This is a genomic window from Pseudomonas profundi, assembly GCF_008638305.1.
Lineage (GTDB): Bacteria > Pseudomonadota > Gammaproteobacteria > Pseudomonadales > Pseudomonadaceae > Halopseudomonas > Halopseudomonas profundi.
Window position 1 is genome coordinate 114,910 of the sequence record NZ_VTPZ01000001.1, and the last position, 55,815, is coordinate 170,724.

General features: G+C 58.9%; 60 protein-coding genes and 1 tRNA gene (2 of these 61 cut by a window edge). 27 read left to right on the forward strand and 34 right to left on the reverse strand.

Annotated features, from left to right (window positions below; all coding sequences use genetic code 11):
- The 4 genes from FZE95_RS00540 to FZE95_RS00550 form a co-directional block, all read left to right on the forward strand.
- Nucleotides 1–366: the 3' portion of a hypothetical protein gene (locus FZE95_RS00540; RefSeq protein WP_150298869.1), read on the forward strand. It extends 1,029 nt beyond the left edge of the window; 366 of the gene's 1,395 nt are visible here — the last part of the coding sequence; the start codon falls outside the window, past its left edge; its stop codon occupies nt 364–366.
- A 15-nt stretch (nt 367–381) separates the two neighbouring features.
- The gene (locus FZE95_RS00545; protein ID WP_150298870.1) at nt 382–1,143 is read left to right on the forward strand and encodes a hypothetical protein; all 762 of its coding nucleotides are present in this window, start codon (nt 382–384) and stop codon (nt 1,141–1,143) included.
- 183 nt (nt 1,144–1,326) lie between these two features.
- Nucleotides 1,327–1,497: a hypothetical protein gene (locus FZE95_RS19560; protein ID WP_190324448.1), complete on the forward strand. Its 171-nt coding sequence runs from the start codon at nt 1,327–1,329 to the stop codon at nt 1,495–1,497.
- On the forward strand, nt 1,497–1,787 hold the full coding sequence (locus FZE95_RS00550; protein ID WP_150298871.1) for a hypothetical protein: 291 nt from the start codon (nt 1,497–1,499) through the stop codon (nt 1,785–1,787). Before FZE95_RS19560 ends, FZE95_RS00550 begins: the two co-directional genes overlap by 1 nt.
- Before the next feature lie 93 nt (nt 1,788–1,880).
- Here FZE95_RS00550 and FZE95_RS00555 read toward each other — a convergent pair.
- Nucleotides 1,881–1,971: transfer RNA gene (locus tag FZE95_RS00555), tRNA-Ser, on the reverse strand.
- Between the two features lie 234 nt (nt 1,972–2,205).
- On the opposite strand from FZE95_RS00555, the gene FZE95_RS00560 reads away from it, so the two are divergent.
- The 6 genes from FZE95_RS00560 (at nt 2,206) to cls (ending at nt 5,783) form a co-directional block, all read left to right on the forward strand.
- Nucleotides 2,206–2,880: a Bax inhibitor-1/YccA family protein gene (locus FZE95_RS00560; RefSeq protein WP_178101008.1), complete on the forward strand. Its 675-nt coding sequence runs from the start codon at nt 2,206–2,208 to the stop codon at nt 2,878–2,880.
- Nucleotides 2,881–2,951: 71 nt separating this feature from the next.
- Entirely contained in the window at nt 2,952–3,341 is a 390-nt protein-coding gene (tusD, locus tag FZE95_RS00565) for a sulfurtransferase complex subunit TusD (RefSeq protein WP_150298872.1), read from the forward strand.
- Entirely contained in the window at nt 3,341–3,697 is a 357-nt protein-coding gene (gene tusC, locus FZE95_RS00570) for a sulfurtransferase complex subunit TusC (RefSeq protein WP_150298873.1), read from the forward strand. The genes tusD and tusC overlap by 1 nt, the downstream gene beginning before the upstream one ends.
- Complete coding sequence (gene tusB, locus FZE95_RS00575) at nt 3,697–3,996, forward strand: sulfurtransferase complex subunit TusB (protein ID WP_150298874.1); 300 nt, start codon at nt 3,697–3,699, stop codon at nt 3,994–3,996. The genes tusC and tusB overlap by 1 nt, the downstream gene beginning before the upstream one ends.
- Nucleotides 3,993–4,328 (forward strand): TusE/DsrC/DsvC family sulfur relay protein, encoded by a 336-nt coding sequence (locus tag FZE95_RS00580; RefSeq protein ID WP_150298875.1) that lies wholly within the window; start codon nt 3,993–3,995, stop codon nt 4,326–4,328. The genes tusB and FZE95_RS00580 overlap by 4 nt, the downstream gene beginning before the upstream one ends.
- A gap of 15 nt (nt 4,329–4,343) precedes the next feature.
- Nucleotides 4,344–5,783, forward strand: coding sequence for a cardiolipin synthase (cls, locus tag FZE95_RS00585; protein WP_150298876.1), 1,440 nt, complete (start codon nt 4,344–4,346; stop codon nt 5,781–5,783).
- Nucleotides 5,784–5,797: 14 nt separating this feature from the next.
- Here the strand turns inward: cls and FZE95_RS00590 are convergent, their stop codons facing one another.
- The 21 genes from FZE95_RS00590 to FZE95_RS00695 form a co-directional block, all read right to left on the reverse strand.
- Nucleotides 5,798–7,330 carry a phospholipase D family protein gene (locus FZE95_RS00590; protein WP_190324449.1) on the reverse strand — a complete coding sequence of 511 codons (1,533 nt, stop codon included), beginning with the start codon at nt 7,328–7,330 and terminating at the stop codon, nt 5,798–5,800.
- A gap of 233 nt (nt 7,331–7,563) precedes the next feature.
- Nucleotides 7,564–10,179, reverse strand: a complete 2,616-nt coding sequence (locus tag FZE95_RS00595) for an ankyrin repeat domain-containing protein (protein WP_150298878.1) — start codon at nt 10,177–10,179, stop codon at nt 7,564–7,566.
- A gap of 10 nt (nt 10,180–10,189) precedes the next feature.
- Nucleotides 10,190–10,897 (reverse strand): TonB C-terminal domain-containing protein, encoded by a 708-nt coding sequence (locus tag FZE95_RS19565; RefSeq protein ID WP_190324450.1) that lies wholly within the window; start codon nt 10,895–10,897, stop codon nt 10,190–10,192.
- Nucleotides 10,897–11,331, reverse strand: coding sequence for a TonB system transport protein ExbD (gene exbD, locus FZE95_RS00610; RefSeq protein WP_150298880.1), 435 nt, complete (start codon nt 11,329–11,331; stop codon nt 10,897–10,899). The genes FZE95_RS19565 and exbD overlap by 1 nt, the downstream gene beginning before the upstream one ends.
- 1 nt (nt 11,332) lies before the next feature.
- On the reverse strand, nt 11,333–12,199 hold the full coding sequence (locus FZE95_RS00615) for a MotA/TolQ/ExbB proton channel family protein (protein ID WP_150298881.1): 867 nt from the start codon (nt 12,197–12,199) through the stop codon (nt 11,333–11,335).
- 67 nt (nt 12,200–12,266) lie between these two features.
- Complete coding sequence (locus tag FZE95_RS00620; protein WP_150298882.1) at nt 12,267–12,557, reverse strand: winged helix-turn-helix domain-containing protein; 291 nt, start codon at nt 12,555–12,557, stop codon at nt 12,267–12,269.
- A 1-nt stretch (nt 12,558) separates the two neighbouring features.
- Nucleotides 12,559–13,107 carry a hypothetical protein gene (locus tag FZE95_RS00625; RefSeq protein ID WP_150298883.1) on the reverse strand — a complete coding sequence of 183 codons (549 nt, stop codon included), beginning with the start codon at nt 13,105–13,107 and terminating at the stop codon, nt 12,559–12,561.
- A 139-nt stretch (nt 13,108–13,246) separates the two neighbouring features.
- The gene (locus FZE95_RS00630) at nt 13,247–13,828 is read right to left on the reverse strand and encodes an AAA family ATPase (protein WP_150298884.1); all 582 of its coding nucleotides are present in this window, start codon (nt 13,826–13,828) and stop codon (nt 13,247–13,249) included.
- 11 nt (nt 13,829–13,839) lie between these two features.
- Nucleotides 13,840–14,244, reverse strand: a complete 405-nt coding sequence (locus FZE95_RS00635) for a TA system antitoxin ParD family protein (RefSeq protein ID WP_190324451.1) — start codon at nt 14,242–14,244, stop codon at nt 13,840–13,842.
- 86 nt (nt 14,245–14,330) lie between these two features.
- Complete coding sequence (locus tag FZE95_RS00640; protein WP_150298886.1) at nt 14,331–15,338, reverse strand: ArsA family ATPase; 1,008 nt, start codon at nt 15,336–15,338, stop codon at nt 14,331–14,333.
- A gap of 22 nt (nt 15,339–15,360) precedes the next feature.
- Complete coding sequence (locus FZE95_RS00645) at nt 15,361–15,642, reverse strand: cory-CC-star protein (RefSeq protein ID WP_150298887.1); 282 nt, start codon at nt 15,640–15,642, stop codon at nt 15,361–15,363.
- Nucleotides 15,642–17,315, reverse strand: a complete 1,674-nt coding sequence (locus tag FZE95_RS00650) for a carbon starvation CstA family protein (RefSeq protein ID WP_150298888.1) — start codon at nt 17,313–17,315, stop codon at nt 15,642–15,644. The genes FZE95_RS00645 and FZE95_RS00650 overlap by 1 nt, the downstream gene beginning before the upstream one ends.
- Nucleotides 17,316–17,495: 180 nt before the next feature.
- Nucleotides 17,496–18,017 (reverse strand): lipocalin family protein, encoded by a 522-nt coding sequence (locus tag FZE95_RS00655; protein WP_223824915.1) that lies wholly within the window; start codon nt 18,015–18,017, stop codon nt 17,496–17,498.
- Entirely contained in the window at nt 18,004–18,759 is a 756-nt protein-coding gene (locus FZE95_RS00660; protein ID WP_317845766.1) for a type 1 glutamine amidotransferase, read from the reverse strand. The genes FZE95_RS00655 and FZE95_RS00660 overlap by 14 nt, the downstream gene beginning before the upstream one ends.
- 28 nt (nt 18,760–18,787) lie before the next feature.
- Nucleotides 18,788–19,852: a magnesium/cobalt transporter CorA gene (gene corA / locus FZE95_RS00665; RefSeq protein ID WP_150298890.1), complete on the reverse strand. Its 1,065-nt coding sequence runs from the start codon at nt 19,850–19,852 to the stop codon at nt 18,788–18,790.
- Nucleotides 19,853–19,895: 43 nt separating this feature from the next.
- Nucleotides 19,896–21,308 carry a siroheme synthase CysG gene (gene cysG, locus FZE95_RS00670; protein ID WP_150298891.1) on the reverse strand — a complete coding sequence of 471 codons (1,413 nt, stop codon included), beginning with the start codon at nt 21,306–21,308 and terminating at the stop codon, nt 19,896–19,898.
- Between the two features lie 117 nt (nt 21,309–21,425).
- A complete protein-coding gene (gene serS, locus FZE95_RS00675) occupies nt 21,426–22,709 on the reverse strand; it encodes a serine--tRNA ligase (RefSeq protein ID WP_150298892.1) in 1,284 nt (427 codons plus the stop codon).
- A gap of 40 nt (nt 22,710–22,749) precedes the next feature.
- The gene (gene crcB, locus FZE95_RS00680) at nt 22,750–23,121 is read right to left on the reverse strand and encodes a fluoride efflux transporter CrcB (RefSeq protein WP_150298893.1); all 372 of its coding nucleotides are present in this window, start codon (nt 23,119–23,121) and stop codon (nt 22,750–22,752) included.
- Nucleotides 23,118–24,464, reverse strand: a complete 1,347-nt coding sequence (locus FZE95_RS00685) for a replication-associated recombination protein A (protein WP_150298894.1) — start codon at nt 24,462–24,464, stop codon at nt 23,118–23,120. The genes crcB and FZE95_RS00685 overlap by 4 nt, the downstream gene beginning before the upstream one ends.
- Entirely contained in the window at nt 24,448–25,086 is a 639-nt protein-coding gene (gene lolA, locus FZE95_RS00690) for an outer membrane lipoprotein chaperone LolA (protein ID WP_150298895.1), read from the reverse strand. The genes FZE95_RS00685 and lolA overlap by 17 nt, the downstream gene beginning before the upstream one ends.
- 20 nt (nt 25,087–25,106) lie before the next feature.
- Nucleotides 25,107–27,533: a DNA translocase FtsK gene (locus FZE95_RS00695; RefSeq protein WP_150298896.1), complete on the reverse strand. Its 2,427-nt coding sequence runs from the start codon at nt 27,531–27,533 to the stop codon at nt 25,107–25,109.
- A 208-nt stretch (nt 27,534–27,741) separates the two neighbouring features.
- Between FZE95_RS00695 and aat the strand changes: the two genes are divergently transcribed.
- From aat to FZE95_RS00715, 4 genes are all read left to right on the forward strand, one after another.
- Nucleotides 27,742–28,431 (forward strand): leucyl/phenylalanyl-tRNA--protein transferase, encoded by a 690-nt coding sequence (gene aat / locus FZE95_RS00700; RefSeq protein WP_150298897.1) that lies wholly within the window; start codon nt 27,742–27,744, stop codon nt 28,429–28,431.
- A 54-nt stretch (nt 28,432–28,485) separates the two neighbouring features.
- Nucleotides 28,486–29,193: an arginyltransferase gene (locus FZE95_RS00705; RefSeq protein WP_150298898.1), complete on the forward strand. Its 708-nt coding sequence runs from the start codon at nt 28,486–28,488 to the stop codon at nt 29,191–29,193.
- 217 nt (nt 29,194–29,410) lie between these two features.
- Nucleotides 29,411–29,629 carry a translation initiation factor IF-1 gene (gene infA, locus FZE95_RS00710; RefSeq protein ID WP_080050557.1) on the forward strand — a complete coding sequence of 73 codons (219 nt, stop codon included), beginning with the start codon at nt 29,411–29,413 and terminating at the stop codon, nt 29,627–29,629.
- Nucleotides 29,630–29,860: 231 nt separating this feature from the next.
- Nucleotides 29,861–30,928 carry an AI-2E family transporter gene (locus FZE95_RS00715; protein ID WP_150298899.1) on the forward strand — a complete coding sequence of 356 codons (1,068 nt, stop codon included), beginning with the start codon at nt 29,861–29,863 and terminating at the stop codon, nt 30,926–30,928.
- Nucleotides 30,929–31,000: 72 nt separating this feature from the next.
- Here FZE95_RS00715 and FZE95_RS00720 read toward each other — a convergent pair whose 3' ends face one another.
- Nucleotides 31,001–32,209, reverse strand: coding sequence for an acyl-CoA dehydrogenase (locus FZE95_RS00720; protein ID WP_150298900.1), 1,209 nt, complete (start codon nt 32,207–32,209; stop codon nt 31,001–31,003).
- Between the two features lie 172 nt (nt 32,210–32,381).
- Here FZE95_RS00720 and FZE95_RS00725 point away from each other — a divergent pair, with 172 nt between their 5' ends.
- Nucleotides 32,382–33,323 (forward strand): LysR family transcriptional regulator, encoded by a 942-nt coding sequence (locus FZE95_RS00725; RefSeq protein ID WP_150298901.1) that lies wholly within the window; start codon nt 32,382–32,384, stop codon nt 33,321–33,323.
- Nucleotides 33,324–33,366: 43 nt separating this feature from the next.
- Here FZE95_RS00725 and FZE95_RS00730 read toward each other — a convergent pair whose 3' ends face one another.
- The 3 genes from FZE95_RS00730 to miaE form a co-directional block, all read right to left on the reverse strand.
- Nucleotides 33,367–34,818: an aminotransferase-like domain-containing protein gene (locus FZE95_RS00730; protein WP_223824916.1), complete on the reverse strand. Its 1,452-nt coding sequence runs from the start codon at nt 34,816–34,818 to the stop codon at nt 33,367–33,369.
- A gap of 130 nt (nt 34,819–34,948) precedes the next feature.
- Nucleotides 34,949–35,788: a substrate-binding periplasmic protein gene (locus tag FZE95_RS00735; RefSeq protein ID WP_150298902.1), complete on the reverse strand. Its 840-nt coding sequence runs from the start codon at nt 35,786–35,788 to the stop codon at nt 34,949–34,951.
- A gap of 397 nt (nt 35,789–36,185) precedes the next feature.
- A complete protein-coding gene (miaE, locus tag FZE95_RS00740) occupies nt 36,186–36,785 on the reverse strand; it encodes a tRNA-(ms[2]io[6]A)-hydroxylase (RefSeq protein WP_150298903.1) in 600 nt (199 codons plus the stop codon).
- 307 nt (nt 36,786–37,092) lie between these two features.
- Between miaE and FZE95_RS00745 the strand changes: the two genes are divergently transcribed.
- The 8 genes from FZE95_RS00745 (at nt 37,093) to FZE95_RS00780 (ending at nt 44,279) form a co-directional block, all read left to right on the forward strand.
- Nucleotides 37,093–37,953: a universal stress protein gene (locus FZE95_RS00745; protein WP_150298904.1), complete on the forward strand. Its 861-nt coding sequence runs from the start codon at nt 37,093–37,095 to the stop codon at nt 37,951–37,953.
- 346 nt (nt 37,954–38,299) lie between these two features.
- Entirely contained in the window at nt 38,300–40,894 is a 2,595-nt protein-coding gene (acnB, locus tag FZE95_RS00750) for a bifunctional aconitate hydratase 2/2-methylisocitrate dehydratase (RefSeq protein ID WP_150299324.1), read from the forward strand.
- A 125-nt stretch (nt 40,895–41,019) separates the two neighbouring features.
- Nucleotides 41,020–41,271 (forward strand): YgdI/YgdR family lipoprotein, encoded by a 252-nt coding sequence (locus tag FZE95_RS00755; RefSeq protein WP_223824917.1) that lies wholly within the window; start codon nt 41,020–41,022, stop codon nt 41,269–41,271.
- 260 nt (nt 41,272–41,531) lie between these two features.
- Entirely contained in the window at nt 41,532–42,380 is an 849-nt protein-coding gene (locus FZE95_RS00760; RefSeq protein ID WP_150298905.1) for a hypothetical protein, read from the forward strand.
- Complete coding sequence (locus FZE95_RS00765; RefSeq protein ID WP_150298906.1) at nt 42,377–42,877, forward strand: pilin; 501 nt, start codon at nt 42,377–42,379, stop codon at nt 42,875–42,877. Before FZE95_RS00760 ends, FZE95_RS00765 begins: the two co-directional genes overlap by 4 nt.
- A 30-nt stretch (nt 42,878–42,907) precedes the next feature.
- Complete coding sequence (locus FZE95_RS00770; protein ID WP_150298907.1) at nt 42,908–43,228, forward strand: DUF2845 domain-containing protein; 321 nt, start codon at nt 42,908–42,910, stop codon at nt 43,226–43,228.
- Nucleotides 43,229–43,287: 59 nt separating this feature from the next.
- Nucleotides 43,288–43,590 (forward strand): hypothetical protein, encoded by a 303-nt coding sequence (locus FZE95_RS00775; protein WP_150298908.1) that lies wholly within the window; start codon nt 43,288–43,290, stop codon nt 43,588–43,590.
- Between the two features lie 203 nt (nt 43,591–43,793).
- Nucleotides 43,794–44,279 carry an SgcJ/EcaC family oxidoreductase gene (locus tag FZE95_RS00780; RefSeq protein ID WP_150298909.1) on the forward strand — a complete coding sequence of 162 codons (486 nt, stop codon included), beginning with the start codon at nt 43,794–43,796 and terminating at the stop codon, nt 44,277–44,279.
- 90 nt (nt 44,280–44,369) lie between these two features.
- Here FZE95_RS00780 and FZE95_RS00785 read toward each other — a convergent pair whose 3' ends face one another.
- Nucleotides 44,370–45,290 carry a DUF389 domain-containing protein gene (locus tag FZE95_RS00785; protein ID WP_150298910.1) on the reverse strand — a complete coding sequence of 307 codons (921 nt, stop codon included), beginning with the start codon at nt 45,288–45,290 and terminating at the stop codon, nt 44,370–44,372.
- A gap of 282 nt (nt 45,291–45,572) precedes the next feature.
- On the reverse strand, nt 45,573–46,739 hold the full coding sequence (locus tag FZE95_RS00790; protein WP_150298911.1) for a baeRF3 domain-containing protein: 1,167 nt from the start codon (nt 46,737–46,739) through the stop codon (nt 45,573–45,575).
- A 234-nt stretch (nt 46,740–46,973) separates the two neighbouring features.
- On the opposite strand from FZE95_RS00790, the gene FZE95_RS00795 reads away from it, so the two are divergent.
- From FZE95_RS00795 to FZE95_RS00810, 4 genes are all read left to right on the forward strand, one after another.
- Entirely contained in the window at nt 46,974–47,180 is a 207-nt protein-coding gene (locus FZE95_RS00795) for a DUF3185 family protein (protein WP_150298912.1), read from the forward strand.
- A gap of 76 nt (nt 47,181–47,256) precedes the next feature.
- Nucleotides 47,257–47,649 (forward strand): hypothetical protein, encoded by a 393-nt coding sequence (locus tag FZE95_RS00800; RefSeq protein ID WP_150298913.1) that lies wholly within the window; start codon nt 47,257–47,259, stop codon nt 47,647–47,649.
- Between the two features lie 10 nt (nt 47,650–47,659).
- A complete protein-coding gene (locus FZE95_RS00805; RefSeq protein WP_223824918.1) occupies nt 47,660–48,379 on the forward strand; it encodes an extensin-like domain-containing protein in 720 nt (239 codons plus the stop codon).
- 122 nt (nt 48,380–48,501) lie between these two features.
- Complete coding sequence (locus FZE95_RS00810) at nt 48,502–48,843, forward strand: zinc ribbon domain-containing protein YjdM (protein ID WP_150298914.1); 342 nt, start codon at nt 48,502–48,504, stop codon at nt 48,841–48,843.
- Between the two features lie 530 nt (nt 48,844–49,373).
- Here FZE95_RS00810 and FZE95_RS00815 read toward each other — a convergent pair.
- The 6 genes from FZE95_RS00815 to FZE95_RS00840 all read right to left on the reverse strand — a co-directional run.
- Complete coding sequence (locus tag FZE95_RS00815) at nt 49,374–50,102, reverse strand: YebC/PmpR family DNA-binding transcriptional regulator (protein ID WP_150298915.1); 729 nt, start codon at nt 50,100–50,102, stop codon at nt 49,374–49,376.
- A gap of 87 nt (nt 50,103–50,189) precedes the next feature.
- Entirely contained in the window at nt 50,190–50,657 is a 468-nt protein-coding gene (locus FZE95_RS00820; RefSeq protein WP_150298916.1) for a DUF3429 domain-containing protein, read from the reverse strand.
- A gap of 47 nt (nt 50,658–50,704) precedes the next feature.
- Nucleotides 50,705–52,732: a transglutaminase family protein gene (locus tag FZE95_RS00825; protein WP_150298917.1), complete on the reverse strand. Its 2,028-nt coding sequence runs from the start codon at nt 52,730–52,732 to the stop codon at nt 50,705–50,707.
- On the reverse strand, nt 52,729–53,718 hold the full coding sequence (locus FZE95_RS00830; protein ID WP_150298918.1) for a DUF58 domain-containing protein: 990 nt from the start codon (nt 53,716–53,718) through the stop codon (nt 52,729–52,731). The genes FZE95_RS00825 and FZE95_RS00830 overlap by 4 nt, the downstream gene beginning before the upstream one ends.
- Complete coding sequence (locus FZE95_RS00835) at nt 53,688–54,605, reverse strand: AAA family ATPase (protein WP_150298919.1); 918 nt, start codon at nt 54,603–54,605, stop codon at nt 53,688–53,690. Before FZE95_RS00835 ends, FZE95_RS00830 begins: the two co-directional genes overlap by 31 nt.
- Before the next feature lie 85 nt (nt 54,606–54,690).
- On the reverse strand, nt 54,691–55,815 hold the 3' portion of the coding sequence (locus FZE95_RS00840; RefSeq protein WP_150298920.1) for a TAXI family TRAP transporter solute-binding subunit. 225 nt of this gene lie beyond the right edge of the window; the window shows 1,125 of its 1,350 coding nt (coding positions 226–1,350); the start codon falls outside the window, past its right edge — the gene reads right to left on this strand; it ends in the stop codon at nt 54,691–54,693.

Genomic DNA, 55,815 nt, shown 5'->3' on the forward strand with positions numbered 1-55,815 from the left:
GGAGTACTGGAGGCATACGGCATTCGCGAAGTTCGCGGGGATGCCTACGCCGGGGAGTGGCCACGGGAGCAGTTCGCCAAGCGCGGTATCAGGTACAACCGTTCCGAGATGGCCCGTTCTGGCCTCTATCAAAGCTTCCTGCCGATGCTCAATTCAGGCCGCGTCGAGCTACCCCCAAACGATCAGATAGCCCGTGAACTTGTGGGGCTTGAGCGCCGCACCTCCCGCGCTGGCAAAGACATCATCGACCACGCCCCGAACAGCGGAGCGCATGACGACTTGGCAAACGCCGTTGCCGGTGTGGCCGTTCACTGCAAAACATACCGCACGCCCATCGCATCAGCGCCCGTGCGTTTCGTTGGCTAACCCGAGGAAATACCCATGAATGACGATATGAACCAACAATTTACACGACCCAAAGCACCCACACTGCCAACGCTGGCCCGCTCAGTGAACCTGATGGCACCTGAGAGCCACGCCCGTGAGCTGAAAGCCCTGGCGGGAGATATGGCTAACGATCCTGCGATCAACAGCGCCCTAGCCGCTCAGGCTGGAATGGTGCGAGGCCTTGCCGCTCTGGAGGACGTTCGCAAAAACAAGCACCCCGCTAGCACCGCATCCCAGCATCTGAACAAGGCAGCAGACGCCTATCAGCGCCTGATCAAAGCCAATGCCGCCCGCTCAGATCAGGCCCGCAGCCAGATTCGCAGCCGGAGAATGTCCCTTGAAGCTGAGCTTGCCCAACGTCTAGGACTGACCGTTTCGGGTGACAGCACAGAGATTCGCCAAGCCCTGCGCAGCATGACCAGCGAAGAGCGCGGCAAAGCCGTGCAAGCCGCTATCGAATCGCGGGACGGCGCCGTTCTGGCCGCTGTGTTCGGAGGGAGGCAGATAACCACGGGCTTTACTGATGTACAGCGTGACAGCTTCCGCCGTCGTGCCGAGCAACTGCACGCGCCCGAACTGCTGGCGCTGCGCCAAGCATTGGACAAAGCCGAGGCGCTGGTTTGCAACGCTTTTGATGACCTAACGATGATGGATGAGGCCGTTGCAGGCGCGCCAAGTGTCCGCACAGAGTTTGAACGTCAATCAGCTGCACATGATGACGCCATGCTTGCGCTGGCTCGCACCCTAGACCAATGACCACCGCATCCACTTATGCGCGCAAGGTGGCAGGCGATGGGGCGAAAGCCCCCGAACCTGTAAGGCTTTGCCGTCACGCACCCGGCTGCACGCCATACGCCGCGATTGTGGGCCGTCGCCAAGTGCTACGCCGCCACAACGAAACCCTACCCGCCTTCCTGGCTCGCATTGAGACCATGCACCATGACGCCACTTCAACGCCGACAGCTTAATTACCGGCGGGATCTCGTGCGCCGCTGGCTTAGAGCTACCGGGGATGACCGTGTACGCCTGAATGACCTGGTGGAAGCTAACGAGTGGAAGCCGGGGCAGCTTGCGGAGCTGATGGAGTCTGTACGGCAGGAGCTGGAGTGATGGAACTGGACGATATCGACAACGATCAGCAGCCCGAGCCGGGAAGCCCTGAGCTTGATTTGTGGATTGCCGCGCTTAGCCAATATCTAAGCGATGCGCGCAAATACTATGAAGGCACCACGTCATGGAGCGCACCAGCAGGATCGGCAAGGGAGGCGCTGCAAGACCTGCTGTGTGAAGGCCCGATACTCAGGCGCCTATGCGGCTTCGCGGGTGTAGATCCGCATTGGGTACGAGAGAAGTTTATGGAATCGCTGCCAGAAATGGCGAATTTCGATAAGACCGGATAATAAAAAACGCCCCAATCAGATCGAAACCTAATGTGGGGCGCTTTGTTGGTAATAAACCAAAAACCCTGTAAGTCATTGATTTATATAGCTGTATGGCGGAGGGACAGGGATTCGAACCCTGGGTAGGCTATTAACCTACGCCGGTTTTCAAGACCGGTGCATTCAACCGCTCTGCCATCCCTCCACGGCCGGCAATACTACCGGAAACTTCATTCCAGTCAATGGTCTAAGCAAAGGTTGTAGCAAATTCCTCGCAGATTGCTGTCATGGACCGCTGCCGGTGCCCTTGTTGCACTCTGTCACAAAAGTCGCGGGGTCGATATGCCTGTACGGCACGGGATTTCTTGATTTGAAGTGACTAACCGGTATGATCAAACCGATTAAAGGACCTCTTGTTTGCAACCATTGGAGCTTGAACATGAACACCCAGCAACGAACTAACACTCTCCAGCATACGGGAGTGAACGAGGCGGAAGTCAGCAAACTGTTCCGCAACACCTATAGTCTGTTGGCCATGACCCTGGCATTCAGTGCTTTGGTTGCCTTTGGGTCGATGAGCCTTAACCTGCCGCATCCCGGTATCATCATCACGCTGGTCGGCTTCTACGGCTTGCTGTTCCTGACTACCAAGCTACGCGATTCGGCGTGGGGCCTGGTCAGTACTTTCGCCTTCACCGGCTTTCTCGGGTATACGCTCGGTCCGATCCTGAATATGTACCTGTCGCTGCCTAACGGCGGTTCGCTGGTGACTATGGCGCTGGGCATGACGGCTCTGGTGTTCTTCAGTCTGTCGGCCTACGCAATTCTGACGCGCAAGGATTTCAGCTTCCTGTCCGGATTCATCATGGCCGGCTTTGTGGTGTTGCTGTGCGCAGTCGTGGCGAGCTTCTTCATCCAGATCAGCGGCTTGCAGATGGCCATTTCGGCCGGCTTCGTACTGTTCTCCTCTGCAGTGATCCTGTATCAGACCAGCGCGATCATCCACGGCGGCGAAGACAACTACATCATGGCTACGATCACATTGTTCGTATCCATCTATAACCTGTTCCTGAGCCTGCTGCAGCTGCTCGGCATCTTTGGCAGCAACGACTGATCTGATCAACGCAGGTATACTACCGGGGCCCGCTTAATGCGGGCCTCCTTGTTTTCAGCGGTTGAGAGTCCATGAAATTTGCTATTGCTCTGCTCGCCGGCCCGCAGGATCCGGCCGCCCGAAGCGCACTCAGCTTTGCCAAGGCTGTGATCGCCGAAGGTCACCAGATCAGCCGTCTGTTCCTTTACCGGGACGCGGTGCATCTCGCCTCCAGCCTGGGTGTTCAACCGCAGGATGAATCCGATATAGCGCTGGAATGGCGCCAGTTCATCGCCGAGCATGAGCTGGACGCAGTGGTATGCATTGCAGCAGCCCTGCGCCGCGGCGTGCTCAATGAAGACGAGGCCCAGCGCTGGGAGCGTCCGGTTGCCAATACTGGCGCGCCCTGGGAACTGTCCGGCCTCGGGCAGTGGGTAGATGCCCTGCAAACGGCTGATCGCGCCGTCACTTTCGGTACCTGATCATGAAAAGCCTGTTGATTATCAGCCGTCACCCGCCTGCCCGCCTGGCTGCCCGTGAAGCACTGGATCTGGCGCTTGCTGCGGCGGCCTTCGGTGTCCCCACGGCCGTGTTGTTTATGGATGACGGCGTACTGCAGTTGTTGAAAGGCCAGGATGCCACGCAGATCAACCGCAAGTCTCTCGCCGCCAATCTGCAGGCGTTACCCCTGTTCGGCGTGGAAGAGATCATGGTGTGCCAGCATTCAATGGGCGAACGCGGCCTTGGCGGTGCTCAGTGCCTGCTGGATGCGCGTCCTGTTGAAAGCGCCGAGATCGCCGCCCTCCTCGACCACTACGATCAGGTTGTTACGCTCTGATGCTGCATATACTTCGTCACTCACCAGGGAGCGAGACCCGCTTCGCCAGCTGCCTGCGCGGCCTGGGCCCTCAACAGAGCCTGCTGCTGCTGGAAGATGCCGTCTATGGCTTGCTGCCGCGCTCAAGGACGCTGGCTTCGCTGCAGATATTGCCCGGCAGCGTGCGTTTGTATGCCATGGAAGCCGACATCCTGGCGCGCGGCATTGCGCTGGATGATCTGCCGGAGCGCGTCAAACTCATCGATTACCCGGCCATGGTTCAGCTCTGCATCTATCACTCGAAAGTGGTGAGCTGGTGACAGTCATCACGGTAGATGGCCGCTCCATCGCGCTCGACAAGGAAGGCTTTCTGGTCGACCTTGGGGACTGGTCAGAGCAGGTGGCCGTAGAGCTGGCGCAGGCTGAGGGCATCACGCTCGGAGACGAGCACCTTGAGGTCATCCACGCCCTGCGCCGCTTTTACGCGGAATATCAGCTGTCTCCGGCCATGCGCCCGCTGGTCAAATACATCGGCCAGCAGCTTGGTCCGGAAAAAGGCACCAGCCTGCATTTGCTGCGGCTGTTCCCCGGGAGCTCGGCAAAAATAGCTAGCAAGATCGCAGGCTTGCCTAAACCGGATAATTGTCTCTGATGCGGAGCGGCCTGAATGGATAATATTCAGACGGTGCTCGGTCTCGCGACGGCCGTGATGTACTGGCTGCTGATTGCGCTGGTGACCGCACGGGTCATCGCGCGGCGCAAACCGGTGAGCGTAACCCTGGCCTGGCTGCTGGTGATATTCATCGTTCCGATCCTGGGCGCGGTGCTCTACTTGCTCGTCGGTGACCTGAACCTGGGCCGCAAGCGCGCCGGCCGCGCCGAAGCCATGATCGAGCCCTATCTACGAAGCCTGCACACATCCTTTCCGGCCGACGTTTCGCTGCCAGGCGGCCAGCTCAGTCTGGCTATCAACCAGTTGCTATCCACCCAGATTCATATCAGCGCGCAGAGCTATCAGTCGCTGGAAGTGCTGGACGCACCCGAGGATATCTTCGATCGGCTATGTGATGATGTGCGCCGTGCACGTCGATGCATTCGCATCGAGACGTATATCTGGTTCCCCGGTGGCCGGGCCGATGAGCTGGCGCAAGCATTGATCGAAGCGGCTGGCCGCGGTGTGGAAATCTATCTGTTGATTGACCATGCCGGTAGCCGCCCCTTCTTCCGGTCTCGCTGGCACAAGCAGATGAAGGCAGCCGGAATTGAAGTTACCGCCGCGCTGCCGGTACGGTTGCTGCGGGCACTGGTCCACCGGATCGATCTGCGCATGCACCGCAAACTGATCGTGATTGACGATGCCATCGCTTACACCGGCTCGATGAACATTGCTGACCCGGCGTTTTTCAAGCGCGACGCCAAGGTGGGCCCCTGGATCGATATCATGCTGCGGATCGATGGCCAGGCTGCGGCGGGACTGGCCAAAGTGTTTGCCTGGGACTGGGAGGTCGAGACTGGCCAGCGCCGCCTGCCGGAGGTCGGTAACACCCCGGATAATCCCAGCCAGTGGCTGATGGTATTGCCCTCCGGCCCGGGCACAGGCGAAGACCTGATCGGACACGCCACGCTCACCAGCATCTATCGCGCCAATCACAGTATCGTCATCAGCACGCCGTACTTCGTGCCCTCCGAAGCCATCCTCGAGGCGTTGTGCCAGGCGGCTCATCGTGGCGTCAAAGTGCAGCTATTGTTGCCACGGCGCAACGATTCTCTGATGGTGGGTTGGGCAAGCCGTTCATACTTCGAGATGCTGCTGCAGGCCGGAGTAGCAATCTTTCTGTTCGATGGCGGGTTGCTGCACACCAAGGCCATGCTGATGGATGAGCAGCTCGCCCTGGTGGGCAGCGTCAACCTCGACATTCGCAGCCTTCAGTTGAACTTCGAGCTGACCGTCGCGTTGACGACCCCGGAGAGTTGCGCACATATCAGGGCGGTGCTGGATTCCTACCAGGCACGCAGCGAGCAGCTGTTATTGAGCCGCTGGCAACAACGCAGCAAGGTTGCTCGCGGTCTGGAAAGGCTGATGTATTTCATGAGTCCGTTGCTGTAAGCCCGACCTCACATTCAGAGCTGGCTCTCGATTGGCAACCAGCCCAGCAACCAGGCACTGATGCGGCGCAGCGCCGATGCACCCGGCTCGCTGGTCCAGGTGTGCCCGTCTGCATGCCATTTGATATCGCCATCCTCATCCAGCTGCAAGCGAAACGCGTAGCTCTCTGACGTCCAGCGTTCGAACAGTTTAGCTGCCTGCGCGGCGAGCTCTGGCTGCTCAACAAACACGCCCGATTCGGTATTCAGCCAGAGCGACCGCGGGTCAAGATTGATCGAGCCGACGAACAGGTCGCGCCGATCGAAGACGAAGGTCTTGGCATGCAAGCTGGCCAGGGATTCGCTCAGGAAGGGACTGGCCCGCCCCTGCTGCCCGGCGATCGGACGCAGCTCCCACATCTCGGCGCCCGCCTCAAGCAACGGCTTTCGGTACGGGGCATAGTTGGCGTGAACGGCCAGCAAATCGGTACTTGAGAGTGAGTTGGTCAACACTTTCAGGGCCGCGTCGGCCATCACCTTGTCCACCAGAAACGCCTGGCCCTGCGCGCCCGGAATCAAATAGGCGGTCATCAGCAGCAGTTCGTCTTCGGCCTCCTCGGCACGCCTGGCCAGCTCATACGCAACATGTGAAACATCCTTGCGCGGCTCCGTGGGGTCAGCCTTCTCCGGCGGATCGTATACCCACTCGGCTGGGCCCCAATACCAAGCCAAGCTGTCGTCGCTCAGAACCTGCCGGTACGGCGACTCATTCACGCCGTCCAGGTAGCGACGGGTCTCCACGCGTCCAACCACTGAACGGATGCTTTTACGCAGCTGCACCAGCGAGCCATTGGCTGACTTGCCCGCCACTGCCTTGATCGGGATGGCACTGCGGCTGTTCCAGAACTCATCGAAACTACGGCTGACGTCGCGGGTAATCGGGCCTATCCCCAGGATATCCACGTCATGGAAAGTCATTTCGCTCAATGCGTAATACTCGTCGCCGATATTGCGGCCCCCGGTAACGAAAACGCTGCTATCGGCAACCATCAACTTGTTATGCATGCGGTAATTGATACGCGCAAACTCGGCGACCTTGCTCAGATTCCGGAGCCACTTGTGGCGAAAGGTCAGCGGGTTGAACAGACGCAGCTGGATATTGGGATGGTGATCCAGCGCGGAGACACTGAAATCCGCCAGGCCATTGCCTATGTCATCCAACAGAATGCGCACCCGTACGCCGCGATCTGCTGCAGCCAGCAGCCGCTCGGCCAGCAGGGCTCCGGTGAGGTCCGAGCTGTAGATGTAATACTGCAGATCAATGCTGTGCTCCGCCATGTTGATCATCTGCAGCCGGCTGGCCAAGGCGTCGGAGCCGTTCGCCAGCAGCCTGAATCCGGATAGCTGGGTGTCATCCGGTTGCCGGTCCTGCACGTAGCGACTTAACGGTGAATCCAGGTCGACCGGTCGCACGTAGCTCGGCGGCGCATCGTGCTGGGGCAAGGTCGTGGCGCACCCGCTCAGGGCTGCCGTACAGAACATGAGAACTACAACTGCCAGTCTATTCACATGGTCTCGCTTAGGATCCATTAGGTTTTACCGCTAGCCGCGAGGTGACCGGAGCAGCTTGATGACTACTTCAAACAGCTCCACACGCGACTATCGGCTTCCATCAAAGAGGACACGAAGCATGCAAGGAAGTGCCCGTCGCTGCAAGTTTCGCAACGCACGGGGCGGGGTTGATCACATGGGTCACGCTCTGAGATCCCGCGACGGGAGACATCGCGGGCCTGGGATGACAATCAGTTGCGGCGCTGGTCAATCACGCCGAGCTGATATTCGGTACTGCGGGTACCGCGCGTATGGATCAGCATGTAGCCCTCCATGGTCGGCGTGAGATTGTTGCGCTCTGCGGCAGTAAACAGCGCGCGCCAGAGCGTGCCTGGATCGGCATCCGGATCGTGGGCAACGATCCGTAACGCCTTGCTCGCAGGCTTTTGCTCAACCTGATAACGCCACGCCGAGGTGGTACCAGCCGAGACCGGAAAGGCCACACCCGCTTTGAGCTTTTCGGCGTTGCTTTCGGTGAGATCATTGAACACCAGCGTCAGCGGGCCTTTTATCTCACCCTTGCCTCGGCGCACTGCTGCAGTGCCGATTGCCCGGGCCATCTTGCCGAGATCCTTGCGTAAACGTTGCGGATGCATTTCCACCGCCTGGCCGAACAGCGTCATAGCCGGGCGATCGATGAGCTTTACCCGATAATCCTGGCCTGCTTCGCTGATGCTGATCTCCTCGCCACGGCGCAGGTCTGCCCGCGCCTGCAATGTAGCGGGTGCGGGCGCATAGTCGGCGATGCACAGAGGGCCCTGCACGCGACTGCGCTGCGCACCATCCAGCTGGCGGTTCTGCGCCAGCAGTCCGCACACCTGGTCCTTGTAGCCAGCCCATTCCATGCGCGTCGCGCCTGCAGCGATCAGTTGGTCAATGATGCGGCCGCTCGCATGTTGCGCGGCCAGCGTCAGTGCCGTCTGTTTGCCGGTCGTTGCCTCCGTCCGGTCCGGCCCACCCGCGCCGGCACCAGTCTGCCTGCGGGTTTGCCTGTGCACATCTGCACCATGCTCAAGCAGCAGCTTCACGCTGTCGGGCCGATCAAGCTGAACAGCGCTCATCAGTGCGGTCTTGCCCCAGTCGTTGGACTGGTTGGGGTCGAAGCCGTGGCGTAACAGCAATGTCAGCGCCTCGGGATTGCCGACCGCGGCCATGGTAGCGGAGTTACCATCTGGCCCCCTGCCCCGCTGGCCCCCCATTTCTGCGGTTTCATACTCCACGAAGTCGCTGACGACGCGTAACGGTGCGTTGTTGAGCAGAACACTGTGCAAGGTGGCGAAATTGCGACCCTGCTCCAGCTCACCAGGCTGCGGCGCGATGGCATAGCGCGGCTGATAGCGGGCAAATGCAGCCAGCGGCATATCCGGTACGGTCTGCGGTGCGACAAGGTTATCCATGCTGCGTGCCAGGCTGGCGTGAAACAGCAGGTCAGCCGCGGCTGTCGCCTGCGCGGTTTCCAGGCCTTGATCACGGAACATCTGCTGCAATTCCTGATAGGCCGGCTGCATCATCGGCAATACCTTACGGTAGATCTGCTTGTTGCGCAGGTTGCGTTCAGACCAGCCGAAGAAGGTCTCCAGCACCTCATCGTTGCGCTGCTGGAGGGCTGCCTTGCGTCCGTAGCGGGATAAGGCGTCCGCCCCGACCAAGGGCAGATTGAGCAAGGTCCATTGTTGCTCTTTCCAGGTATGGAAGTTGTCCCGGCGCTCGTGCTGCGCATATTCGGGCAGCGGGTCGCCAGCAAGCGTGTCGAGCTCGGTTTGCAGCGCTTGATAGGCAGGCAAACCGGCCAGCGTATTGGTGCGCGGCGGGGTCAGGTAGGTCTGGTACAGACACAAGGGTTCGAGCTGATTGCTCTGTAGCCGGTACAAGCCAGCGTAGGCAGACTCGCCCCGGGCTGCGGGTGAATAGAATCCCCAGCTTTCATTCACCAGCACGAGGGTCTGGCCGTTGCGCTCAAGCACATCAATCGAAGCGTAGTCACTCGTCTGCGATGAGGATGCATGCGCGCGACCGCCGTAGTTCGGCTGCTCGGCGACCCAGAGCGGCAGGGTCTGGTGATCCAGCACAGGCACGCCATCAACGCTGACGCCACGGGCCCGGCGCTCATAACCGGCGTAGAGCCCCGCGTCATACAGGTTGACTGATATATCAGAGGCACCGACCTTCGTTTGCTGACTGCCTGCATGGCTGCCCGCCAATACCTGAACGCCCGGCAACGCATCCGGACGCGGTATGCCGTCGCGCTTGAACTCACGGTTGAGCGCTGCACCAGTGGCTTCACACATGCCCTGCCCGCGATTATCCACCAGGCGATACTCCGCATACGAGGACCAGGCATGCGCTTCCTTCTGAGTCTGTGGCGCTGGCACGGCCCAATCCGCCAGCTGTCGTGCACGCTTGCGATACATGGATTCCAGGCAGGCAATCGCCTGCGGATTTGCCGCCTCAGCGCGCGCTTCCTCAGTCAGGCCGCACTGCCCGGCTCTGGACAGCATCCAACGGCGCTGATTGGCCTCCAGCAACAAACCGCCGGGCACATCCAGCTCGCGCAGTTTTTGTCGGTATTGATCGACAACCTGATGATCGAGCCGGGAAAGCGCCTCACTGGCGCAGATCTGTTGGTGCACCGCCGGCAGCGCACCGCCGCAGGCGAAGCTGGCCAGTGTTTGCGGTTTATCGGCGTAGCTGCGCGGCGTGTTGTCGTGAAAAGGCACCGGCCCAGAAACCGGCTCGGATACACAACCGCCTAGCAATGCGAGCGCCCCGGCCAACACAGCGCTCCGTTGAACAATCAGTACAGCCATGGTCAGGCTCCTAATCTATAAATATTGCTGTGCCATAAATCGTGTAGCGCGACGCGCCCTGATTCGGCGGTGGCGGAAAGGGACCAGCCAGACGTATCGCCTGCTCAGCGGCGTCATCCAGCACGGCATCACCACAAGGGTCGATCTCGAAGGAAATCATCTTGCCCTGCGCATCCACCAGAATTTCGTAGGGGATATAGCAGCGGCGTTTGAAATCCTCGGGATCGCCCTTGTATCCCGGCGGTGGCTTGTAGGAAGAACCGGCCGGCCGCTTGAGATTGGCTATCACCTTGTTCTTCACCGTATCCGCGTAGCCTGACGGCACGGGCCTTCCGCGACCTGGAGAGTCACTGGCAGCCGGAGCAGGCGGTGCAGGCCAGTCATCATTCGCGCCAAAGGAATGCACCGGCGGGCCCTTGCGTTTCGGCGGAGCAGCGGCTTGCTGGCGCGGCGGAGGTGACGTTGGTTTGGCCGGTTCGGGCTCTGGCTCCGGTTCTGGCTCCGGTTCTGGCTCCGGTTCTGGCTCCGGCACAGGCTCGGGCTCGGGCTCTTTGGGCAGCTCAACCAGTTCTACAGCCATCACATTGGATTCTGGAGCCGCCTTGTGGCTGAATCGCCCACTACTGAGCCATGCGATCAATGCCGCATGCACAATCACCGATACCACTATCACGCCTAAACGAACCAACCAGCCGGCATATGTGCTGGTCATCTTCATCAGGGCTCCAGCTCTTCGGTCGCCACCAGGCTGATGCGCGTATAGCCGGCTTTTTGCAGCGTATTCATCACCCGCATCAGGGTGCCGTAGTCAACGGCCTGATCACCGCGCAGAAACATGCGGGTGTCGGTTTGACCGCCGGTCAGGCTTGTGACCAGCGAAGCGAGCTCGCCCAAGGCGACAGGCGTTTCCTGCACAAAAAGCGTCCCACCAGGCTGGACGCTGACGTACACCGGATCAGCCGGTGGCGGACTGGCGGTGGAGGCATTGCTGGGCAAGTCTACCGGTACGTCAACGGTGGCGAGCGGCGCGGCCACCATGAAGATGATCAGCAACACCAGCATCACGTCGACGAAGGGCGTGATGTTCATTTCGGCGTTCTGCTGATAGTTATGCCGCTTGACCATGGGGCCCGAGTTGAACTGGATGCTCATCTCAACGCCCCTCGTCCATTTGCCGTGATACAGAGGCAATCATCTCGGCCGAGAAGTTATCCAGCGAACCGACGAAGCCGTTAATGTCGCGGGCAAACTTGTTGAAGATCATCACCGCAGGGATAGCTGCGAACAGCCCCAGGGCAGTGGCCAGCAACGCTTCGGCAATGCCCGGCGCAACCACCGCCAGGCTGGCAGTCTTCATGGTGGCGATACTGGCAAAACTGTTCAGGATGCCCCATACGGTGCCGAACAGCCCAATGAATGGCGCTGTCGCCCCGATGGTCGCGAGCACGCCCATCATGGTGCCCAGCCGTGCGAGATCACGTTCCTGGACGATGCTGGATGTGAGCGACATGCGCTGCAGCAAGCGATTGATCTGGTCGGCATTGGCCTCGCCATTACGGTGCCGGCCGAACTGCTTCAGCTCAGACTGAGCAACCTGCCACATCCGGCCCATGGGGCTTTTATCTGCCTGCTCGGCCAATGTTGCCGTTTCACCTTTGCGAAACGCCGCGAGAAATTGCGCGTTGCTGCGGCGGGTCTGGTTGAAAACGATCAACTTCTCCATCAGTACCGCCCAGGTCAGTAGCGAGCAGCAGACCAGCAGAATCATCACCGCCTTGACCACCACATCGGCCTGCAGGAACATTTCCCGTGCGCCAAATCGTTCCATTTGAACCGCACTCCCCGCTTCGGTAGGCGCTGCATTGCTCTGCACAGGCTGGACCTGAGCCGCGGGTGCATCGGGTTGTTGCGCCAGTACCACACCGTTCATACCGCAAAGGACAATAAGTACGGATAACGCTGCCAATCGCATACGGGCCTGCCAGCGAGCCGCGCGGTTGAGGATAATACTCGTCTGCATAGGAACCTCTTTTATCGTTGTTATCAGGCTCAGCCCACTCACCCCAACGGCAGTGACGGGTCTGAATTCAAAGATTGAGCAAAGCGTGTAAATTGGCTACATAACGCGCGAAGGCCTGACGCCCAGCGGGGCTGAGACGCACCCGTGTACGCGGCTTCTTGCCGGCGAAATCCTTGGTGATCTGTACGTACTCTGCGTTCTCCAGGGTGCCAAGGTGCGCACCCAGATTGCCGTCAGTCGCTTTCACGATGGATTTGAGCGCCACGAACTCCAGCCACTGATTCGCTTCGAGCGTGTTCAGCGCCGCCATGATTTTCAGGCGAACCGGCTGATGGATGATTTCGTCGGGGCTGTGCATGTCAGAAATTCCGCAACCACAGGCCCGAGATCGCCAGCGTTCCGCCGAAGGCGAACGCCATCCACCACCAGAACCAGGCATCCAGCCACAGAAAACCAACCATGCTCAGCACAGCCAGTAGCACGCCGATAACGAGATAACGCGGCCTGAGCTGCACGCCACGCAGGATGTACAGCGTGGCCACGAACAAGGGTGCAAGCATGGCGCCCTGCCTGGGAGTCAGCGGCCACATGACAATATTGATCAGCACGCAGAGCAGCAGAATGCTGCCGATCAGTGCGAGGTAGCGCCAGGCGATACCGGGAATGTCGGGATTGGTGCGGCGGGCAATGGCGCTACCGCCTATCAGCGCGATGACTACAGTCAGCGTCCATACGAGCAGGATGTAATCGGTGAACAGCCCGGTCAAAGCGAAGCCGATGATGTAGGCGAAACCCCATAGGACCATCTGGCCCGACTCGGCCTGGTAGTCCTGAAACCCGGCGGCGCGGGCATTGATTTCGGCAATTTCCCGCAGAGCGCGGGCGGCTTCTTCGGCAGATGATGCCATCAGAAAAAACTCTTGTTATTCGTTATGCAAAGTACTCTATGTAATAGAGCGAACGAAAACAAGTATCGTCTCGAATTAAATAAATAGGAATTTGTGACCCAATCGAGAGACAGGAAAGAGGTTCCAGTTTAGTCAGCGGTCATAGGTATTCCGACAGTAGCGCTTCAGCCCAGCCATCGAGTGGCTGATACCGCTCGAGAACACCCTCGCGCAAGCGCGCGATGCGTACGAAAGGCTGGTCCAGGCTGCTGTTATCGATGACGTGCACTTCATTGGCGAGTGCCAGCGCCCAGCGAACATTTCCCAAGGTGCGCGGGATGCGCGATTCGATCTTGTTTTCAGGCACCGCATGGCCGCCCTCGCCCACTCGCTGCGCGACCCGCGCCTTGTTCAGATCGGAACCGTCGAGATGGATAAATACCAGGATGACCTGATAACCGCGTGCTCTGGCTTCGGCGACGAAATCGATTTTGGAGGGATGCGAGAAGACGGTCTCATAGCAGAAGGTGGCGCCCTCCTGCAGCAATTCGTAGCGGATGACTTCGGCCAGTCGCGCCGCTCGATAGCTGGCCTCCTCCGGATTGTCGGGCGATAAGTCCCGGGCAATATTGTCGGCGTTAATGAAGACCATCCCGCGCGGTTCAAGAAACAGCCGGTAGAAGGTACTTTTACCCGCACCATTGCCACCGGTGAGGATCCAGAGCTGCTTTTGCGGCGGCATGGCTCAGATGATCATCCCTTTAAGGGCACGAAATGACCGTCGCGAAACCGCCCGGTCTCGACGCGCCCGTCCGGATGATGTTGCTCGAGCAGACCGGGCATTGATCGACTGGCCTGATAGCGGATCGTCGACGCGCTGACCCGGTCGCCAAGTGTTCCAGTAGCGCGCGCCAGATCGATGTCTGCGAACACATCGTCAGATGCAACCGGCTCGGCGCGCACAGGCTCGACACGGATCCGCGCCAGCCCTTCCCTGATGGCAAGCAATGCCCGCGCATCCAGATCGCGCTCTACTGCGCGGCCGATCTCGGCCCAGTATTCAATCTGGCGCGGCGTGGTGCGTTTTTCCAGGCTGCCCTGGGTCGCTGCGGCCACTACCAGTTTTTCATCAAGTCGAAGCGGTGAAGACGTAGCCATAACCATTCTCCTGATCAACAGACCCTTGCCACCTTAGCAATTGTAGCGTCGCGCTACAAGCGGGCCTGTGTATCAGAACGTGCTGGTCAGAAGCCTTCGCCAGCCAAGCGGTCAGCCAGGTCCTCAAGGATATCGAGCCCCTGCACGTCGGTATCCAGCCAGGGCAAACGCGGCCTAGGCAGCGTGGCAAACGCCTCATCAATCCGCTGCAGATAGGTAGCCTCCTGTTGTCGCCGGCGTTCAAGAAAGGCGCCATCGGCTTCGACCGGTATGACCCGATTCACCAGCGTGGCCACCACAGGAATACCTGCCTCCTGCAGCGTGGTAACCGCCCTGGCTGTTTCCAGAATCGGCAGGCGCTCCGGAGTGAGAACAAACATGAAACCGCTCAGAGATGCATCTTCCAGCTGGCGACGCGCCTGATGGAACAGCCTGCGCCGGTTGAGCAGCGTTTCCGCTATGTCCCGCGTGCGCTGGTCCAGCGCGCTCAATGCATCCTCCTTCGGATCATCGAAGGGAGAACTCACGTCTCGACCCGCCTTGGGCGTCAGGTGTTTCAGTACCTTGCCCAGCTGCTCGGACTTGCGGTTATGCGTGAGCAGGCCGTCGGTCCAGGCGGCCATGGCCTCGGGCAAGGTCAACAGGCGCAGGGTGTGGCCGGTTGGAGCCGTATCGAAGATGATCAGGTCATAGGCCAATTCAGAGTCGGTAATCAGCCGGGCGATGCGCTCCAGCAGCGCCGCCTCTTGCGCACCTGGGGACTGGCGGGTCAATTGCATCTGGCGCTTGAGCTCGTCCATCATTTCCGGCGCAGCGAAGCCGCGCATCTGCGCCGTGACCCGCGCGAGATGCGCCTCGACCTCGATATCCGGATCAATTTCCATGGCATCCAGATTAGGCAGCAGGCGACGCGGTGTATCGTCCAGTTGCCTAGCGAATACGTCGCCCAGGCTGTGCGCAGGATCAGTGGAAACGATCAGGCAGCGCTTGCCCCGACGAGCGGCCAATACCGCCAGCGCAGCCGACACCGTGGTTTTGCCCACGCCACCTTTACCGCCGACCCAGACCAGGCGGCGATCTAATAAATCAAACATATTCGTTCCTTGCGGCAACAGATCAGCAACAGCGGAAATGATCCAGCGGGGAATGTTCCATACCCTGGCGCTTGTGCCAGTCATGGAAGCGCTCAAGCAACAGCGGCTGCAGCTCAAGCGTGTAATAGGCCGCAGGATTGGGAACGCCCATCATCTCGGCAAACACCAGGAGCATGAACAGATCATCCTCGTCGCGCCTGGCGCGGGCAATCGCGCCGCGATAACGGGTGCTGTAGACCTCTTCCAGAAAAAAGCGCGCCCGGCCTAACCAGGCGCGCCATTCGGATGGCGTCTTGCTGGACATCAGCTTTCCGATGCTGCCAGGGCACGGTGACGCTTCAATGCAGCGGCGCACTCCAGCGCCACCAGAACCGCGGCGACCAGCACGACAATATCCAGCCCGAGCAGGAACCAGTTACCTGTTTCATAGAAGCTACGCAACTGGAACAGCAGCGCGATGACGGTCATGACCAACAGGAAGCACAGCGGCGCCAGCGTAAACCACATGGGGCGACGCAGATGCACCAGCATGACAGTGATCACCAGCAGCGTCAGGCCGGCCAGTAGCTGGTTGGTGGTACCAAACAGCGGCCAGATGATCATGCCGCCGGAGCCATCCGCTCCGCCTGCTCCGAATGCAAGCAGCAGACAGGTGCCCACGGCCAGCAAGGTGGCCGGCAACGGCTTGGTCATCCACTCCTGCTTATAGATCTCGCCCCACTCCTGGAAGATATAACGCTGCAGGCGCAGGCCGGTGTCCATGGTGGTACCGGCGAACAGCGCAGCCATTACAGTCAACAGCGTCGCAGCGGTGACCTCGGGTACACCCAGACCGTTATGGATGATGAACGCGCCGCCCTCAACGAAGGCCTTCACCCCGCCCTGGCCAAAGGCGCTGTACATCGCCTGCCAGTCAGCGAGACTGGCAAAACCAGCCGAAGCGACCAGGATCGCCGCGAGTGCCAGCCCACCTTCACCGATGGCGCCGAAATAGCCGACAAAGCGCGCATCCGTTTCACGATTCAGCTGTTTGGAGGTCGTCCCCGAAGACACCAGACCATGGAAGCCGGAAATCGCACCGCAGGCGATGGTGACGAACAACAGCGGCACCATTGAAGGCGTACCCGCTGGCACATCGATGTTCAGCATCGGCGCAATCATGGTCGGGTTAAGCAGTACGATCGCGCCGTACAGAACAATCAGACCAACGAACAGCTGCAGCCCGTTGATGTAATCGCGCGGCTGCAGAAGCACCCAGACCGGCAGTACTGAGGCAATGGCGGCGTACAGAAACAGCAACAGGATCCACATGGCGTTGCCGGACATGCCTGCAACTTCCGCGGGCATCTGCAGGGGCACCGACGGCCCTATCCAGATCATGGCATAGAGCGCTACGACGCCCAGTACCGAGACCACAGGCAGCGACAGGATCCGGCGATAGATCAGCTGGCCGATGATCAGCGCCACGATGATCGCACCCCAGACCGGCACCACCGCCGTCGGGAAACTCATCATCAGATTTGCAATCACCACGGCGAACACTGCGTTCACCATCAACAGCACCAGGAAGATCACGATCATGAAGATGCTGCGTGCGCGCTTGCCGACCACATCGCCGGTAAGCGAGCCGACTGATCGGGCCTTGTTACGAACGCTTGCCCAGATGGCGCCGGTGTCATGCACGCCGGCAAAGAAAATAGTGCCGAACACTACCCAGGCGAACGCCGGTGCCCAGCCCCAGATCACCGCAATGGCCGGCCCGACAATTGGCGCGGCACCTGCTACAGAAGTGAAATGGTGACCCCAGAGGACGAATTTGTTGGTCGGGACGAAGTCGATGCCGTCCTCAAATTCATTGGCAGGGGTTCGGTAATCGGGATCCAGACGGTAGATTTTTTCGGCAATGAATTTGGAGTAAATGAAATACCCCAGGGCCATAAGGACCAGGCCGATCGCCAACAGAATCGCGGCACTCATGTAGTGCTCCTTGGTTATTGTTAGAGGATTTCTGAACTATCTCACCGCCTGCAAGCAGCGGCGTAATGATTCAGAGGCTTCCTTAGCATCAAGCAGATTCCGGGCAGGCCCGAAACCTGTTTAATATAGTCATTATTCAGCCATCAGCCCAGCCCGAAAGCGCCTCACGATAAAGACAGGCTAATCGTGCTCGACGTAAATCAGCTCATCCGTATCGAAGCCAAGCTCGTCGGCCCGCGACTCGAACGCTTCGATCAGCTGGTCACTCACCTGCGGTTCACGCGAAAGCAGCCAGAGATAATCGGTATTGTTGCCGGCCACCCAGGCGTACTGGTAGTCCTCCTTGTCGAGTTCGAAGATGGCGTAGGAACTGTAAAACGGGCCGAAGAACGAGACCTTGAGGTGACCGATATCCTCGGAATAGACGAAGTAGCCCTTGCCTTCGGCTTCGCTCCACTCGCCCTCTTCCTCGGAATAACCGCGATTCAACACACGGATACCGCCGTCTTCGCGCAGACTGTAGTCCGCTGTCACCTTGCTCAACCCGCGTTCGAAGGAATGGTCCAGGCGGGCAATTTCGTACCAGGTCCCCAAATAACGGTCTATCTCGAAGTTTTCCACCGGCACAACCTTGTCTGGCAGACTCACACAGCCAACCAGCGTTGAAACGCCCAATGCAACCAGTCCGTTACGACACATCATTGTTGTGATCCTCTCTATGCAGGAATTCCAGAATTCGAGTCATCACTGACTGTGTCGCTTCCAGTTGCTCCGCCGAAACGGCGCAGATCTCGGCTGCGCTTTGCACAAAGGTGCCACCATTCGCCAGCGTATCGGCATCCGCGCTGACGAAGGCGTTGACCAACCGGGTAGTGGCTTCAAGGTGAAATTGCAGACCGATTACCCTGTCGCCCAGCTGAAAGGCCTGGTTCTCGCAGGCAGGACTGCTGGCCAGACGTACTGCGCCAACCGGTAGATCGAAGGTTTCGCCATGCCAGTGCAGAACCCTGAGCTCCTCTGGGAGCTGAAAGCACCCCGGGTTGTCATGCTGAATTCCCTGAACCGGATACCAGCCAATCTCACGCTCGTTGGCCGGGAATATCCGGGAGCCCATGACATCGGCAATCAATTGAGCGCCCAGACAAACGCCGAGTACCGGAATACCGGCATCGATAGCATCGCGAATGAACTGCTTCTCGATGGTCAGCCAGGGATAAATGCTCTCGTCATTCACGCTCATGGGGCCTCCCATGACAATCAGGAGGTCAAGCTCGTTCAGCTTTGGCAACAGGTCTCGGGAATACAGGTGGGTTGAGGTAATGCCGTAACCCTGCCGCTGAAGCCATGTTTCAATGGAACCTGGTCCCTCGAAATCTGCGTGTTGTAGATAGTGCGCGCGCATATGCACTCCCGGAATTAACGTTCGTAACGCTTGCCCCAGCATAGTTGTTAACGGCGGGGCGCGGTGAGTTTTACAGCCAATGCCGTTTACGAAAGAAAATCACCAGCCCGATCACCAGGACCAACATCAGTCCCAACACCGCCGGATAACCGTAGACCCATCGAAGCTCCGGCATAACGTCGAAATTCATCCCGTAGACACCGGCAATGAAGGTTAGCGGCATGAACAAGGTGGCAAATATGGTTAGCACCTTCATCACTTCGTTCATACGATTGCTGACGCTGGACAGGTAGAGATCGAGCATGCCGATCAGGAGCTCACGCAGGGTATCTACCGTATCAATCACATGCACGGCGTGATCGTACACATCCCGCAGAAAAAGCTTCGTTTCGGCGTTGATCAGAGGACTTTCATCCCGTGAAAGCCGCGAAAGGACCTCGCGCAGCGGCCAGATTGATTTGCGCAGGAGCAGCATCTCACGCTTGAAATGGTGAATCCTGCCGAGGGTCGCCGGGGTCGGGTTATCAATCAGTTCGTCTTCCAGGGCTTCGATCTGATCGCCGAGGTGTTCCAGCAGCACGAAATAATGGTCCACTACGGCATCGAGCAAGGCGTAGGCGAGATAGTCGGAGCGCATGAAGCGGATGCGTCGGCCGGTGCGGAGCCGCTCGCGGACCGCATCGAATACATCGCCAGGGTGTTCCTGCAGTGAAATCACGTAGCCGTCGCCCAGCACCAGGCTGAGCTGCTCGGAATGAATCTGTTGGCGTTCGGTATCGAATCTCAACATTCGCAGCACGATGTAAAGATAGCCGTCGTAATCCTCGACTTTCGGGCGCTGGTCGGTGTTCAGGATGTCTTCCAGAACAAGAGGATGCAGCGCGAAGGTCTGGCCGATCGCATCGATAAGCTCCGGCTGATTCACTCCGTCGACGTTGAGCCAGGAAACGCGGTCGCCGTCCTTGTACTGGCTCAGCTCATCCAGGTCAGTGAGCGTGTCGTCTGTCAGATGATCCTGGTCATAATCAATCACCCTGATCGGCGTCTCACCGTTGTAAGCCTTGCCGATGTGCACCAGTGTGCCGGGTGCTGCGCCTACCTTGCGGCCGCGCTTGACGACGATCTTGCGAGCCATGTCCTCTCCTTTGGAATTTGAAACGGCACCAGCCCCTATAACCCTAGAGCACGCCCTGCGCCTGCCCCTGTTCGCCCGGCTCAAACCATTTGAGGCGCTCATGCAGGCTCACCACCTCGCCGACGATAAGCAAGGTAGGCGGCCGAATTTCAGTGTCACGTACCCGCTCCGGCATGCTCTCAAGCGTGCCGATCAGCACCTTCTGGTTCATGGTCGTACCCTGCTGGATCAGCGCCATCGGCGTATCAGCACCTCGACCATGTTCGATCAGGCGCGCGCAGATTTCCGGCAGCCCCACCAGGCCCATATAGAACACCAGCGTCTGGCCCGGCGCGACCAGATCAGCCCACGGCAGATTGGTCGAGCCATCCTTGAGATGTCCAGTGATGAAGCGTACCGACTGAGCGAAATCCCGATGGGTCAGCGGAATACCGGCGTAGGTAGAACAGCCGCTGGCTGCGGTGATGCCAGGCACCACCTGGAACGGAACGCCATTGGCCGTCAATTCCTGAATTTCTTCACCGCCGCGCCCGAAGATGAAGGGATCGCCCCCTTTAAGACGCAATACCCGCTTGCCCTCCTTCGCCAGGCGCACCAGCATCTGGTTGATCTGCTCCTGCGGCACGGCATGGTTGGCACGGGCCTTGCCGACGTAGATGCGTTCGGCGTCGCGCCTGCACAAATCGATGATCGCGTCCGGTACCAGACGGTCATGCAGCACGACATCGGCCTGCTGCATCAACCGCAGCGCGCGGAAAGTCAGCAAATCCGGGTCGCCTGGCCCAGCGCCAACCAGATACACCTCGCCGGTGTAGCTTTGTCCGGCCTGAGCCCCAAGCTGACGTTCGAGTAGCGCTTCAGCCGCTTGCTCCTGTCCCGCGAACACCCGTTCGGCAACATCGCCCTGAAAGACGTTCTCCCAGAAAACTCGACGCTGATTGATCTGCGGAAATGTGTCCTTCACGCGACTACGAAAGCGCTTGGCCAACTGTGCCAGCTTGCCGTAACTGTGCGGAAACAAGGTTTCGATACGCGCCCGCGTCAGCCGCGCCAGCACTGGCGCATGGCTGCCGCTGGAAATCGCGATCATCAGCGGTGAACGGTCGACAATGGCGGGGAAAATAACGCTGCAGAGCTCCGGTGCGTCCACCACGTTGACCGGCAAACTCATCGCCTGTGCATCAACGGACACCCGGGTGTTAAGCGGGCCGTCATCCGTCGCCGCGATCACCAGCTGTGCGCCCCTAAGGTCGGCCTGCTGATACGGACGCTCGAAATATTTGCCCCCGGACTGATCGACCAGCTCCTTCAGCGGTGGTTCAACGCGCGAGGCGACCACACGCAGCACAGCGCCGGCTTCGCATAAAAGCCGTGACTTGCGCAGGGCGATCTCGCCCCCGCCGACCACAAGCACCAGACGTCCTTGCAGGTTGTGAAAAAGGGGAAGGTAATCCATGGCAACCTCTGGGTTAGTGATGACGGCACGCAGGTCAGCTGACGGCACGCGCAAAGAACATAGGCGTGCTGCCAGCCTCGCAGCGAGCGTTGTCGCCCAGCTGCGAGAATCTGCTGCCTAACCGATCTGCTCGATGCCGCCCATGTATGGCTGCAGCGCTTTGGGTATGACTATGCTGCCATCAGCCTGCTGATAGTTTTCCAGCACTGCGACCAGCGTGCGCCCCACTGCCAGACCGGAACCATTCAAGGTATGTACCAGTTCCGGTTTGCCGGTTTCCGGGTTGCGCCAGCGCGTCTGCATACGGCGGGCCTGGAAGTCAGCGCAACTGGAACAGGAGGAAATTTCGCGGTACTTGCCCTGGCTGGGGATCCAGACTTCCAGGTCATAGGTCTTGACGGCGCCGAAGCCCATGTCACCGGTACAGAGCGCCAGAGTCCGGTACGGCAGCTCAAGACGCTGCAGAATATCTTCGGCGTGTCCGGTCAGCTCTTCCAGGGCCTGCATGGACGCGTCCGGGCGCACTATCTGCACCATTTCGACCTTGTCGAACTGATGCTGGCGGATCATGCCGCGGGTATCGCGCCCGGCGGAACCGGCTTCACTACGAAAACACGGCGTATGCGCGGTCAGTTTCATTGGCAGCTGTTCCGCGCTGAGAATCTCGCCACTGACCATGTTGGTCAGCGAGACTTCAGCCGTCGGGATCAAATACAGATCACGCTGATCATCCCCCCGCGGCACCTTGAACAGATCTTCCTCGAACTTGGGCAGCTGGCCTGTACCCAGCAGTGCATCGGCCTGCACCAGATACGGTGTATAGACTTCTTCATAGCCATGTTCATTGATGTGTAGATCCAGCATGAACTGGGCTAGCGCGCGGTGCAGCCGCGCGATAGGGCCGCGCATGAGCGCAAACCGCGCACCGGACAGCTTGGCCGCCGTTTCAAAATCCAGATAACCGTACCGTTCGCCCAGCGCGACGTGGTCCTGAACCTCGAAATCGAACGCGCGCGGCGTGCCCCAGCGGCGCACCTCGACGTTGTCGTCTTCGTCCTTGCCGACCGGCACGCTTTCGTCGGGCAGGTTAGGCATGATCAGGAACAGTGCGTCCATTTCCGCCTGAACGGCATCCAGCTCCTGCTTTGCAGCAGCAAGCTCTTCACCCATGCGATCGACGTCAGCCAGCAACGGCTTGATGTCTTCGCCACGCGCCTTGGCCTGGCCGATCGATTTGGAACGGCTGTTACGCTCTGCCTGCAGCGTTTCGGTGCGCGTCTGCACCGTTTTGCGGCGTGATTCCAGAGATTCCAGCGCAGCGACATCGAGTTCGAAGCCGCGGGTGGCGAGGCGTTCAGCGATCTGCTGGGTATGACTACGGACCAGTTTCGGATCAAGCATGGATCATCACTTATTGGTTTTTAGGTGGCAGCCTGGCGAATCATCGGGTCAACGACAGGCCGGCCCAGGTGGCGATCAGACAGATGCACACGCTGAGCAGGATATATAGAAGAGCCGTCAGGCTCTCGCCGTTCTCAAGCAACCGCAGGGTATCCAGCGAGAACGTGGAAAACGTGGTGAACGCACCGAGGAAGCCAATAAACAGCCCCTGGCGCAGCAATGGCGAAAACTCCGGCCGGTGCAACCACAGGCCGTAGAGTATACCGATGATCAGGCAACCAATCAGGTTAACGGCGAAGGTGGCAAGCGGAAAGGATCGCGACCAGTTCGCAGCAATCCATTGCGTCAGGCCAAATCGCGCTAGCGCTCCCAGAGAACCGCCGAGTGCGATCACCGCGATAGTCCTTATCACCGATCGGTTCTCCGTTTAACTGTGCTCTGCTCATCCAGCTGGCGCAGGTGATCCAGCTTCTGGGATATCTTGGATTCGAGCCCGCGATTGACCGGGTGATAGTACTGGCGCGGTTCGAGTTCGTCCGGGAAATAATCTTCACCGGCGGCATAGGCGCCGGGCTCGTCATGGGCGTATCGATAGCCCTGACTGTAACCCAACTCCTTCATCATCTTGGTCGGCGCATTGCGCAGGTGCAGCGGCGGTTCGTGTGAAGGCTGGCTGGCAACATCCTTCATCGCCGCGTTGTAGGCCGTGTACACCGCGTTGCTCTTGGGCGCGCAGGCGAGATAGACAATCGCCTGGGCGACGGCCAGCTCACCCTCCGGGCTGCCTAGGCGTTCCTGTACATTCCAGGCGTTCAGGCACAGCTCCAATGCGCGCGGATCTGCATTGCCTACTTCTTCGCTGGCCATGCGTACGACGCGCCTGGCGATATATAACGGATCACAGCCGCCATCAATCATCCGCGCGAACCAGTACAACGAAGCGTCAGGATTGGAGCCGCGTACCGATTTGTGTAGTGCGGATATCTGGTCGTAGAAGGCTTCACCGCCCTTGTCGAAGCGCCGGCGCGTGTCGTTGAGCAGATCGCTGACCAGAGTGGTTTCGATGGTGCCGCTATCCGGCACCAGATCAGCAGCGATTTCCAGCAGGTTCAACAGACGGCGTGCATCACCGTCAGCGGCGCCGAGCAATATCGTGCGCGCCTCATCGCTGATGGACAGCTCGTGCTCGCCCAGTCCGCGCGCGTCATTCAGCGCGCGGTCGAGCAAATCACTTAATGCTTCATCATCCAGCGACTTCAGGACATACACCCTTGCCCGCGAGAGCAAGGCGTTGTTCAGCTCGAAGGACGGGTTTTCGGTCGTTGCTCCGATGAACAACAGCGTGCCGTCTTCCACGTAAGGCAGGAAGGCGTCCTGCTGGGATTTGTTGAAGCGGTGTACCTCATCGACGAAGAGGATGGTTTGCCGGCCGTTTTGCGCTGCCTGCTGCCGGGCAGTTTCGACTGCCTGACGAATATCCTTCACCCCGGCAAGGACCGCCGAAATGGTCACAAAATGGGCGTCGGTCAAGGTAGCGAGCAGTTTCGCCAGGGTCGTCTTGCCGACGCCGGGCGGCCCCCAGAAGATCATCGAATGCAGGGCGCCCTGCTCCAGCGCAACCCGCAGCGGCCGGCCCGGGCCGAGCAAATGGGACTGACCGGCGTACTCGTCCAGGCTGGCCGGACGCATGCGCGCGGCCAACGGCTGGTGAGGTGCCCGGTCGTCAAACAGCCCCTTGCTATTCACTGATGACATCGACTCCTTGAGGAATCTCGAAGGTGAATCGGCTATCGGGTAGCGGCGGATTCAATACCACGTTCTGGAACAGGATATTGGTGCGCTGCCCAACCGGGTCGCTCATCTGCATGTCGTTCAGTACACCATCGCGGAACGACAGGCGCAGATTGTCGAACATCGATTCATTGTCCTTCGGCTCAAGCACGAAGTCTTCGACCGTGCCGCCCTGGTTCCAGCTGATGCTGAAGCTCTGTTCGATGGTGCTGACATCGCCGGAAAGCAACAGCGCCGGCGTATGCGACATGCGTTGGTCCAGCTGTTGAATGGTGACCTGCTCGAGGTCCGGGTCATACAGCCATATTTTCTTGCCGTCCGAGACAAGCTCCTGCTCCAGCGGCGGATTGGTATGCCAGCGGAACATGCCGGGACGCTTGACCTCCAGCGTGCCCTGGGTCTCCTGCATGCTGGCGCCGTTGGAGCTGAGCGTCATCTGCGAAAAATCAGCAGTAATGGTCCTGGCGGCCGAAAGCAATTCATTGAGCCGTTCCGCAGCTTCACCCTGCCCCTGGGCTGCTGCCGTGAACGGCAGGCTGACGAGACAAAGCGCAGACAAGGTCGAGCGCAACAGGTTCTTGATCATGATTAGGGGGTATCTCCGCTTTAATCGCGCACGGGCGGCGGCGCGATCACCTCGCGCGAGCCGTTGGTATTCATCGGTGTTACAACGCCAGCCATTTCCATGGTTTCAATCATCCTGGCAGCGCGGTTATACCCTATCTTGAGTTTGCGCTGTACTGCTGAAATCGAGGCGCGGCGGCTTTCGGTAACGAAGCGAACGGCGTCGTCGTACAGCGCATCGGTCTCGCTGTCGTCGCCGGCACCGCCACCGGCACTGTCAAAGGCGCCAGCACTGCCATCGTCGACACCATCAAGGATGTCCTGAATATAATCCGGCTCGCCGCGCAGCTTCCATTCATCAACCAGACGATGCACCTCTTCATCGGACACGAAGGCCCCATGCACGCGCACCGGAAGGCTGGTGCCCGGCGGCATATACAGCATGTCACCGTGACCGAGCAGCTGCTCCGCCCCGCCCTGATCAAGAATGGTGCGCGAATCGATCTTGCTCGATACCTGGAACGCCATACGGGTAGGAATGTTGGCCTTGATCAGGCCGGTAATCACGTCCACCGAGGGCCGCTGGGTCGCCAGAATGAGATGGATCCCCGCTGCACGCGCCTTCTGTGCGATCCGCGCGATCAGCTCTTCAACCTTCTTGCCGACGATCATCATCATGTCGGCGAACTCGTCGATCACCACGACGATGGTCGGCAGGGACTCGAGCTCGGGCGCCTCGTCATCCATGGTCTCGCGACGGTATAGCGGGTCGGTCAAGGGCGTGCCGGCTTTCTGCGCGTCCTTCACCTTGCGGTTGAAACCCGCCAGGTTACGCACGCCCATCGCTGCCATCAGCTTGTAACGTCGCTCCATTTCAGCCACGCACCAGCGCAGCGCATTGGCCGCCTCTTTCATGTCGGTTACGACGGGCGCGAGCAGATGCGGAATGCCTTCATAAATCGACAGCTCGAGCATCTTCGGGTCGATCATGATCAGTCTCACCTCATCGGGCTGAGACTTGAACAGAATGCTCAAGAGCATCGCGTTAACGCCGACAGACTTACCCGAACCGGTGGTACCCGCAACCAGCAGGTGCGGCATCTTGGCCAGATCGGCCATTACCGGATTGCCACCGATATCGTGTCCCAGCGCCAGGGTCACCGGCGAATGGGCCTCGTCGAACTCCCGCGTCTGCAACACTTCGGAGAGGCGCACGATCTCGCGGTCCTCGTTGGGAATCTCGATACCGACAGTGGTCTTGCCCGGAATCACTTCAACGACGCGAACACTGATAACCGCCAGCGAGCGCGCCAGGTCCTTGGCCAGGTTGGAAATCTTGCTGACCTTGACCCCGGCGGCGGGCTGAATTTCAAAGCGGGTAATGACCGGACCCGGCTGAACCTTTTCCACCTCGGTCTCAACGCCGAAGTCCTTGAGTTTCAGCTCAAGCAAGCGCGACATACCCTCAAGCGATTCCGCAGAGAAACCCTTGGTTTTCTTGCTTGGCGCATCGAGCAAGGAGATGGGCGGCAGCGAGCCGGGCTCGACGCTGTCGAAGGTGAGCTTTGACTGTTTTTCTTTCTGCAAGCGACTGCTCGGCTCCACCGGCTTCTTCTCCGGGGGTACGATTTCCGGTGGCTGGCGGCTCTGCTGCGACGCAACATGACGCTCAAGCGACTGCTGGCGCTCGGCGCGCAGATCCTCGGCACGCTGCTTGTCCTCGCTGGATATCGACGGCTCGCGTCTGGGCGCAGGAGCGCGCGCAGGGCGCACCGGCTCTTCACGTTCGGACCGGTCAGCAGCACGCCGCGAATGCCAGCCGCTCCATGCACGCTTGACCAGGTCGAGCAGGTCCAGGGTGATCCGTCCGGTCAGGTCCATGACCTTGAACCAGGACAGATTGGTAAATACGGTTATACCGAACAGGAACAGGGTCAGAAACGCCAGCGTGCTGCCATGCAGGTTGAGTACTGGATGCGCCAGATCCTTCAATAACTGACCCAATATGCCACCCGCGCCCGCGCCATCAGGAAAGCTGGCCGGCGCTGAACCATGCAGCGCTGCCAGCGCAGTGCCGGCGAACAGGGTCAGAAAGAAGCCGATCAGACGCCAGGAAAATAACCAGCCGTTCCAGATGAATGGCTGGTGCCGCCGGCGGAACATCTGCCAGACTTTGACTGCAACGATCACTGGAAACAGAAATGCCAGATAACCCAGCGCGAGCAGCAATACATCGGCGATCCAGGCGCCCATCTGCCCACCGGCGTTTTGCACCTGCGATACGTTGCCGCTGTGCGTCCAGCCGGGATCACTGAGATCGTAGGTAAATAGCGCCATGCACAGGTACAGACACAGGGCGATCATAGCCAGCAACGCGCCTTCGCGAAGTCGCAGACTCAGCTGTTCGCGCACCGCTAGATGGGCTGCTTTCTGGGATCGGGTATCCTTCAACGTTCTGGCTTCCGTCATTGTTCAGGGCGCTATTGTACGGCCTACCACGGCTGAATTCACAACCGCCGGCGGTCGGAGGCAGGCTTGCCTGCATTTTGCGTAGTCGAGCAGAGCTCGCCTGCACATTTGCGTTCAGTACTCTGTAAGCACTATCTTTAATTGAGACAATAACTTATATCATCTTGCTGATGAAAGGTCTTATGTATCAACAAGTCGGTGAGACGCCATGAGCCAAATTAGCTGGCTGAGCCCACACAGCCTGGACTTCCCCTCTACAGAACACGCACTGGCGGACCCCAACGGGTTGCTGGCGGTAGGCGGCGACCTCTCCCCTGCCCGCCTCGAACGCGCTTATCGGCTCGGGATCTTCCCCTGGTATCAGGAGGGTCAACCTCTGCTGTGGTGGAGCCCCGACCCGAGGACAATACTACGCCCGGAAAAACTGCATGTTTCACGCAGCATGCGCAAATTTCTCCGGCACACGCCATTCAAGGTCACCCTGGACCAGGATTTTCCGGCAGTCATGGCGGCGTGCGCAGAACCCAGGGACTACACTGATTCAACCTGGATCACATCGGACATGCAGACAGCGTATTGTGAACTGCATAAACGCGGCATCGCCCATTCCGTGGAAGTATGGGATGGGGCGCAGCTGGTTGGCGGGTTATATGGCGTCGCACTGGGCAAGGTGTTTTTCGGCGAATCCATGTTCAGCCGCCGGACAAACGCATCCAAGACCGGTTTCATCCGCCTGGTGGAGTGGCTTGACGAATGTGATTTCGAGCTCATCGATTGCCAGATGCCGACTGACCACCTGTTCAGTTTTGGTGCAGAAAGCATTTCTCGACGTGAGTTCAGATCCCTGCTCACGCGGCTCTGTGCTGACGGCACGCCTGACTGCTGGCGGTTTCTTTGATGCGCCTGAGGTACCGTCCTATACTCCTGAGAAAAGCGTATCGAAGCCACGACCATGACTGATCTGTCACATCTTAAATTCTACGCAACACAACCCCACGCCTGCAGCTATCTGCCGGAGGAGCAGGCTACTACCCTGTTTCTGGACCCGCAGAAACCGATCGATACGGTGACCTACAGTCGGCTGTCCGAGCTGGGCTTCAGACGCAGCGGAGATCACCTGTACCGGCCACATTGCCGCGCGTGTTCCGCCTGTATCGCCGCCCGCCTGCCCGTTGAGGCTTTTTCACCCAGCTCGGCCCAGAAACGTATTCTCAAGCGCAATCGCGATCTGGTAGTGACCGGCACCATTCCCGAGACGACTGAAGAAATCTATGCGCTGTATGCACGCTATATCGAAGCCCGCCATGCTGATGGCGATATGTATCCACCCAGTCGCGAACAGTTCAGCTCGTTTCTGGTACGCAAGTGGCCATTCAGTATCTTTTACGAGTTCCGCCTGGAGGGGAAATTGCTGGCGGTGGCGGTTACCGATCAGATGATCAATGGCCTGTCTGCGGTTTACACGTTTTATGATCCGGACGAGCACCGGCGTAGCCTGGGCCGTTATGCGATCCTCTGGCAGATCGAAGAAGCCCGCCGGTGCAACCTGCGCGCAGTGTATCTGGGATACTGGATCAAGAACTGCAAGAAAATGAACTACAAAACCGAATACCGCCCCATCGAGATGCTGGTCAATCAGCGCTGGGTTGCCGTCAACTAAGCTGACATGATTTCGCTGACAACGCCGCAGCAAACCCTTCCGACCCGCCCCCGCGCATTTTTTCCAGGCAGTTGCGAACCGAAGCCGCGCGTCTCCGTCATATATTTGGGCGCCGAACTTGGCTGTCGGGCCGTTTTAGGGCACAATTGCTCACCTTTTTTGCGGGCATGATTTTAATGGCCCGCTTAATGAACCGAAATTGAGAGGCCTTTGCTTAATGGCGAAAGAAGACAGTATTGAAATGGAAGGCACCATCATCGACACCCTGCCTAACACCATGTTCCGCGTTGAACTGGAAAACGGCCACGTCGTGACTGCCCATATTTCAGGCAAGATGCGCAAGAACTATATCCGCATCCTGACCGGCGACAAGGTCCGTGTCGAATTGACTCCGTACGACCTGACCAAGGGCCGCATTACCTACCGCGCTCGTTAATACCGGGCCGACCCGCCAATACCCACGACAACGCCAATTCCTTCGATTACTCCATCCGATGGTACTTCGGATGGCGTTGTTGCGTGGCTGAACGATGCTCCTGGCCTACAGTCTTAACTGCTGATAAACGCAAGCCTGGCGATGGCCGCTCCCACCCCGCCAGCCAGTCGCTTCACAGCAGCTATTACGAGTAGACCCGCGCCTGCCCGCGCGGCCAGCCTGGAGTTCTGAATGACAGATAAAGGTGACCCTAATTCCCCCCGCGCCGTTGCGACTCGAGCCATGGTCCAGGCCAGCGTTCTGGCGTTGGTCGTTCTGTTCTGCATCGTTTCATGGCTCGCTTTTGAATTTCTGCTGCTGATCTTTGCTTCGATTTTGTTTGGCGTGCTGTTTAATGGCGTAGCCCAATGGGTTACCGACAAGACAGGCATGCCCTATAGTATTTCGCTGCTGCTTTTTTTCGTTGTACTGATCATCGTGCTGGGCGCAGCAGTGATCCTGCTCGCTCCAAGCATCAGCGCACAGTTTGAATCCCTTGCCGACAACCTTCCGCGTGCGATCGAGCAATGGCGGGCGCGGGCAGAAGATTCCACCTGGATGAAGTTCGTTCTGGAACAACGCGAACGCCTGGAGCAGGCGGTAGAACAAAGCACCGGGATTTTCAGCGTAGTGACGGGCGTCCTGTCATCGATCACCGGTGCATTCAGCAGCTTCGCCATCGCTTTCATACTGGGGATCTGTCTGAGCATCAGCCCTGGGTCGTACATCGGCGGCTTCCTCAAGCTCATTCCGCGTGGCTATCGCCCCCGCGCCAAACAGGTGTTGCTTGAAACAGGCTCCACATTGCAATCCTGGCTGATCGCCAAGCTGCTGGAAATGCTGGTAATCGGCGTATTTACCACAATCGGATTGTGGCTCATCGGAATAGAGCTGGCATTGGTACTCGGCCTGATAGCTGGCCTGCTCTCGTTTATCCCCAACATTGGCCCCATCCTCGCAATCATTCCCGCGATACTGCTTGCCTCGCTCGACGGCACGGAAACCGTGCTCTGGGTCATAGCGTTGTATATGGGTATCCAGGCCATTGAGAGCTGGGGGTTAACGCCCTGGCTGCAACACCGCATCGTGGAGATGCCACCGGCTCTTACCATCAGCATCCAGATACTGTTCGGCCTGCTGGCCGGTACGATCGGGCTGATCCTGGCCACCCCGCTTGCTGCCGCCGGAATGGTGCTCATCAACATGCTTTATGTGCAGGATATGCTCGGTGATCACGCCGAGGATCAAGGGATCGACTGACGCCCGACTGAAAACAAAGCAGCCCGCGATATACGCGGGCTGTTAACTGCTACAGGACCATATCAAGCCGTATTAACGGGCTATGTATTTGCCCAGCTCCACCTTGCCAATAGACGCACGATGCACTTCGTCCGGACCATCAGCCAGACGCAGTGTCCGCTGCATGGCGTACATATGTGCCAATGGCGTGTCTTCGGAGACGCCCGCACCGCCGTGCATCTGGATCGCCCGGTCGATCACCCTCAGCGCTACGTTAGGTGCTACAACCTTGATCTGGGCAATCTCGCTTTTGGCGACCTTGTTACCAACCGTATCCATCATGTAGGCAGCATTGAGCGTCAGCAGACGGGCCTGATTGATCTCGATGCGCGATTCGGCGATCAGGTCGATATTGCCACCCAGTTGCGCCAGACGCTTGCCAAAGGCTTCCCGCTCAACAGAGCGGCGACACATCAATTCCAGAGCGCGTTCGGCGGCGCCGATGGAGCGCATGCAGTGGTGAATACGTCCAGGCCCAAGACGACCCTGGGCGATTTCGAAACCGCGTCCTTCACCGAGCAGCACGTTGCTGTACGGCACGCGCACGTTATCCAGAACGACTTCCGCATGGCCATGGGGCGCGTCGTCATAGCCGAATACCGGCAACGGGCGAATGACTTTCACGCCGGGTGTATCCATCGGCACCAGGATCATCGAATGCTGTTGGTGACGCGGCGCATCGGGGTTGGTCAACCCCATGAAAATCATGATCTTGCAACGCGGATCGCAGGCGCCGGATGTCCACCACTTACGGCCATTGATGACCCATTCGTCACCTTCGCGGTGAGCATTGGCCTGCATGTTGGTCGCATCGGATGACGCTACGCCCGGCTCGGTCATACCGAAGCACGAACGGATTTCGCCTTCGAGCAATGGCTTGAGCCACTTTTCTTTATGCTCTTCGCTACCGTAGCGCACGATGGTTTCCATGTTGCCGGTATCCGGCGCGCTGCAGTTGAATGCCTCGGAAGCCAGCCCGGAACGCCCCATCAGCTCAGCCAGCGGAGCGTACTCGAGGTTGGTGAGGCCCGCACCCAGCTCGGACTCCGGAAGAAAGAGGTTCCACAATCCCTCGGCCCTTGCCTTCTTTTTCAGTTCCTCGACAATGGCGGTCGGCTGCCAGCGGTCGCCTTCATTGACCTGCTGATGAAAGACCGATTCGGCGGGGAAAACATGTTCCTGCATAAAGGCGTCTACGCGCTCACGCAGTTCCTTGACCTTGGGGGAGTATCCGAAATCCATAGCTCTTCGCCTGTGTGTTGTTGATGACAAGACGATGCTAGATGAGAAATCCGAATTTATCGAAGGCATTTCCGGCGTGTATTAACATTCATATAATCAATATATACTCTTGCGAATCTAACAAGCACTCGTGTCTCGGATTCGAGGCATACCGACGAAAGGATTAATTGCGATGAACCTCGGTAAAGTCGATCTGAATCTGTTCATTGTATTTGACGCCATTTACACCGAAGCCAACCTGACCCGCGCCGGCCAGATCGTCGGCATTACCCAGCCAGCAGTGAGCAACGCGCTGGCCCGGCTCCGTGAAACCTTCAATGATCCACTGTTCGTGCGCACCGCTCAGGGTATGGTACCCACGCCGATGGCGCAGAACATCATCACCCCGGTTCGTCATGCGCTGCAATTGCTGCGTGTATCGGTTCAGGAAAGCCGGAGCTTCAACCCCGACCAGGCCACCAAGACATTCCGCATCAGCATGACCGATCTGTCGGAAGCGGTGATTCTGCCGCACCTTGCGTCACGCATCTGCCGGCTTGCGCCTAACGTCAATATCGACAGTTTCCTGACCAAGCGTCGCGAGACAACCAAGGAACTGGCCGCCGGGCGGCTGGATTTCGCCATCGATGCACCGCTGAATACCGATACCCAGGTACGCCACGTAAAACTGTTCGAAGACCGCTACGTGTGTGTCATGCGCAAAGGACACGCGTTGGCCAGCAAGGCGAAGCTGACCCTCGACGATTATCTTGCCCAGTCACATATTCACATCTCCAGCCGGCGCAATGGGCTGGGTCATGTCGATCTGGCCCTGGGCAAGATGGGACTTCAGCGGCGCGTGGTGCTGCGTTCGCAGCACTACCAGATGGCACCTCTGGTACTCGAGTCCACCGATATGGTGATGACCGTTTCCGAGCGCTTCGCGCGTCGGCATAACCTGCACTGGACGGCACTGCCGATCAGCGATGTTCCAGCGATCGAAAGCCATTTATTCTGGCACGAAAGCACCGATCAGGACCCGGCAAACCGGTGGATGCGAGAACAGATTATTGAGTTAAGTCAGCAGCTTGAGCGCAGAGACTCGAAAGAGCGCGAAGAAATTGTAGCCTGCTAGTCGCTCAACGGATCACGTCTGAATAACAGGGGCGGTGCACTCGTCAAGCCACCGCCTCCCCCGCTGCAGATTGCTGATACAACAGCTGTTGAGCGGCCAGCTTCCCCAGCGTCATCACTGCTCGCTCAGTCTCCTGATCCCACGGGATCCCGCAGTTCAGTCGTAAACAATGATTAAACTGATCGGTATTACTGAAGACCAGACCGGGCGCGATACTGATGTTCTGCTCCAGAGCCTGGTTGAAAAGAATCTGCGCATCCACCTGTGCCGGCATACTCACCCAGAGGATGAACCCGCCCCTTGGCCGCGAAATGTGCGTACCCGGCGGAAAATACTGCTGCACCGCCAATTGGAAGCAGCTCAGATTCTTGCGATACTCCTGCCGTACATGCCGCAGGTGGCGGTCGTAGCCACCGTTTTCCAGGTAGGCTGACACCGCCATCTGGCTGACGCTGCAGGCAGACAGCGTCGTGAATGTTTGCAGTTTCTCGATAGCGTCCTGCTGCGGGCCGGCGATCACCCAGCCTGTTCTCAAGCCGGGCGAAATGGTTTTTGAAAAGCTCGAGCAGTACATCACTGTATCCGAACGATCAAAGGCTTTTAGCGCCCGCGACTGACCATGATCGAACATCAGTTCACCATACACATCATCTTCGATGATGCGGATATTGCGTTGCGCCATCATCCCCACCAGCGCCCGCTGGCGATGTTCAGGCATGGTCGCGCCCATCGGATTGCCGGCACGGCTGGTCAGCACCAGTGCCTTGATTGGCCACCGCTGGGCAGCCTCTTCCAGCGCTTCCAGACTCAGGCCTGACTCGGGGTCGGTGGGGATTTCAATTACCTTCAGGCCGAGCAGCTCACATAGCTGCACCAAGCCGTAGTAGCTTGGCGATTCACTGGCAATCAGATCCCCCGGCCTGGTGATGGTGCGCAGACAGAGCTGCAAAGCCTCGACACATCCGTTAGTGATGACGACCTGAGCAGGATCGACCACAGCGCCAGCGTCGCGCATGCGCATGGCTACCTGCCGGCGCAAAGGCTCGTATCCCGGGCTGAACGAATAGCTGAACGCGCTCTGCCCATGGAAGCGGGTAACCTTGCTCATTTGCTGGTGCAAGGCACGCAACGGGAGGTATTCGCTGGAGGGCACGGCGGCGCCAAGCGGAATCACGCCGGTTCGACGTGACTGGCGAAGAATTTCCGCAATGATACCGCTGCGAGTCACCGCATGCGGTGACTCGATTCGGGACATCGCAGGTGTAGGCGCGGTCAGCGCCGGCGAACGGTGCACGTAGAATCCTGACTGCGGGCGCGCCCGGATCAGGCCTTGATCCTCGAGTGTCGCGTAGGCCTGAAGCACCGTGGCATGACTCACACCCTTCTGCGTACTGAGCTTGCGTACCGAGGGCACTCGCTCGCCGGGCTGATAGAACCCTTTGACGATGTCTTCAGCGAGCTGCTGCGCTATACGCTGATACAAAGGTACCGACATGAGCCGCCTCCCCGACGCCGCTTTCAGGCCAGCGCAGACGCTGCTACCACCGGCCATGTATTGAACCGTCACAGGGTATCATTTCCGCATCTGTTATGGTCCTGAGCACGTACGCAAAAACTGTATCGTATTACTCGCTCACTCCAGGACCTGGCTCGCCTTCGGTCTTTTCAGGCATGAACTGGCTCGCCCACTGGTTTCGATATTTTTCCAACAGGCGCCGCGGCTCACCCTGATTGACTACCTTGTGCATCCCCAACGCCAGGGCCGAACGAAGCGCAGGCGAATTGCAGGCAGAATTGTGCGAGACGGTGTAGTACAGATTCTCGTTGATCAGCGAGCCTTCCAGCACATCCAGCTCGTCGGTAATACCCAGCTTCTCCGCCACCGCCAAGCCCTGGTATCGCTCGTAGACGACATAGTCCGCGCGGTCGCTCAGCAGCGACTCGAAGGATTGCTCGACCGAAGGTACTCGTTCGATATCAAGATGAGTTTTCGCGTAGGTATCGAAAGCCGAACCGAAGCTGTTATCGACCAGCGTGCTGCCGCGCTTGCTCTGCAAGTCATCCCAACCACCGTACGGAAACGCCTGCCCCTTGCGCACAAACAGAACGCTGGGAATTTCCACATAGGACGGATAAACATAGTCCATGAACGCCAGGCGTTCGGGCGTAAGAAATGCGCCGGCCAGCATGTCTACACGACCACTGCGCGCCTCTTCCTGAGCCCGCGACCAGGGTCCGGTGTTCATCACTTCAATCGCTATCCCCGTGCCTTCAAGCGCCAGCTCCAATAGCTCGACGCCAGCGCCGATCAGTTTGTCTTCATCCTCAGGGTCGACCCAGAGGACCGGGGGATACTGCGGGTTTCCAGTCACCACGATACGCTCGCACGCACCCTCCGCCGAATACGCGTGGCCTGTGCCAAGCAGCATCATCGCCGCCAGGGAAGATTTCGCCCATCGCTTCATATTGTCTCCTTTGAATCTCGTGGTCGCCCACACACCCTAGGGTCTGTTGCCGTTTCATCGCGAGCCGCGTTGCTGTGTCAAATGGCGGCAGGCCGGGCGGCGTTCCGCAAGGCGCGGGACGCAAGTAATGGTTGTTCCCTTGCCAAGTCCCGCAACGCCGTATGGCGTCATTTGCCACGCAACCTAGGCGGCCCCACCCGAAGGGACGAGGCCCGTTTAGCGCAGCACTGCGTTACTCGTCGCTCATTTGGAACCACCACAAAAACGCCTGGAGCGTTTTTACGCGTAAGCCCCGAAGGGGTGAAACACATGGATGTGTTGAACAAATTACACTCCTCGCGCCTTGTTCTGCACTAAACGGGCCTCCGTCGCGGCCGCGATGAAACGGCAACAGACCCTAGACCGCTCCACTATGAAAGCGAAATTCAGTATCGGGCTGCGCGACTGCTTGAGCTTCGATCCCGGCGAAAAACGCGATACGTTCATCGATGGGACCATCAGCATATTGGCGGGCCAGGGTCAGGTAATCCTGATAATGGCGAGCCTCGGATTTCAGAAGCGAGCGGTAAAAATCGGACAATTCGCTATCCAGGTGCGGTGCCAGACAGGCGAAGCGCTCACAGGACCGCGCCTCTATAAAGGCACCGATGATCAGGGTATCGATCAGACGTCCTGGCTCGGTGGTCCGCACATGACCGCGCAAGCGTTGCGCATACTGGCTGGCCGACAAGCCGCGGTAGATGACACCCCGCTTGGTCATCAACGCGGTAACCTGCTCGAAATGGCGCAACTCTTCCCGCGCCAGGCGCGACATTTTCTGCAGCAGCTCCGGCTTGTCGATATAGCGGAACATCAGATTCAATGCGGTCGAGGCCGCTTTTTTCTCGCAGTTGGCATGATCGATCAATAGCTCTTCGGGGTGCTTGAGCGCCTGGGCGATCCACGCGGAGGGTGTCGGGCACGGCAGAAAAGCCATTAATTCTTCCGGAAGGGTCATGAATACTCTTATATGTGAACGAATACTGATCCGCGAATTATACGGGCAGCGTCGCCGGTGGCACCAATGCTACGTTGACGCAAATCAACACCGCTTCGTTCAAAGCAGACTACATTGAACAAGTAACACCCAGGAAGGCGCTGAAAAAATGCGCAGACTTGCCATCGAAGGCACAAGCAGACCGGGCCCCGGCCCGGATTGAGTGCTATATAAGTATTATGCGCGGGGCTTTGGCCCTGACAGGTCGAGCTTTACAGTTTTCAGCGAATTTCTGATCAGCGATATGCTTGGAAAAACAGGGAGCACCATGCAAGCCATTAAACGTATTCTGGTCGTCATTGATCCGAGCCAGACAGAACACCTCGCGCTGACACGCGGTAAATTGATCGCCGGCGTCATCGAGGCCGAACTGCATTTGCTGGTATGCGAAAACCGGCAGGATTACACGCCCCTGCTGGAAACGCTCAGCACGGATCTTCGCAGCGAGGGTCTGGCTGTCTCCCATACACAGGCCTGGCATAACAGCATGACCGACACCGTCGTGCAGGTGCAGCGACGCGAGGGGTGTGGGCTGGTCATCAAGCAGCATCTGCCCGACAGCGCGCTGAAGAAAGCCCTGCTAACGCCGGATGACTGGAAACTGTTGCGCTATTGCCCGGCCCCGGTATTGATGGTGAAAAGCGCTGATTCCTGGATGGGTGGCAAAGTCCTGGCTGCGGTCGATCTGGGCAACCACGACGATCAACATCATGTGCTGCATGACACCATCGTCAGCCATGCCGCTGATATCGCGGAGATGATCAACGGGGAAGTCCACCTGGCCAGCGCCCACCCGGCGCCGATGTTGTCAGCCGCCAACCCGGTATACCAGCTGCGCGAGGATATCGCGCAGCAGTACACCGAAGAAGCCGCCAAGTACGTCAACCAATACGGCTTGAATCCCTCCCAGCTACACGTTGACGAAGGGCCCGCCGACAGCTTGATTCCGAGAATGGCCAAGCAGCTCGGTGCCAGCGTTACCGTGATCGGCACCGTAGCGCGCAAGGGTATTTCCGGAGCCCTGATCGGCAACACGGCCGAAGTCGTGCTCGATCAGTTGCATAGCGATGTACTGGTACTCAAACCCGAAGACATGCTCACCCATCTGGAAAACCTGTTGGAGAAATAAGCCGAGTGGCAGGGTCTGTTGACCCTGCCCTGCCCATCCCACGCCTGGCCGTCACAACATCGAACAGCCAAACACGCCAGAATCTCGGCCGGTTGATCGAAGGATTCTCATCCCGCGGTCTATCCGCACCGTAGCTTAACTTTAGACAAGGCTTACTGTAGAATCGGCGCGCCGTTAGGGAGTGTGACAGGCGTTTGCCCGCAACCATATTGTATCTGCCAACCCAGTTACCAGGTTGCCCCCACCAGATCGGGCCTGCGCTTGCACCCAACCTCAGATCCGGCGTCATGGTCCGTGAGGATGACCGTTCCGTTACAAACGGAACAGACTGATGAGGGTAATAACTGTGCTTGAAGCCTATCGCAAACATGTTGAAGAGCGCGCCGCCCAGGGCATCGTGCCTCAGCCGCTTAACGCCGAACAAACCGCTGGCCTGGTTGATTTGCTGAAGAACCCGCCCGCTGGTGAAGAAGAATTTCTGCTCGACCTGCTGACCAACCGCGTACCTCCAGGGGTCGATGAAGCTGCCTACGTCAAGGCTGGCTTCCTGTCCGCCGTTGCCAAGGGCGAAGCTGACTCTCCACTGCTGACCAAGCTGCGCGCCGTTGAGCTACTTGGCACCATGCAGGGCGGCTACAACATCGCGACTCTGGTTGAGCTGCTCGATAACGAGGAGCTGGCAGCCACCGCTGCCAAGGAGCTCAAGCACACCCTGTTGATGTTTGATGCCTTCCACGATGTTGCCGACCGCGCCAAGCAAGGCAACGAGCACGCCAAGGGCGTACTGCAGTCCTGGGCTGATGCCGAGTGGTTCACCAACCGCCCTGCCGTTGCCGACAAGGTCAGCCTGAGCGTCTTCAAGGTGCCCGGCGAAACCAACACTGACGACCTCTCACCTGCCCCTGATGCCTGGTCACGTCCGGACATCCCGCTGCACGCGCTGGCTATGCTGAAGATGGCTCGCGACGGTATCGAACCCGACGAGCCTGGTGTGGTTGGCCCGCTCAAGATGATCGAAGAAGTGAAGTCCAAGGGCTTCCCGGTCGCCTACGTCGGCGATGTGGTCGGTACTGGTTCCTCGCGCAAATCGGCTACCAACTCGGTGCTGTGGTTCTTCGGTGACGACGTTCCCTACGTGCCGAACAAGCGTGCCGGCGGCTTCTGCTTCGGCAACAAGATCGCTCCCATCTTCTATAACACCATGGAAGATGCCGGCGCCCTGCCCATCGAATTCGATGTCTCCGATATCAACACCGGCGACGTGATCGATGTGTACGTATACGAAGGCAAGGTATGCAAGCACGGCACTGATGAAGTCATCACTACCTTCGAACTGAAAACTCAGGTTCTGTTGGACGAAGTACGCGCTGGCGGCCGTATTCCGCTGATCATCGGCCGTGGCCTGACCGAGAAGGCCCGCACCGAGCTGGGTCTGGGTCACTCTGATCTGTTCCGCAAGCCTGAACAGCCAGCTGCAAGCACCAAGGGCTTCACCCTGGCGCAGAAAATGGTCGGCAAGGCATGTGGTGTTGAAGGCGTTCGCCCTGGCACCTACTGCGAACCCAAAATGACCACTGTCGGCTCCCAGGACACCACTGGCCCGATGACCCGCGACGAGCTGAAGGATCTGGCTTGCCTGGGCTTCTCGGCTGATCTGGTTATGCAGTCGTTCTGCCACACTGCGGCCTATCCGAAGCCGATCGATGTCACCACTCACCACACGCTGCCTGACTTCATCCATAACCGTGGCGGTGTTGCACTGCGTCCGGGTGACGGGATCATCCACAGCTGGCTGAACCGCATGCTGCTGCCTGATACCGTCGGTACCGGTGGCGATTCGCACACGCGTTTCCCGATGGGTATCTCGTTCCCGGCCGGTTCTGGTCTGGTTGCCTTCGCCGCAGCAACTGGCGTGATGCCGCTGGATATGCCCGAATCCGTACTGGTGCGCTTCAAGGGCGAAATGCAGCCCGGCATCACCCTGCGTGATCTGGTCCATGCCATCCCCTACTATGCGATCCAGGAAGGTCATCTGACCGTTGAGAAGAAAGGCAAGAAGAACGTCTTCTCTGGTCGCATTCTCGAAATCGAAGGTCTGGACAACCTGACTACCGAGCAAGCGTTCGAGCTGTCTGACGCCTCTGCCGAGCGTTCCGCTGCCGGCTGTACCATCAAGCTGAGCGAAGAGTCGATTGCCGAGTACCTGAAATCCAACATCGTCCTGCTGCGCTGGATGATTGCCGAGGGTTATGAAGACGCCCGTACGCTGGAACGTCGCGCCCAGGCCATGGAAGCATGGTTGGCTGATCCGCAATTGATGAAGGCCGACGCTGACGCTGAATACGCTGCCGTGATCGAAATCGATCTGGCTGACGTTAAAGAGCCAGTGCTGTGTGCGCCTAACGATCCGGACGATGCCCGTCTGCTGTCCGAGGTTGCCGGTCAGAAGATCGATGAGGTCTTCATCGGTTCCTGCATGACCAACATCGGCCACTTCCGCGCGGCCGGCAAGCTGCTGGAGAAGAACAAGGGTACCCTGCCGACCCGTCTGTGGCTGGCTCCGCCGACCAAGATGGATCAGTTCCAGCTTACCGAAGAAGGCTACTACGGTATCTACGGCAAGGCTGGCGCGCGCATGGAAATGCCGGGCTGTTCGCTGTGCATGGGTAACCAGGCGCGCATCGCGGCCAAGTCTACTGCGGTCTCCACCTCCACACGGAACTTCCCGAACCGTCTGGGTGATGGTGCCGACGTATTCCTGGCCTCCGCCGAGCTGGCTTCGGTTGCTGCGATCCTGGGTCGTCTGCCGAGCGTTGAGGAATACATGGGCTATGCTGCGCAAATCAACAGCATGGCCGGCGATATCTATCGCTACATGAACTTCAATGAAATCGCCTCGTACCAGAAGGCCGCAGCGTCCATCCCGGTCGCCCAGGTCTAAGCATCAAGCACGACAGAAACCCCGCTCCGGCGGGGTTTTTTGCGTCTTCGGGAAGCAACTCGATTGCTGCGCAGTTCGGTGCCTTTCTTGCAACAAACGGAACGTTGCTCAGGTGTGTGAGTCTGATGGCTGTAACCATTTATCACGAGGAAACACCCATGAAGAAAGGGCTTTTCGCCATCTTTTGCGCCTTCGGTTTGCTGACACTGGCCGGCTGTGCAAACGAGCACATCATCAGCACCCATGACGGGCGCCTGATCGAAGCCGAGAACAAGCCGGAGATTGATGAGGATACCGGCTTGATCGAATACGAGGACAAGGATGGACGCTACAACCAGATCCCACAGTCTGAAGTAAGCGAAATCCAGGAACGTTAAGATACTGGCCGGACTCCTGTCCGGCTTTTCGATTGACCGCACCTCTTCCCCCTCGGTCTCTGTCTCTCCTCCTGTTCTCTGTCCCTCCTCCTGTTTTTCCACCAGCCTCACGCTCCGGCATTTCTACGTTACGGAATACCGCCACAAAACGGAGCACGGTGGATTCAGTTTCGCAGTCAACGCTGGCACTATGGCCGGGCACGGCGTATGCAGCAGCGGCCACCGCCGGCGAAACGGGTCATCGACAGGGAAGGCAAACAATGGAATGGCGCAGGTTTCATTACATCTGCAGGCGCAGCCACAATCAGTACAGACCGGGCGACAATCTCAGACAATGCATTGAACGCGCTGAAAGCGACGCCGGAGGCCAGTTCTACGGCACCGCACGAACCACCGACACCTTGCCCTATCGCCTGTTACAGGAACTCAAGCAGGCATCTGATACCCGCTTGGCCCACAGCGCCCTGCAGACCTATGGCCAGGTCGATTTCTCCGACGCTCTGAGCGAACCGCTCCAATTCAAGCGAGTCATGATTTACCTGGGCTATGTTACCTTCGTCTTATTCGTTACCAGCTCCCTGTACCAACTGAAAGTCGCGCCGGCATTTCTGGATGTACTACAAAGCATGCCCGTACCCACCCCACCGGCACTATCGGCGTATCGGGGACATTGGGTCATCTTTTCACTCTTGATTTTGGCGCTGCTGCTCGGTGTGCTGGTTATTGGCTACCGGTTGCGGGCGCTGTTTCGCTACCAGCCCCGGCTGCAGCAAAGCTTGAGTTATCGCTTGCTTACTCCACCCCGAACCCGGCGTGCGTATGCCAGGGTTCTCGAAATAGCAGCCTTCCCCGTCTCCATGTGTTCAGGCTACCGAGCCGCGGAACAATCCGAACTGACTACTCACCTTGCCGGCGTTACAGCATCTGGCATGGATCTCGGACGGGAAGTACAGGACCTGATCCGCCAGACCGGAACGCATCTGACCGCATCCTGCGAAAAGCAGATGCGTGTTCTGTCGGTAATGGTATCGGTGATCATCATTGCGGCCATTTTCAGTTTCGTAGCCAGCGTCTACTCGCCGATCTTCTTTCTTGGGGAAAGCGTATGAAGGACACGAAGGGATTCACTCTGATCGAGCTGATGGTGGTGGTATCCATAATCGGCATCCTGGCGTCGATGGCATTGCCCTCTTATCAGGTCTATATCCAGCGCAGCGAAGTGACCGAAGCGTTGACGATGGCTGCTACGGTTCGCCAGAACATCAATAATTACTACGTCGAGCATCTTGAGTTTCCCGCTGACAATGCCGCCGCAGGGCTTCCCGCCCCGACGCTGCTGATCGGCAATCGAGTCACCGGGGTAACCGTGGCTGGTGGTGCGCTGCATGTGATGCTGGGCAACAAGGCGTCCCGGCCACTGCAAGGCAAGACGCTCACGTTCAGGCCAGCAGTAGTCAGCGGCAGCCCGGCAAGCCCGATCAGCTGGCTGTGTGGCTACGACGCCCCGGTGACCGGAATGGAAGCAATCGGGTCGAACAATACCGATCTGGACAACAATTTTCTGCCTGCCGCCTGTCGCGCGAGAGCTGGATCACCGGCCTCATGACCGTCGCATGGCCTATAAACGGACTTACCCATGAATAGAGAATATTTCGTACTCGCCCTGGTTATTCCCCTGCTACTGGCTGTCGGGAATGCTCAGGCGCAGTCATTCAGATGCGACCGGGGAATCGCCAGTGTTCAGGATTCCAAGGCAGCGATATTGCATAAATGCGGCGAGCCCTCGATGCGCGATTCCCATTGCCGCGAGCCTGTCGTCATCAAACGAAAGAAGCAGGCTTGCATCAGCGTCGAAGAGTGGACCTACAATCCGGGACCTGGCCGGTTCATGATCCATGTGCAGTTCGAACAGGGCGAAGTTGCAAGCATTGAACGTGGCGAGCGTATTAGCAATTGAACCGGAACCAGCCCGGGCAGCACTTGAAACAGCAACCCAGATGACAGGGAGGTAACCCCATGCATATCGAAGTAAGCATTTACCGCGACAGAATGGAGTTGGCCACAGAAGGACAGAATATGACGGTTCGACCCGCCGCCCCCTACTCAACCAGACGTTTACTTGTCGGCACCTTCAAGCCGGCGGAAGATTGTCTGAGGGACGGCCTGCACAAGATAGGCGCCTTCGGCTTCCTCAAGCGCAAGCCGACACTGATCCTCATCCCGCGCGAGCTGAACGATGGGGGCATGTCCGAAGTGGAACAACGGTGCCTGACCGAACTAGGAATGGGCGCCGGTGCGATCAAGGTGGAGGTACTCTAGGCCCGTTTTAACATGACCTGGCACGTCCATCGGGCCGGTGCGCTCGCACCGGCTAATCATGCTCCCACTCGCTGTCGCTCTGAAAAGCCTGAAACAGAGGCTTCCAACTTCAGGCTCTGCTAAGATCCCGTCAGGAAATATACCCGGAACCGGACTCCGCACTTCATCCATACCTCGTATTCATTCTTTCAGTGGAGTACCGAATGAAGCCAGCTCTGATGTCCGCCGTAACCCTCGCCCTTCTCGCCGGTTGTGCGAACCAGGACATGACACCCAATGCCGGGCCGATCTCGCATGAACGGACCGAGAATTGTAAAGCGACCACCAAAGCCGAAATCGCAGCGCTATTCCAGGATTGGAATGCTGCCCTGCAGACCGGCGACCCACAGCAGGTTGTCGATCTTTATGCCAACGACTCCATCCTGCTACCGACAGTATCCAACCAGCCACGCCTGGCTGCAGCGGAAAAAGCAGACTACTTTCAGCACTTCATGCAGGACCGTCCGAGTGGCTCGATTGATCTGAGCAGTATCGAAATTGGCTGCAATATGGCGGTTGATGCGGGTCTTTATAGCTTCGCCTTCGCCGACACCGGGACCGTAGTGCGCGGCCGCTACAGCTTCACCTACCGCTGGAACGGTTCGCAATGGCTGATTACCAGCCACCATTCCTCGAAAATGCCTGAGTAGATACGACTGGGCAAGGAGCCGGTTTCCTCCCTGCCCATCCTGCTCGCAGCCTGTCGTATGCGCATTCTCCCCGGCCCGCGCGGTCTTGCTTCAGCTACTGGCTTCGCGGCTTCGGTGGAGAAAACGATGCTTGAGACCGAAAACCGCTGCGCACATGATCATGACCAGAAGCGCATCGAGCAGCCAGCGCAGCGCTGCCATGCCCATCAAGCCCAAATCACCGGCAACCAGCCCCATCCCGACCAGAGCCATGCTCGGAATCAGTGCCAGAGTGACCATGACGCCTGTAGTCAGCACTGATTTCTGGGCACTGATGACTACAGCACCTGCGATCCCACCGAACCCGGACACCCACAGGCTGGTGAAGGTGATACTGCTCCAGAAGCCGACCCAGTGATTCTTCATGAATGAAAGCGATGCGCCCGGATTCCACCATTCAAGAACCAGTGTTGAAAACGCTGCGCCAATGATCATCATCAGATTGCCGACCACCACCGACTTGAGCCCGGATGGCACCAGTTCGCGGATGCCCGATACCAGCCCAAACGGCAGGCGCGCGAGCGGCTCGAAGGCCGGTGCGATCAGCATTGCTCCGATCACTACATGTAGCGTATCGGTCCATAAACCACCTGCTGCAATGGCTCCGGCGAGTGCCATAGCCAGGACGTAGTTAATCGACAGATTGGTGTCGGAACGCAGCATGAACGCCATTTCGTCCCAGACCGTCTCGTCCGACTCGCCGTTCAGCATCTCCTGATTGCCGGGGCTGACGACGCTGGTGAGTGAACTCATCTGCAAGCTGCCCTGACGGGTGATATCCATCTCATCGAGGATGTTCAGTACAGCCCGCATGCGCTGGTTCACCACCGCAACCGACACCACGTCGCCCTCAGGTTTAACCGATGCGCCGCGCTGCAGATCGATACTGACGACGCCGTCAATGGCCGACAGGCTGCCGATCAGTGCTTCGCTCTTGTCCGACGAAAGGCTGATTTTTATCGCGCGCGGCATAGGCGCTACCCCCTCAATAGCTGCCTCTGTTGTCCAAGCGCAACGAGGCTTTTAAAGAGGAGCCGAAAGCAGCGGGTTAGTTCCGCCGACAGAGCCGGCGGAGTGAGTAACAGATCGATAGCCAGCGCGGGCTGGTTGGCCAATAGCGAGGCGTCACCAGCGCAAGGTAATCTGGCACGCGGCAATCCTGCCGCCGGATACAATCGAGTCGGGTGCCGAACTGCATGGGCGAAAGACCGGGCAAGGGGCAGCTTCGCTCCCCGCCCGTCCTGGCGAGTGATTTTAGAACCTGTAGATTGCCGCTGCACCGCTGCGACCCGGCATGCGTTCCGCCGGAACCACATCTACATCGCCCCCGCGTTCGAGTACCAGCAGAATCAGCTCATCCAATACATCCGTTGCAGTACGGTCACCGGTTTCATCGAGCAATACCGCACCGGTATCGCGGTCAACCTGGCCGGGTACCTCGCGGTCTGCCTCGACCAGTAACGTACCCACCTTTCCCTGGGCGGCTGCGCTGCCGATTTCACGTAGATCGTCAGTGGCCTGGTTCTGCGGTTTCGATGTCGCGTACTGCTCGAGGATGCCGCTCAAACGCTCGCTGTTGCGACGCTCCATCAGCTCGTTGCTGCGTTGTTGCAGTGCGCGGACGTCGAGCGAGCCCTGTCCGAGGTTGATGCCCTCCTTGAGTATTTTCGGGTTGTGGCTCTGCGCCCGGAAAAACGACTGGTTCTCTGGCAGCCCGGCCAGTATCAAAGGCAAACCAGAGGGACGCGAATAGTGATCCAGGATCGCCCGGTCGACCACCCGGAAGAAACGATCCCGATCGTGATCTATTTCGGCCTGCTTGTCAGGACCACCGGCTTCGTGCATTTGCGGGTCACCCCGCTCGCCCGCCGAGCTATAACCACCGGGATGGCCCGACTGGCCTTTTTCCGTCAGTTCACTGCCGAGGGCCTTATCCAGGTTTCGAGGTACTTCCGGGACCAGCTCTACCTCATCAAGCACGTCGCTATTACCTTCGAACAGGCGAACCTTGTCCCGTGCCAGACACAGCACCTGATAGCGATCGGAGGACTGTACGATGCGCAGTAGTGGCTTCAGGTACGGATGCGAATTGACTATCACGTATTCCGGCACCGTCTGTTGCAGCGAGAAAACCCTGAAGAAGTTTTCACCGCACAAAACGGCGATTCCGTCGCGCTGATAGATCCAGAAGTCGTGGTCATCAAGCAACGCCTCGAAGGGCTTCATCAGCGCAGCGGCATCAGCCTCGGGGTGCTGCGCTTGCAGCCGCTCGCGTAGCTCTCGCAGCATGTTCTTGTAGCGGATGGGGTCCTGCTCCCGTTCCGGAAAACTGCGGTGGGTAGGCATATAGAGGGAAAGGCATGTCTGCTTCTCCATCTTTATCAGCTCATTCAGGGTTTCTCGGGAAATTCTCTCAGACATGGCTGACTCCTCGATGGGTAGGGTGAAATACAGAACGACTCCCTGCTGAACCCGCCCTGCGATCTGGCGATCAACGGTCGGGTTTCCCTTGTTGTTCATAATCTTATGACGAGGGTCCGCACTATGAGTTCAAGCAGTCTGGCCGAGCGGATTTCCCCATAGCGTAGTGGTATCGCAGCGCGTAAACGGCTATAAGTGGGTTGTCCACTTCCAGGACCTACATTGAGAACAAGAATGGCAACGCAAAAAATAATTGGCATCGTGCTGCTTGCTCTGGGGCTGGTCCTTCTGTACTTCGGTTGGCAGTCGTCCCAGTCGCTGGGTGACCAGGTGGCGGAAACCTTCACGGGTCGCTTCACCGAAGGCACCATGTGGTATTTGATTGTCGGCTGCATGGCTATCGTTGCTGGTGCCATTCTGGCACTGCTGCGCAATCGTTAAACATGGTTCCTGCCAACGCCGGCCACCAGTCCGGGTTGGTATAAAACCGACCACTTCATTTATGCCGGTATTTTTGATGAAGAAAACCACTGCCTGGATTTGCCTTCCCGCTGCACTGCTCGTAGCGAGTTGCAGTAACGATTCTCGCCTGCCTGACGCCCAGGTTGAGCCGCCGCCTGCCCCGCGGACGATCCAGGTTTATAAACCCACCGGCGCGGTGCAGTGCAGCGATTCAGGCACGACTGCGGCGAAACTGGCCTTACAGCTTGTGGAATCCGGCGTGAGCGTATCCGATGCCAGCTGTGGTCACGACGGCATGATGCGCATCGCCCAATGCGGCGCACCAGACGGCAGCATCGCTGTGTTTGCAATCTCCCAGCGGGATTTACCTGAAGCACAACGGATCGGTTTCAAACCGCTTGCTGAGTTGCCTTCGGCCCAGCTGACACCTTGTAACGAGTCACCATAGCGGAGGGAGTTTGAAACCTATCGCTGTCCGGTTGATTAAATGGCTCCTGCTGCTGGCGATAGGCGTAGGCATCTTTCTCACCAGGCCATGGGACCAGCTGCCGCCAGAATGGAATCCATGGAGACCCCTGGAAATCAGCCATCCGATGACCCCGATCAGCAAGTGGAAGCTCTCGCGAATCAGTGACAATCCAGAGCTATGCCGAGCTGTACTTGAAACCGCACCAGAAGGCTCTCTGGACTATCTCCCGCTGGAAGACTACACCCCGGTCGAAGGCTGTCCGCTAACCAATGTCGTGCGCATCAGCCGTTCACAGAGCACCTACAATTCCCCGTTTACTGTTACCTGCCCACTTGCGGTGGCCTGGGTAATGTTCGAACGCCAGAAACTCCAGCCACTGGCACAGCAGCAGCTGGGTAGCCCCATCACACGCATTGAGCACTTTGGCAGCTTCGCCTGTCGAAATATCTATAACCGGGATAGTGGGCGTCGGAGTCAGCATGCCACCGCCAATGCGCTCGACGTGGCCACCTTCAGGCTGGAGGACGGCGACCGAATATCCGTACTCCGGCACTGGGATAGCAGTTCCGCGCCGCGCAAGGCTGATTTTCTGCGTGACGTACACGATGCCGCCTGCAGTTATTTCGGGACTGTTCTGGGCCCGGACTATAACCAGCCCCACGAAAACCACTTCCATTTCGATGGCAGCGGGTTCGGTTTCTGCCGCTAGGGCCCTAGCAGGCCCTAGCATGCAGCCCCGTGTCGCATGGACACTACCGGTCACGGCTGGCATCATTCGGCGCTGATTCTCGCCCCCGGGCGAGGCAGCCCCACAAAGACAAGGTTCTGGTCATGAGCACACTTCCCCCCTGCCCCTCCTGCGGCTCCGTATACACCTACGAAGACGGCGCCATGTACCTGTGCCCGGAATGCGCCCACGAATGGGCCCAGGACGGCAGCAGCGAAGCCAGCAACGACGACCGCATCATCAAGGACGCCAACGGCAACGTTCTGCAGGACGGCGATAGCGTTACGGTGATCAAGGACCTGAAGGTCAAGGGATCGTCGCTGGTGGTAAAGGTCGGCACCAAGGTCAAGAACATCCGCCTGGTGGACGGGGACCACGACATCGATTGCAAGATCGATGGCATCGGCGCGATGAAGCTGAAGTCGGAATTCGTCAAGAGGAGCTGACAGGCCGAACGGCATGGCTGGAAGCTGGAAGCTGGAAGCTGGAAGCTGGAAGGGAGAGCTTGGGGTTGTTGGACATCTCAACAACGCGTAATGATGGGATGTCGAGTTCCATCTCGAGGAAGCAAAGCTGCCAGCAACTCCGCTGGCCGGGATGGAACCCGGCCCTCCATAAAGCTTGCACCAGATCGACATAGCGGCACTCGGCAATATTTGTTGCTGCGAACATCTCAACAACGCGTAATGACGGGGTGTCGAGTTCCATCTCGACGAAGCAAAGCTGCCGGCAACTGCGCTGGCCGGGATGGAACCCGGCCCTCCATAAAGCTTGCAGCTGTCGAGCGCCACGGGCCGCGACCTGACTCGATGGCGAGGCTTACCGCAACCCCGGCGTCGTCGGCTAGCTGGCTACGAGCTGATGCCCGAACCCCCCGGAAAACCACACACTGGATAGCGATCTTCCAGCTACTGCGCTTTCATCGCTCAAACGAGCCCCAGAAACCATCAACAACCCCGGCCTGACCCTTCCAGCCTTAAGCTTCCAGCTTCACCTCAGCGTTATGATAGATGTTCTGCACATCTTCCACGTCATTGAGCATGTCGATGAATTTTTCAAACATCGGCACATCATCACCGCTGACTTCGGTCATGGTTTGCGGCAGGAACTGAATCTCGTCCACCGCAAAATCAATCTCTCCCATCGTCTCGACCAGCGCCTGCCTGGCCTTGGCGTATTCCGTATGCGGGGTAAATACGGTGATGGTGCCGCTCTCGTTCTCGATATCGCTCACGTCCACGTCAGCCATCATCAGCGCCTCAAGCACTGCCTCTTCGTCATCGCCGGCAAAGGCCAGAATGGCGCAGTGATCAAACATATGGCTGACGCTGCCGCCGGTGCCCAGCTTGCTCTTGGTCTTGGTGAAGCAGTTGCGAACATCAGAGATGGTGCGGTTGGGGTTGTCTGTCAGGCAGTCGACGATAACCATACAGTTACCCGGACCGAAACCCTCATACCGAGCAACCGCGAAATCTTCACCGCCGCCGCCCTTGGCCTTGTCGATGGCCTTGTCTATCACGTGTCCAGGTACCTGGTCTTTCTTGGCCCGCTCGATCAGCCCGCGCAACGTCAGGTTGCCCGTGGGGTCAACACCGCCCGACTTGGCACAAACGTAGATCTCGCGAGCGTACTTGCTGTAGACCTTGGTTTTAGCATCAGCCGTTTTGGCCATTGATTCTTTGCGGTTCTGATAAGCGCGGCCCATGGGTGCTGTCCTGTAAGTTGTCAGAAAGCCGAGGATTTTACGCTCAGATTCGCGGCAGATCCATTGCCACGGCGGCCTGAGCCGAACTCAAAGCAATGGGGTGACTGTGGCCAGCCAGGCGATCAACAGGAACATGATCACCACAATACTCAGCGGCTTGCGCAGCGCCGGGTACCACACGGGAGCCAGTCCCTGCTTGACGGCCCAGATATCGGCAAAATACAGCGCACCGAAGGCAATCAGGAAGATCGGCACAGCAAAGTGAACCGGCAAGCTCAGGCCCAGCCAGCCAAGCAGCGGCGGAATGACCGACAATCCCAGCTGGACCGGGGCTTTCTCACTGGACTCTTCCGCGCGCATGGCCAGCCCCCAATGGATTGCGCCCATGAAGGCCATCACGATCGCAGCATACGCCAGCAACTCTTCAAGGACGCGCTCGCGCCAGGCCTCAGGCGTCACCCAGATCCCAAGCGAACCGGTAATAAACGGGACCAGCCCGATGAAGCCCAACCCAACGGCTAACTTTGGGGGACGGATGGCGCTGAAAGGATGCATGAAGGCTCCGTTATTCTCTGATTAAGCGTCGAACCCGGCCCATTCGATTATTCCACCAATGTGACCGGACCAGGCCGGCGCTTGCGTGGCAAGCGACGCAGCAGCGCGCCTAGCCTGGATCGGAGCGCGGAGACGCTGGCCCTGTCGTCGACCGGGACGGTGTGCATGTAAGCCTGCCGTACATACTCGTCGAAGAAGGCATCAAGTTCGGGCTGTTGCTCGGGCAGCGCCGCGACCAGCCGCGCCTGCCAGTGACGAGGTCCCTCTCCGTCTCGTGCCTGCAGCCTGAGCCTGACCAGTCGGCGGTGCAGCTTGTCCCAGACACGCTTGCGAGGATCATTAGACCGCTTTTGCGGGCGCAACGTCCAGAGCGCCAGCGGCAGCATGACCAATCCTGCGGCAATCAGCGCAATCACGCCGATGCGCTGCCAGTCGGCGGTACCAAACCAGCGCCGGAAGAAACTCAGTTGCCGCTCGCTCTCATAACCCAGCACATGCAGCTGCCAGCGATAGTTCACGTCATCCCAGGCCAGCCGGATAGTGTTTATCCAGCCAATATTGCGATAGCGCGCACCGGACAGCGGCGAATCCTGCAGGAAGCTACCTTCCCCACGCAGCGCTTCCTGCAGGCCTCGCTCGATGCGCTCGGGCGCCACCTGAAAGGTAGGGTCAACTGAAATCCAGCCGCGACCCGGCAACCAGGCTTCGACCCAGGCGTGGGCATCGAACTGATGCACCAGCACATGATTTCCGCGCGGGTTGAGTTCGCCTCCCTGATAACCGGCCACGATACGTGACGGTACCCCCGCAGCCCGCAACGCAAAGGTCATGGCGCCAGCGAAATGCGCGCAGAATCCACGCCGCGTATCGAACAGGAATTCATCATTGGTGTGCTGGCCCAGCGTATCGGGGCGCAGGGTGTAATGATATGGCTCGCGATTGAAATGCTGCAGCATGGCCTGAATCAGCTCCGCATCATCCGGGTATTGCCGCCGCAGCGTCCGGGCCCATTCACGGGTCCGCGGATCGCTGCCCTCGGGCAGCGCCAGATATAAGCGCTGTTGCAACGCGTCCAGCCCTTGCGGGTCGAGCAGACTGTCCGGCCAGGACGTTGCGGTGTACGCCGTGGTCTGGCTGATCGGGCGTCTGGCTCGGAGCATGAAATCCCGGGTCAGAACCAGCTCATCCGTGGTCGAGCTGGCCCCGCGCAGACTGAACAGCCAGGGCTGATGACTGGCGCCGCCGGTCACCACGCGATAGCTGATCGATGGCCCATCAACCTGTAACTCGCCCGGCGGGCCACCAGAGGACACCGCCGTATGGCTCCAGCGGCGACCATCAAACTGACTCAATGTCATGGCCCGCCAGTACAGCTGATCATGCTGCGGAATCGGCCCTTCGAAATTGACTCTGAAAGCCAGCTCCCCCGACTGCGCAAGATTGGCCACATCGCCTGGCGCCATGCTTTCCGATAACCCGGTGGTGGCCTGTTGGCCCGGCGAATTGACCGCCCACAGCGGGCCAATTCGTGGAAACAGAAAGAACAGTACCAGCATCAAGGGAATGGCCTGCGCCAACAGTACTGCACCCGTGCGAAAGGCACGTCCCGGGTCGTTGCGTCCGGACGTTTGCTGCAAGCCTACCAGAGCCGCAATCAGCACCAGCATGGAGACGCACTGATACAGCGCCAGCAGCATGCTCTGGTTGAACAGAAAAGCTGTCGCAATCAGAAAAAAGCCCAGATAGATCACCACCAGGGCATCGCGCGGGTCGCGCATTTCCAGGAGCTTGAGCATGAACAACAGCAACAGCAGCAGGACCGCGGAATCGAGGCCGATCAGCGTGCCCTGCGACACATAGACCCCGGCCACACTTACCAGAATGGCCAGCGCCTTGGTCACTATGCCGGGATACCCCCAGCGCATGCGCTGGATCTGCACCCGCCACAATGCGCACACCATCCAGAGCACGGCGACCCAGACCGGCAGACGTGGCAGGTGCGGCAGCAGCACCACAACCTGCGCGGTCAACAGCCAGGCAAGACTGTTGCGCGGAATCAGTCCAGCTGTAGTCATCTCGCCACTCCATACAAGGCCACAGCACGCAGGCAGGCGTCACGGTGTGCATCACCGACACCCGGACCAAGCTGCTCGCCCGGGAGCTTCAAGCCATAGGGCTGACCGGTCTGCTCGAGCTGCAATACCCAGCCGGCCAGGCAGCCCAGACGCTGCTCTAGGTCCGTCCCTGGCGCGGCATCAAGATCAAGCCACACGCTGTTCTGTAGCGGTTCAGCAAATACCTTGCTGTGCAACCCCTGTCCTCTTGACCAGGCGCGCCAATCCAGGCGTCTTCGCGAGTCGCCGGGCTGATAGGCGCGCAAACCCTGGAAATCATCCACGCCTTCGCCATGCGGCTGGTCACCCTCGCCTTCACCGCTGCGCCCGGCACTTGGCAAGGGCGCGTCCACAGGCCTGGGATACACCAATGCCTGCAGATCCAGATCCACCAGGCTCCATGCCACAAACCAGCCGAGCGGATAGCGTGTCTCGATGCGCAGGCGGCCTGGCTTGAACCAGCCGCGCTTCCGCACTGCATGATAAAGCGTTACCTGCACGTCCTCGTTCTTGCCAATGTCTACCTGCTGCGGCGTTTGGTCAGGCCAACGCAGACGCACCGATTGATGCTCGCGGTCCAGCGCTCGCAGGGTCAGGTCGAAGGGGGCTGATTCACCGGCGAAGACCGGACGGCTGCCCGTGCCGTGCAGCTGCAGTCCGGAGAGATTGCGATAGGTGTGATACAGACTGACCCAGAACAGGCTGGCGAGCACAAAGGTGACCGCGTATATCAGGCTGTTCTGGTAGTTGATCGCGCCAATGAGCATGATCAGCAACAGCAGCATCAGGCCCAATCCCGCGCGGCTGGGCAGAATGAAAATGCGCCGGTGGTTCAGCTGCACCTGGCTGGCTGGCGGAATCCGCCTGTTCAGCCAACGTGCAAAGGCGCCACTGGCCTGCCCTCCAAGGCGCCCGATCACACTGCAGGCACCCCGTTGAGCAACCATTGTGCAAGCCCGCCGCCCCCATGGCCGGCAGGATCGTCGCTGGCGCGTAGACGGTGGCTTACCACCGCTGGCAACACCGCCTGTACATCCTCTGGAATGACATAACCGCGGTGTTCCAGCATGGCCCAGGCGCGTGCCGCGGCAAGCAGCCCCAGGCTGGCGCGCGGCGATAAACCCCAGGCGCACACCTGACTCTCACGGGTGCGATTTACCAGCCGCAGAATGTAATCAATGATCGGCTCACTGGCGGTGATTTCCGGCACCGCCTGCTGCAACCTATGCAGCTGATCTCGGGTTAGCGCGGGTTCAATGTTGTCGAGCCGGGCGCGCCGACCTTCGCGGAGCAATAGCGCCTTTTCGGCAGCCATTGATGGATAACCGAGCGACAGGCGCATCAGAAAGCGGTCCAGCTGGGACTCGGGCAAGGCAAAGGTGCCGCTTTGCGACACCGGGTTCTGTGTCGCGATGACAAAGAATGGATCAGGCAGCGGACGGGTCGCGCCATCAACCGTGACCTGCCCTTCTTCCATGGCCTCCAGCAAAGCACTCTGACTCTTGGGCGTGGCGCGGTTGATTTCGTCAGCCAGAATCAGCTCGGCGAAAATAGGCCCGGGATGAAACACGAATTCAGCGCTGTTGCGGTCAAACACCGAGGTGCCGAGGATGTCGCCCGGGAGCAGATCACTGGTGAACTGAATGCGCTGATAACTGAGCCCCATCACCCGGGCCAGCGCTTGTGACAAGGTAGTCTTGCCCATCCCGGGCAGATCCTCGATCAGCAGGTGACCCCGCGCGAGGATACATGCGACCGCCAACTTCACTGCGTGCTGCTTACCCAGCAGAACCTGATCAACCGCATGCAACGCGCCATTCAATACATCCCTCATCGTTCACCTCGTATCTGTCCTGTCTTCCATGGTAGAGCCTGCCATGCGCGGCGCAAAGCCTTGATCCGGGCTCTCGCGGACCCGCCTAGGAATGCGCAGCGTCCTGCTGGTCCGGCGGTGCCCTCATCGCTTCGAGGCGGCTGATCATATAGCGTACGTGCAAATGCAGACTGTACAGCTCATGGGCGTAGGACAGCGGCACTTCGACCCGGCTCAGATCGCCCTCCAGATCGTGCAAACCGGCAATTTCTCTGTCGATAACGCCCTTGATCTGACCGTTGATTATCAGCCGGTCGACACGGCGCAGGTGTTCGTACCATTTGAATACACGTGCACGCATGCGCCAGGTATAGATGGGTCCCATGCTGCGTAACAGGGGCAACATGATCACAATGAACGGAATAAGCAGAACAACGTAGCGGTCAGCAATGGAGGCGATCCAGAACGGCAGGTAACGTTGCAGAAACGGCACGCCCTCGCGGTGGTAGTACTCGGCTTCACCGGTGAGTTCCAGCTCCATCGGCACCGCTGCCGGGAAGGCATTGGGTGCGTCCAGGAGATTGCCTTCACGCAGTACCTCACGGGAGGCTTCGAGGACCAGCGACGTCAGTGCAGGGTGGAATGCGTCGTTGGCGACCAGCGTGGCGACAGGCGAAAGCAGTGCGGAATCTTCCGGCGGCACGTTGCCGGACAGGTCAAGCAATCCTTCAGGCAAGACGATATGTTCGAGAAAGGATAACCGCGACGCCAGGGCTTCGGTCTGGGCGAGGTTCACCAGCCGGACCTCCGGCTCTGAAATCAGCGCGTTCAACAGGTTGTTGCCCACCGGGAGAACAAGGAAGGCCGCATCCAGTTCGCCCTCAAGCAAGCCGCGAACACTTGCATTACTGCCTGACGCTTGCCAGGTGCCGGTCTCGAGCAGTTCCAGCGCCCGCTGATTACCGACCTGGCCGAACAGGCTACGGACCACCGACCAGGTACCGCTACCCTCCGTGCCAACCGAGACCCTCAGATCATATAGATCGGTGAGCCGCCGAATATCAGTATCGCCACGCTGAAACAGCCACAGAGGCTCATGATAGAGCGCAGCCAGGCCACGCAGACGGCGCAGCTGCTGGCGCTCGAGCAAGGAAGTGATTCCGCTCTGAATCAACCCGAGCTGAACCTCACCCGAGCCATCGGTAAGTCGATGAAGATTGTCGACACTGCC

Excerpts from the sequence above, each read along its gene's own strand:
- FZE95_RS00765 (WP_150298906.1), top strand. The coding sequence starts at position 42,377 with ATGAAGGACACGAAGGGATTCACTCTGATCGAGCTGATGGTGGTGGTA.
- FZE95_RS00635 (WP_190324451.1), bottom strand. The coding sequence starts at position 14,244 with ATGGCTACGTCTTCACCGCTTCGACTTGATGAAAAACTGGTAGTGGCC.
- FZE95_RS00770 (WP_150298907.1), top strand. The coding sequence starts at position 42,908 with ATGAATAGAGAATATTTCGTACTCGCCCTGGTTATTCCCCTGCTACTG.
- FZE95_RS19565 (WP_190324450.1), bottom strand. The coding sequence starts at position 10,897 with ATGAAGATGACCAGCACATATGCCGGCTGGTTGGTTCGTTTAGGCGTG.
- FZE95_RS00735 (WP_150298902.1), bottom strand. The coding sequence starts at position 35,788 with ATGAAGCGATGGGCGAAATCTTCCCTGGCGGCGATGATGCTGCTTGGC.
- FZE95_RS00705 (WP_150298898.1), top strand. The coding sequence starts at position 28,486 with ATGACTGATCTGTCACATCTTAAATTCTACGCAACACAACCCCACGCC.
- FZE95_RS00625 (WP_150298883.1), bottom strand. The coding sequence starts at position 13,107 with ATGGCATCATCTGCCGAAGAAGCCGCCCGCGCTCTGCGGGAAATTGCC.
- FZE95_RS00615 (WP_150298881.1), bottom strand. The coding sequence starts at position 12,199 with ATGCAGACGAGTATTATCCTCAACCGCGCGGCTCGCTGGCAGGCCCGT.
- FZE95_RS00685 (WP_150298894.1), bottom strand. The coding sequence starts at position 24,464 with ATGTCATCAGTGAATAGCAAGGGGCTGTTTGACGACCGGGCACCTCAC.
- FZE95_RS00835 (WP_150298919.1), bottom strand. The coding sequence starts at position 54,605 with ATGAGGGATGTATTGAATGGCGCGTTGCATGCGGTTGATCAGGTTCTG.
- FZE95_RS00730 (WP_223824916.1), bottom strand. The coding sequence starts at position 34,818 with ATGTCGGTACCTTTGTATCAGCGTATAGCGCAGCAGCTCGCTGAAGAC.
- FZE95_RS00595 (WP_150298878.1), bottom strand. The coding sequence starts at position 10,179 with ATGGCTGTACTGATTGTTCAACGGAGCGCTGTGTTGGCCGGGGCGCTC.
- FZE95_RS00720 (WP_150298900.1), bottom strand. The coding sequence starts at position 32,209 with ATGGATTTCGGATACTCCCCCAAGGTCAAGGAACTGCGTGAGCGCGTA.
- FZE95_RS00560 (WP_178101008.1), top strand. The coding sequence starts at position 2,206 with ATGAACACCCAGCAACGAACTAACACTCTCCAGCATACGGGAGTGAAC.
- FZE95_RS00550 (WP_150298871.1), top strand. The coding sequence starts at position 1,497 with ATGGAACTGGACGATATCGACAACGATCAGCAGCCCGAGCCGGGAAGC.
- FZE95_RS19560 (WP_190324448.1), top strand. The coding sequence starts at position 1,327 with ATGACGCCACTTCAACGCCGACAGCTTAATTACCGGCGGGATCTCGTG.
- aat (WP_150298897.1), top strand. The coding sequence starts at position 27,742 with ATGAGCCAAATTAGCTGGCTGAGCCCACACAGCCTGGACTTCCCCTCT.
- FZE95_RS00545 (WP_150298870.1), top strand. The coding sequence starts at position 382 with ATGAATGACGATATGAACCAACAATTTACACGACCCAAAGCACCCACA.
- exbD (WP_150298880.1), bottom strand. The coding sequence starts at position 11,331 with ATGAGCATCCAGTTCAACTCGGGCCCCATGGTCAAGCGGCATAACTAT.
- FZE95_RS00745 (WP_150298904.1), top strand. The coding sequence starts at position 37,093 with ATGCAAGCCATTAAACGTATTCTGGTCGTCATTGATCCGAGCCAGACA.
- FZE95_RS00795 (WP_150298912.1), top strand. The coding sequence starts at position 46,974 with ATGGCAACGCAAAAAATAATTGGCATCGTGCTGCTTGCTCTGGGGCTG.
- FZE95_RS00650 (WP_150298888.1), bottom strand. The coding sequence starts at position 17,315 with ATGAGTGCCGCGATTCTGTTGGCGATCGGCCTGGTCCTTATGGCCCTG.
- tusD (WP_150298872.1), top strand. The coding sequence starts at position 2,952 with ATGAAATTTGCTATTGCTCTGCTCGCCGGCCCGCAGGATCCGGCCGCC.
- corA (WP_150298890.1), bottom strand. The coding sequence starts at position 19,852 with ATGGCTCGCAAGATCGTCGTCAAGCGCGGCCGCAAGGTAGGCGCAGCA.
- FZE95_RS00660 (WP_317845766.1), bottom strand. The coding sequence starts at position 18,759 with ATGCTGGGGCAAGCGTTACGAACGTTAATTCCGGGAGTGCATATGCGC.
- FZE95_RS00760 (WP_150298905.1), top strand. The coding sequence starts at position 41,532 with ATGGAATGGCGCAGGTTTCATTACATCTGCAGGCGCAGCCACAATCAG.
- FZE95_RS00830 (WP_150298918.1), bottom strand. The coding sequence starts at position 53,718 with ATGGTTGCTCAACGGGGTGCCTGCAGTGTGATCGGGCGCCTTGGAGGG.
- FZE95_RS00790 (WP_150298911.1), bottom strand. The coding sequence starts at position 46,739 with ATGTCTGAGAGAATTTCCCGAGAAACCCTGAATGAGCTGATAAAGATG.
- FZE95_RS00640 (WP_150298886.1), bottom strand. The coding sequence starts at position 15,338 with ATGTTTGATTTATTAGATCGCCGCCTGGTCTGGGTCGGCGGTAAAGGT.
- FZE95_RS00780 (WP_150298909.1), top strand. The coding sequence starts at position 43,794 with ATGAAGCCAGCTCTGATGTCCGCCGTAACCCTCGCCCTTCTCGCCGGT.
- miaE (WP_150298903.1), bottom strand. The coding sequence starts at position 36,785 with ATGACCCTTCCGGAAGAATTAATGGCTTTTCTGCCGTGCCCGACACCC.
- FZE95_RS00725 (WP_150298901.1), top strand. The coding sequence starts at position 32,382 with ATGAACCTCGGTAAAGTCGATCTGAATCTGTTCATTGTATTTGACGCC.
- FZE95_RS00800 (WP_150298913.1), top strand. The coding sequence starts at position 47,257 with ATGAAGAAAACCACTGCCTGGATTTGCCTTCCCGCTGCACTGCTCGTA.
- FZE95_RS00755 (WP_223824917.1), top strand. The coding sequence starts at position 41,020 with ATGGCTGTAACCATTTATCACGAGGAAACACCCATGAAGAAAGGGCTT.
- FZE95_RS00775 (WP_150298908.1), top strand. The coding sequence starts at position 43,288 with ATGCATATCGAAGTAAGCATTTACCGCGACAGAATGGAGTTGGCCACA.
- lolA (WP_150298895.1), bottom strand. The coding sequence starts at position 25,086 with ATGATCAAGAACCTGTTGCGCTCGACCTTGTCTGCGCTTTGTCTCGTC.
- FZE95_RS00620 (WP_150298882.1), bottom strand. The coding sequence starts at position 12,557 with ATGCACAGCCCCGACGAAATCATCCATCAGCCGGTTCGCCTGAAAATC.
- FZE95_RS00810 (WP_150298914.1), top strand. The coding sequence starts at position 48,502 with ATGAGCACACTTCCCCCCTGCCCCTCCTGCGGCTCCGTATACACCTAC.
- serS (WP_150298892.1), bottom strand. The coding sequence starts at position 22,709 with ATGCTTGATCCGAAACTGGTCCGTAGTCATACCCAGCAGATCGCTGAA.
- FZE95_RS00785 (WP_150298910.1), bottom strand. The coding sequence starts at position 45,290 with ATGCCGCGCGCGATAAAAATCAGCCTTTCGTCGGACAAGAGCGAAGCA.
- FZE95_RS00815 (WP_150298915.1), bottom strand. The coding sequence starts at position 50,102 with ATGGGCCGCGCTTATCAGAACCGCAAAGAATCAATGGCCAAAACGGCT.
- FZE95_RS00695 (WP_150298896.1), bottom strand. The coding sequence starts at position 27,533 with ATGACGGAAGCCAGAACGTTGAAGGATACCCGATCCCAGAAAGCAGCC.
- FZE95_RS00820 (WP_150298916.1), bottom strand. The coding sequence starts at position 50,657 with ATGCATCCTTTCAGCGCCATCCGTCCCCCAAAGTTAGCCGTTGGGTTG.
- tusB (WP_150298874.1), top strand. The coding sequence starts at position 3,697 with ATGCTGCATATACTTCGTCACTCACCAGGGAGCGAGACCCGCTTCGCC.
- cysG (WP_150298891.1), bottom strand. The coding sequence starts at position 21,308 with ATGGATTACCTTCCCCTTTTTCACAACCTGCAAGGACGTCTGGTGCTT.
- FZE95_RS00645 (WP_150298887.1), bottom strand. The coding sequence starts at position 15,642 with ATGTCCAGCAAGACGCCATCCGAATGGCGCGCCTGGTTAGGCCGGGCG.
- FZE95_RS00825 (WP_150298917.1), bottom strand. The coding sequence starts at position 52,732 with ATGACTACAGCTGGACTGATTCCGCGCAACAGTCTTGCCTGGCTGTTG.
- FZE95_RS00655 (WP_223824915.1), bottom strand. The coding sequence starts at position 18,017 with ATGATGTGTCGTAACGGACTGGTTGCATTGGGCGTTTCAACGCTGGTT.
- FZE95_RS00630 (WP_150298884.1), bottom strand. The coding sequence starts at position 13,828 with ATGCCGCCGCAAAAGCAGCTCTGGATCCTCACCGGTGGCAATGGTGCG.
- cls (WP_150298876.1), top strand. The coding sequence starts at position 4,344 with ATGGATAATATTCAGACGGTGCTCGGTCTCGCGACGGCCGTGATGTAC.
- infA (WP_080050557.1), top strand. The coding sequence starts at position 29,411 with ATGGCGAAAGAAGACAGTATTGAAATGGAAGGCACCATCATCGACACC.
- FZE95_RS00715 (WP_150298899.1), top strand. The coding sequence starts at position 29,861 with ATGACAGATAAAGGTGACCCTAATTCCCCCCGCGCCGTTGCGACTCGA.